The following is a 57,144-nucleotide window of genomic DNA, read 5'->3' as shown; positions in this document are numbered from 1 at the left end:
AAAACGCGGCAGAGCTGCAGAAACGAAAACGAGGAGCACCCAATGAAGATCACCAAGCTGACCACCTACATCGTTCCGCCGCGCTGGCTGTTCCTGAAGATCGAGACCGACGAGGGCGTCATCGGCTGGGGCGAACCTGTTGTCGAAGGCCGGGCGCTGACCGTACAGGCCGCCGTCCACGAGCTCGAAGACTACCTGGTCGGCAAGGATCCCTTCCTGATCGAGGATCACTGGAACGTCATGTACCGCGGCGGTTTCTATCGCGGCGGCGCGATCCACATGAGCGCTATCTCGGGAATCGACCAGGCGCTGTGGGACATCAAGGGCAAGGCGCTCGGCCAGCCGATCCACTCGCTGCTCGGCGGCCAGGTGCGCGACAAGATCAAGGTCTATTCATGGATCGGCGGCGACCGTCCATCAGACGTTGCCAACAATGCCAAAGAGGTCGTGGCCCGCGGTTTCAAGGCGATCAAGCTCAACGGCTGCGAAGAGATGCAGATCGTCGACACCTACGAAAAGGTTGAAAAGGCCGTCGAAACCATCGCCACCATCCGTGATGCGATCGGCCCCTATATCGGCATCGGCGTGGATTTCCATGGCCGGGTCCACAAGCCGATGGCAAAGGTCCTCGCCAAGGAGCTCGAGCCCTACAAGCTGCTCTTCATCGAAGAGCCGGTCCTGTCGGAAAACTATGAAGCGCTGAAGGAGATCGCCAACCACTCCTCGACGCCGATTGCATTGGGAGAAAGACTGTTCTCGCGCTGGGACTTCAAGCGCATCCTCTCGGAAGGCTACGTCGACATCCTCCAGCCCGACCTGTCGCATGCCGGCGGCATCACCGAGTGCCGCAAGATCGCAACGATGGCGGAAGCCTATGACGTGGCGCTGGCGCCGCATTGCCCGCTCGGGCCTATTGCCCTTGCCGCCTGCCTCCAGGTCGATGCCGTCAGCTACAACGCCTTCATCCAGGAACAGAGCCTGGGCATCCACTACAACAAGGGCAACGACATCCTCGATTACATCTCCAACAAGGAGGTCTTCCACTACGCCGACGGCTTCGTCAGCATCCCGCAGGGCCCCGGCCTCGGCGTCGAGGTGGACGAGGCCTACGTCATCGAACGCGCCAAGGAAGGCCACCGCTGGCGCAACCCGATCTGGCGCCACGAAGACGGCAGCGTTGCCGAGTGGTAGAACCGCTGGCGAAGAAAACGGACACGAAAGCAAGGGGCGGCGAAAGCTGCCCCTTTTTCGGTGGTGGCAGCCGCATCGGCATGAAGCAGAAGGCGGAATCGGTGCGCCCGAACAGATGTCGCGGAGTAGGTTGAATTGCGAGAGCGTCTCGGCCATTTAGCCGGCATTTCCGGATCTCAATCTGGAACAGGCCGATCTGCGGGCATGCCCTCAGCCCGCCATCCGCGCCGTATCGAGCGTGAAGAGTTCCTGCGGCCGTTGCACCCCCCTCAGCGCGTAACGTCCGATGCAGGCCAACGCATTGCGCTCCTCCTGCGGAATGGCGGCAGCGAAATCCGAAGAAATCAGCACGTTGAAATCGACGGAGCGGCACAGTGATGCGATGCGGGAGACCTCGTTGACCGCAGGCCCAATGACGGTGAAGTCGAGCCGCTCCTGGCTGCCGATGTTGCCGTAGAAGACGTCGCCGATATGCAGTCCGATGTAGACGTCGGTCGTCGGCCGCTCATCGAGTGCCCGCTCGTCATTCAAAGTGACGAGCTTTTCGCGAAGAAGTCGCTCGGCCCTGAGCGCCGCGCAACACGCGTCAGATGGCTCATCCGCCTTGAAGATCGCCAGCACGCCGTCGCCGATCAGCTTCAGCACGTTGCCGCCCGCCTCGTGAACCGCCGAAATCACGACGTCGCTATAGGCGTTCAGCATCGGCAGAATTTCTTCCGGCGGCGCGCTGTCGGAAATCTTGGTGTAGTTGACGAGGTCCGAGAACCAGAGAACGGCAGAAATCCGCTCGGATTTACCGCGCGTGATCTTGCCCTCCAGCACCTGTCGCGCCGCGTCCTCGCCGAGATAGACTTCGGCGATCGTCCGGGCGATCCGGCCGAGCGCGATGCATTTGATCGCGAGCGCCAACACCGGCACGAGCTTGCGCAGGATGATGAGATCGTGATCGGAAAAGCCCTCTGGATGGCGCGTCGTGAAATGCGAGAAGAAGCAGTCCATTTCCCCGATCGTGCCCGCCTTGGCAAAGCGATGCACCATCGCAATGAAATCGGTATGGCCATCGCTCCGCATCTTTTCGAGCATCACAAAATCGATCGGATCGCCGAAGCCGATCCGACGACGCACCTCGTTTTCGTTGCCGGCCCAAAGGTAATAGAAGGCGGACTTGTGCCAGTTTTCGAGCGAGCTCCCTTCACTGCCGGTCGGCCCGTATTCGAACTCGGCCTCGATTTCTTCCTGGCTATCCCAGCGGAAGGCGCGGCCCTCGTGCACCGGATGAAGCGTGTCCATCAGCGCCATGCCGCGATCAAGCGGCAGCCCGAACTCGCGGCAGGTATTGCAAAATCCCGTCAGCAGTTCGGATTCCGAGGCACCCTTGAGGCCCTGCTCCGTCAACCATGCCGCAACCGTTCCAATATCGCTGTATTCCATGCCGCACATCCTCGCTTGTGAGAAATCTCTATCGAGATTTTGCCGGCAAGGGAAAGCAAACCTTCAGCCCGCAGATGGCATGTTGTAAGGCGTAATGATCTCCACAGCAGACAGGGACGCCGGCGCGATACGCCCGGGCGTCGCGCGGCTCGTGACTGCGCGGAACGCCGAACGGGCGTCTGTGCGTAGGTCGTGGTGCAGGACGAACCCAATCCTGCGGGCTGCAAGAAGCGCACGGTTTTCCGCGTCGAGGTCATGCGCGACGAAGATGCGGATCGGCCTTCCCGCCGCTTCGAAGGCAGCAAGAACCGCCCGGTTTCCGCCGCCGATCGAATACACCGCGTTGATCGTTCCATCGGCGGCGATTGCACGTGCGGCGAGCGTGCCCGTCGCCGCATCGGTGCCATGCCCCTCGCTGATCTCGCTCACGCCGATCTCCCGGTATCGCTCGCGGATGACACGGCGAAAGCCGATCTCACGCTCCTCCTCGCCTCGGAAGCGGCCGCTCGAAAGGGTAACCAGCACCCGTCCGGGCGCGCCTGAAATGCACTCGCCGATCAGGTAGGCAGCGGTTTCCCCGGCCGCACGATTGTCGGCGCCGGCGTAAGCCACACGCGCAGAGTTCGGTAGGTCGGTCACCAGTGTCACAACCGGTATGCCCGCCTGATCGGCGCGGGCGACAGCCGCTGCAATCTCCGGCACGTCAGGCGCCTTGAGCACGATGCCGTTCGTTCCGCGAAGCCGGATGCGGTCCAGAAGCTGGACGAGCTCCGCCGGTTTCATGACCTCGGCAAAGTGGAAGCGGCACCGAAACACAGTCGGCAGGAATGTCGCGACTTCCGCCTCGAAAGCGGCACGGACGGCAGTACTGAAACGCTCCGGCGTCTCCATGACGATATCGATAGCGAGCACTCGCCCGCTCGTCGCCGCACCCGTCTGCTGCTTTTCGAGTTCGGTGATGGCTGCGCGAACGCGCATTTCGGTCTGCTGCCTGACGCCGGAGCGGCCGTTCAGGACACGATCGACCGTCGCGGTGCTCAAGCCCGCCTGAAAGGCAATGTCCTTGACGAGAAAGATATGCGCCATCGCCGCCTGTCTTGATGGTTTTTTGATGGAATACTGATCTATAACACCCCGGTCGTCTGCGTATAGTGCCTTCATCGGAGATGGAGGATGATCTGATGAAGACCAACAATCTGCAGCGGCTGCGAGCCGACCGCGTCTGGCTCACCGAAGATGCCTGCGACCTCGACGAGTTCCGGATCCTGGTCGAAAGGACGACCACGCTTGCCGACTATCCGACCGCGGACAGGGTCGAAAAAAACGTGCTGATCTATGACAGCCGGAAAGTGGTATCCGCAATCGCCACAGCAGGACGCCGGGCGGTGCTCGCCGAAATCTGCGAAGCCTTCGCTGACGGCCCGGGCGTCCTGGTGTTCAAGCAAGCCTACGAAGACATTGACGTTATCGACCGCGCCAGCGCGATCTTCGACAGCATCATCGACGAGCAGCACCGCACTGCAACTGGCGGCGGCGACCACTTCGCCAAGCCCGGCGCGAACGACCGTATCTGGAACTCGCTGGAAAAACACTGCCTTACCGATCCCCGGAATTTCGCCGAATACTACGGCAATGCCATGATCGCGCTTGCCAGCGAAGCGTGGCTCGGCCCGAGCTACCAGATGACGGCGCAGGTGAACCGGGTCAATCCCGGTGGCGCAGCCCAGTCGGCCCATCGCGACTATCATCTCGGCTTCCAGTCTTTAGAGGTGATCGAGCGGTTCCCGGCGCACGTCCACAAGCTTTCGCCGGTGCTGACGTTGCAGGGCGCGGTTGCGCATTGCGACATGCCGCTCGAAAGCGGTCCGACGCTTTTCCTTCCGCACAGCCAGACTTACATACCGGGCTACCTCGCATTGAAGCGCCAGGAATTCAGGGACTATTTCGAGCAGCACCATATCCAGCTGCCGCTCGAAAAGGGCGACGTGGTCTTTTTCAACCCGGCTCTCTTCCACGCCGCCGGTACCAACCGCTCGGCCGGCATCAAGCGCGTCGCCAATCTCCTGCAGGTTTCCTCCGCCTTCGGTCGCGCGATGGAAACCGTCAACCGCGAGCGCATGAGCGCGACGTTGTTTCCGGCGCTGAAGTCATTGAAGGCAAAGCTCTCCGACGCGGCGATCGCCAACGCCATCGCCTGCTGCGCCGAAGGCTACTCCTTCCCCACCAATCTCGATCGGGACCCGCCCGTCGGCGGCCTCGCGCCGAAGACGCAGGCACAGCTCATGCATGAGGCGCTCAGGGAAGGCTGGAGCGACGAGGCGTTCAAAGAGGCGTTAGCAAAGCAGGCCGAGAAGAAGCTGAGCTGATGATGGGCGCTGGAGAAGCAGCCCGATCATCCGCGCAGCAATCAGCCGGATGGATCATACGCAGCAACACCAAAAGGCCCCTCACCCAGCGAGGCGCCGTTCGGACATCGCCACACGGCACATCGGAGGAGGAAAAACATGACCACGGACCACAGCCGTCTTGACGGCAAGATTGCGATCGTGACCGGAGGCACGCAGGGCCTTGGCGCCACGATCGCGCGGTTGTTTGCCGAGCGCGGTGCCGCGGGCATCGTCATCTGCGGCCGCAACGAGCAGAAAGGCAAGGCCAAGGCCGCGGAGATCTCGGCCGCGACGGCCGCAAAGGTCGTTTACGTCAAGGCCGACCTCGGCAAGGTCGAAGATGCCTGCCATGTCGTGCGCGCCTGCGACGAGGCCTTCGGTCGCGTCGACGCGCTGGTCAACGCCGCAGCGATCACCGATCGCGGCACGATTCTCGACACCAGCCCCGAACTCTTCGATGCCATGTTCGCCATCAACGTCCGTGCGCCCTTCTTCCTCATGCAGGAGACGGTCAAGATCATGCGCCGAGAAAAGATCGAGGGCACGATCGTCAATATCGGCTCGATGTCCGCCAAGGCGGGCCAGCCCTTCATCGCCGCCTATTGCGCTTCCAAGGGCGCCATCGAAACGCTGACAAAGAACACCGCCTACGCACTGCTGCGCAACCGGATCCGCGTCAACGGCCTCAATATCGGCTGGATGGCCTCAGAGGGCGAGGACAAGATCCAGCGCGAACATCACGGCGCTCCCGCCGATTGGCTGGAGAAGGCGGCAGCAGACCAGCCTTTCGGCCGCCTCGTCGATCCGCAAGAGGTCGCCCGCGCCTGCGCCTATCTCTCGTCTGCCGAATCCGGCCTGATGACCGGCTCCATGATCTGCTTCGACCAGTCGGTCTGGGGTGGCTACGACGGGTCGCCCCACCCCACCGCACCGCTTTGAAGAAATGCCGGAGCCCGTCGGCCTTTGCTGCGGCGGGCTCTGGCAGGTTCTACGGTTTACGTTTACGAAGGACGCCGGATCGCTTTTGGGAGGAGCCCGCCAGTGTCGCAAGATGCGCTTTACGATGTCCGTGACGACCGTTTCCGCAGCCTGATCGCCGGCAGCGCCCGGCTTGAGGAGCTCTACTCCGGTTGTCGCTGGGCAGAAGGCCCCGTTTGGTTTTCGGACCTCAACTGTCTCCTCTGGAGTGACATCCCCAACGAGCGGATCATGCGCTGGGTGCCGGATGGCGGTGCCTCGGTGTTCCGCTCTGCCTCCAATTATGTCAACGGCAATACCCGCGACCGCCAAGGCCGGCTCGTCTCCTGCGAACATGGTGGCCGCCGTGTGACCCGCACTGAGCCTGATGGTCGGATCACCGTGCTGGCCGATAGTTACGGGGGCAAGCGCCTGAACTCGCCAAACGACGTCGTCGTCAGATCCGACGGCTCGATCTGGTTCACCGACCCGAGCTACGGCATCATGTCGGACTACGAAGGACACAAAGCCGTGCCCGAGCAGGACACCCGCAACGTCTACCGAATCGACGCCGCGACCGGCGAAATCGACGCCGTCGCGACAGACTTCATTCAGCCGAACGGCCTGGCCTTCTCGCCTGACGAAAAGCAGCTCTACATCGCCGACTCCGGCTCATCGCACCATGAGGTGCCGCGACACATCCGCGTCTTCGACGTCATCGGCGGGCGCAAGCTGACGAACAGCCGCTATTTTTGCTCGATCGAAAACGGCGTTCCGGACGGTTTTCGCTTCGATGTCGATGGCAATCTCTGGAGCAGCGCCGCCGACGGTGTGCATTGCTTTGCGCCCGACGGCACGCTGCTCGGCAAGATCAAGATTCCGCAGACGGTTTCCAATGTTACCTTTGGCGGCCCGAAGAAGAACCGCCTGTTCATCACGGCAACGCAATCGGTCTATTCAATCTACACCACGACCAACGGTGCGCAGTATCCGTAAGGAGGCTTGACATCCGGATCAGGTAACAGGCGTCACCGAACGAACGGTGCCGTTGTTGTCGACGATGCAGGAAAACCTGCGACCCGCCGCATCGAGATCCACCGCAAAGGTGCCGTCCGGCTGCAATCGCGAACCTGTGGGCAGGACCTTTGCGTTCGCGCCCGCGACGCCGGCCGCCGAGTTCGCACACAACAGCTGCAGGTCAGCGGGTGCCGTTTGAAGTGTCGTGCGCGCCATGGCTTCGGGGGGCGGCGGGGGCGGCGTACAAGCGCCAAGCAGTGAGGCTCCCGCCACAACAAGAGCAGGCCAACCGCCCGACATCCGCTTCACATCGCTTTTCCGCACGTGTCCCACCCTCCGGACGTTGTTGATCCCCTCCGGCTTGCACCGGGATCTGCCTTCAAATGCCCTTGTACAGCGCTGCGCCCTGCATCAGCACGATCACCTTGGCGCCGACCTGGATGCGAGAATGCAGATCGACGATATCGTCGTTGTTCATGCGGATGCAGCCGGACGACACATCAAGGCCAATGGTCCACGGCTCTGCGGTGCCGTGGATCCGGTAGATCGTGTCCTGACCGCCTTCGTAGAGATAAAGCGCTCTGGCGCCGAGCGGGTTTTCCGGCCCGCCGGGCATGCCGGCCGCCCATTTCGCCGCATTGGGATCGCGGGCCACCATCTCGGCGGGAGGCGTCCACGTCGGCCATTCCGCTGTGCGCCCCACGCGCACGATGCCAGCCCAGCCGAAACCATCGCGCCCGACGCCGATGCCATAGCGGATCGCTTGCCCACCCGGTTGAACGAGATAGAGGAAGTGCTGGTTACCGTCGATGATGATCGTGCCGGGCGGCTCTGCCGTTCGGAATGTGACGAGTTGCCGGCGGAAAGCCTCCGGCGGCTGATTGTTGCGGGCGTAATACTGCCGGGCCTTCTTCTTGTCGTAGTCGACCCAGGTACGTGTCTTGGAATCGTAGATCTGCGTTTGCGCCAGCGCAGCCAGAGGGCCGAGGCAGACGGCAGCCGCAAGGAGGATGGAGCCGAGGCGTCGCGCACTGGCCGGACGAGCTTTGGCTGAACGTTCGAACCCTGCGGTCATCGTTTTGCCCACCCATCGACACGTGCAGTATGGTCCTCAACCCATTTCTTCGCGTAGTCTGGAGCCGGTTGCCGTTCCACTTCAAGCGCATAGCTCATGGCCGTCACCTCCTCCGGCGAGAAGTCCACCCTCTCCAGGAATGCAGCGACGTCAGGATGTTTTTTGCCGAAAGCCGTCCCATAGGCGATGTGGAAGTGCGCAGCGTCCCAGGCCGTCGAGGCACTGGATTTGCTGATCCAAAGGGGATCGGAAGGGCTGACGAGCTTCCACTTGCTGGCATCATGTGCCGGCTCGCTGATGCGCACGATCTTATGAAGATCGAAGATGAAATGTGGCGCGTAGCAGGCAAAAACCATCGGCTGGTTGGTGGCCACGGCCGCGTCGAGCCCCGCCATGGCCACCTCCTCCTCGGCCTCGACGAGCGTCAGGTTCTGCGCATAGCCGTAGGTGTTTGCGCGCACCCGCTCGATGCCGGTCGACGACCAAGTCGGCGCACCGATCCACATCTCGCCCTTGCCATCGCCATCCGTGTCGAGAACCTTGGTCCTTTCGGGATCGCTGAGGTCGGCAATCGTCTTCAGTCCCTTTTCTGCCGCCGCCGGGGTCGCGCAGATGCCTTGCCATGCGGGCACGCCGCGCTGGCTGAGAACAACCACGCCCTTGTCTGTGACGAACTTCTTGATGACGTCATCGAGATTCGGCCGCCATACTTCCGGGTGAATATCGACCGTGCCGCTTTCCAGGCCGACGAACGCATTGAGCGCACCCAGCTCCTGCACCTCGGCGGAAAGGCCGAACTCCTTGGCGACAGCGATTTTCAGGATGTTTGCAGTTGCCTGCCCCGAAGGCCAGTTCGGCATCGCGATCCGAACATCCTCTGCTTTTACCGGCAAAGCACACAGCAAAACGGAAGCAAGAAAGGCGGCGAAAAAGCCTGAACCTGTGCAGTATCTCACAATGTTTCCCCATGAAAGGCACTGATCGGATCGCATGCAGATACTTCAACGTCAGGATGCATAAACACTTGCTAACAGTCAAGCAACGAACGACCAGCACTGTTTCTAAGCCTGTATTAAGCCTTCGCTMCAAGTCTTCACGGCCATTGCCATGGTTGCCAGATGATCGGCAGCGGAAATGCCCGAAATCGCCTTGCGAGGTTTGAGATCGTGGTCGCCGTCCTCCAGCCATAGGATGGAAATCGCGGCCGAAAGGTGGTAGCCGGCAACCTCGTCTCTTGACCCGAACGCATCGCGGGTTCCCTGGCAGATGAGTGTCGGCGTCGACAGATCGCGCAGATGTGCCGTGCGCAACTGCTCAGGCTTGCCAACAGGATGAAACGGGTAGCCAAGGCAAACCAACCCCTCGATCTCGCCGCGCCGACGGAGCTCGTCGGCCACCATGCTGCCGACCCGGCCACCCATCGACTTGCCGCCGATGATCAGTGGCCCGCTTGCCGCAAGCGCGCTMACTGCGGCCCGGTATTCCTCAAACAGGGTGTCGGCTCGTGGCGCCGGCGGTCGGCGGCCGGAGCGCCGGCGCTCGGCCATGTAGTTGAATTCGAAACGCGCAACGCGAAGACCCGTCGCCGTTAGCGCGTTGGTCGCCGCCACCATGGATTGCGAATCCATCGCGCCGCCGGCACCGTGTGCCAGCAGAAGAGTGACGGAGGCATCCTCCGGACCGGTGATCAGGAACCCATCGCTCATTGCGAAGTCTTAAACCATGCCATGCCGATATCCGATACAGCTGTTACGTCCGCGCCGCAACGCGCCCTTTTGCTCCACCCCGGTGCCGGACTATCCCTGCAACCGGCGCAGAAGAACGCCAAGTCGCTCTTGCGATCGGCAATCTTCCATGGTTTGCCGATTTGGTATCCCGCCCCCGCCCCGCTTCCTGACGTCGCTCGGGCTATCGCCGAACGCGCGTTTGAACGCCCGGCTGAACTCGGCGCCGTCGCTGAAGCCTCGCTCTTCGGCGATCTGGAAGATGAGACGCCGGTCGTTCGGGTCCGTCAGCGCGGAATAGGCACTGAGGAGCCGGCGGTGCTGAATATAGTGCATCACCCCGCCAAAGGGCTCGAACAGGTTGTAGAGCCGCGTGCGAGAGATGCCGAGCTCGCGCCGGACCATCTCGGATCCAAGTTTCGGGTCGAGAAGCCTGCTTTGCACCAATTGCCGAGCCCTTTCGAGAAGAACCGTGGCAATCGGCCCCTCCGCGGCCTCGATATGATCGGGAGAGGGGGACACGCAGGCAAGAATCATGGCCCGCGTGGCTGCTGCGAGCCCGGGAAGGTCCGTCGGGGTCAGCAACGGCAGGCGGTTGGCGACGTCGATCAAATAGTCCGAGAACAATCGCCCCATGCCGGTACCAAGGGTAGAGAATTCCGCCGATCCCAGGGTAGCCGCCGTTTCCAGCGAAAAATCCCGTGGCACGAACAGCATCAACATGTCGCTTTTCTTTGAAACGACGCCGTCAAACGTACGCCCTAGCGAGTGGATCTGCACTTCCCCGGGATGCGTGGTGAACGCATGTCTTGCCGTTTCGGTGTGGATGGAACCGGACTTGAGAAGCGTGACCGCCCAGTGATCGACCGGATCACGCCTTACATGGCCGGGCAAACTGGAAAAGGCGAGGCTGTCGGTACGGATGTGCGCCAGAACAAGGCTACCGAGGTCCCAGAGCGTCTGGCGGCCGCTGAACTCGGTTGTCGCAGGGTCGATATCGACCAGTTCAAGCATCGGTGCGAAGCTGTCGTGCCAGGCAACAAACTGTTCGGATCGCTCCAGTCCCGCGGTCGAAAACTCAAAGAACGGCAAAGGCGAGGCCTTTTCCTTCTCTGTCTCCGCGCCGACAATTGCGTCAGCCGGTTCGTAATCCATCGCGAACCGTTCGTCGTTCGCCCGCCCCTCGAGAAGCGTGGCGTGCGCTAAAGCCTCTTCGGTTGTCATCGTCCTGCCTCCAGTCGAGCGATAGCACCGCTCGATCCACAGCCGATTGCCGACATGTTCTGCACTGACGAAAAGGAGCCGCTGCCTGACCGTGTGCGGCCCCTTCGCCGCTCCTGTTGCGACGGAGCCGTCTCTCTCACCATGATCCGGGCAGTGCCGTCAGGCGTGATCATGGAGACGCGGTTGAGGGTACCACCCGAAATATCGATCTTTGCGAGCGCTGCGGCAGGAACCATGTCTGCCGCAGTGTCAGCGGTAATTGCGAGAATTGAAAAAGATGCGCATTGCATTCGTACTTCTCCTATCGGGCCAACAACAGAAGGCCGGGTGATCTCTGAATGATGCTAGTGATCTGTTTGTCGACGACCGCGAGAGGACTGTCTTTCACCCTCGACGGACGACGCCGTCGGACAGTTTGACCATCGTCTTTGTGTGTTCCGACTTGCCTCCCCGAACAGTCGTTGCGTTTCCCGCCTGAAACCTAACCCCTTTTGCATTTTTTCTCAACTTGAGGTGCGCAAAGACTTCGCTAATGCAAGAAGTGATTGGCGCATTGGGCCCGGCAACCCTTCGCGCCGGATCGATCGCGGCCGCTCTCCCGCAATTTAAGGCGCGCCCTCCGTCTCGATTTTCGAACCGCCTGACAACAGCGTCGCGACCCACTTTCCGGACGGTGTTCCGGCGCAATAGACGATGAATGCAATCAGCATCGGCACGCCGATAAAGGCGCCCGAAATGCCCCACATGAAGCTCCAGAAAAACACTGCAAAAATAACGGCAAAAGGCGATATCGCCAAGGAAGCCCCGGTCAGCCGCGGCTCGAGGTAGCTGCCGATGATGAACTGGATGACGTTCAGGCTGGTGAAGATGATAATCGCCGTCTGCCAGGAATCGAACTGGGCAATGGCGAACATGGTCGGGAGCGCCGTCGCGACAAACGGCCCGAGAAACGGGATGTAGTTTAGCGCGAAGGCGATCGCGCCCCATGCCGCCGCAAGCTCCAGTCCGGCGCCGAGCGCGAAGAGCCAGACCACGAGCCCCGTCAGAATGCTGGCGAACGTCCGCACGATCATGAAGCGCCGCAGCTTGGCGCCGATCACGCGATTGGCAACCAGGATGCGCTCACCATATGGCTGCGCTCCTGGAAGAAGAAGGCGCTTGTTGAAATCCTCGACCTCCAGCAGGCCGAGCATGATGAAGATGAAGACCAGCAACGTGAAGCCGGCGAAGCTGTTGAGACGCCCGGCCATCCCCTGCACAAAACGCACCAGCCAGGTCACATCGAAGCGGTCTGCCAAAGGACCGGCGACGGCCACGCCGTGCCCCTCCAGCCAGCTTGTCCAGTCGACATAGATCGCCTGGAACCGCTCGGCGTTTAGGAACAACCACTGGGCGAGTTTACCGAAGCCCCACGCCACTGAAGAACCTATGGCGACGATGACGACCATGGTCACGACAAGGGTGATGAGCAGCGCCAGAAGCTTCGGCATCCAACGCTGCAAGGTCGCCTGACAGGGCCAGACCAGAGCGATGACGAACAGCGAAAAGATCAACGGAGCGAAGATGGATTGCGCCACATAGAGCAATGCGAGCACGAGGATACCGGTCGCCACCGACCCGATCATTCGATTGTCGCCCGTCCCCGCCATGCCTGCCCCTCGAACACTCTTCAATCCCGCCGCTCCCACAAAGTGCGGCCGTCTGTCAGACGCACAGGCTCGCCCTGCCTGTGCGTCGACTTCATTGCCGTCGCCCGAGACGGCCAGGTTCTGGCCCAATCCCGGGCGGTCGCTAGATAGGGTTGGCGGGTTGGGTTTTTACCCGGCTGCGGTTGCCTTCTGGAGCGCGTCTCGCAGGACCTGTTCCTTCGTTTCATCGAGGGAAGTCTTGAGAACCACGCCGCCGTAGGACGATATTTCCTTCAGCACCTTGTCGGCGGTCATCTCCTGCACCAAGACGAACAATGCCCCGTTGCCCGGCTGAAGATTGCCGGCAAGATCCTTCATGAAGGCATCGTTGATGCCGACGTCGGTCAAGGCTCCACCAATCGCGCCCGAAGCAGCGCCCACCGCCACGCCGATCAATGGATTGAGGAACAGAACACCGATCAGCAGGCCCCAGAAACTGCCCGACGCGGCACCGGCCGCGGTGGTATTGACCAACTGATTGAGCTTTACCTTTCCACCCTCGGTCTTCGTGGCAATGACCGCATCTCCGACTTTGATCAGGTACTCCTTCTGCAGCTCGAACAGACGCTGACGCACCTCCTCGGCTTTGGCTTCCGTAGGATAGACGATCGCGATCAAATCAGACATGGCTACTCCCGTGAACAAAGCTTGCACGCGCAATTGCGTTGCCGCTAAATCATAGCCATCCACGCACCGATGAAATTAGCAGGGAATCCCGCGGCTTTGCTTTGCGTCTCTTTCTTCCACCATCTCGGCTCGCATCGGCAGTCCCTCTTGCTGCCATTCAGATGCCTTGGCGTCCGCCGCGTGAGAGCGTCTATCGCTCGGCAGCAGCAAGGAAAAACCCGCGCGCCTGGCAGAAGATGATCTGCCGAGGCACGCGGGCGATTGTTCCTCGTTCGATTGCATATCGCCAGCGGATGAAGCCCTTAGCCGCCAGCCAGAGCCGGCTCCGGTTCGGCTGCCTCGACCTTGGCCGGTTCGGCCGAAGCCGGAATGCGGAACCACAGAACATAAAGCACCGGCAGGAAGATCAGGGTCAGCGCTGCAGCCACCACCAGTCCGCCGATGACGGTAAACGCAAGGGGCGACCAGAACGGATCGCGGATGATCGGCAGCATACCGAGTACCGTCGATCCGGCGGTGAGGAAAACAGGCCGAAGCCGCTGAGCGGTAACGTCGATGACGCCCTGCCACGTTCGACCTTTCTCCTCCATCGCGATATCGATCTGGTCGATCAGCACCACGGAGTTTCGAGTGATCATTCCGATAAGGGCGATCATCCCGAGAACCGCGATGAAGCCGACCGGCGTATTGGTGACCAGCATGATCAGCACCACGCCGATCAACCCCAGCGGCACCACGCTGATGACGAGCAACAAGCGCTGGACGCTCTGCAGCTGGAACATCAAAACGATCAGGATGATGATCCCCATCACCGGCAGCATCTCGACAACCGATGCAAGACCCTCCTCTGCGCCTTCGACCGCACCGCCGACTTCGATCTGGTAGTTCGGATGGGCCTTGCGCAACTCGTCGATCTTGTCGGCCGCCGCCTCGACCACGCTGGCGGCCATCACCCCTTCGGCCGTATCCGCCTGAACGGTGATGGTCGTGGAACCGTCGTGCCGCCAGATGACGGGCTGGGTTGTCTGGTACTCGATCGTGGCGATGCTGGAGAGCGGCACCGTGTGATTGGGTCCGACCGGGATCTGCAGCGAACGCAGGGTGCTGATATCGACACGCTCCTCGGCCGTTGCACGGGCAACGACATTGATGAGGTAGATGGAGTCCTTAACCTGCGTGATCGGCAGGCCGGACGCGGTCGCAAACAGCGTCTGAGCGATCACCGAAGAGTTGAGCCCCACCAGTCGGGCGCGATCCTGATCGACATTGACGACAACTTTGCGGACAGGTTCGTTCCAATCGAGGTTGGGCTGGACGACGCCGGGAACCTTGCTGATGGCATCGGCCACTTGCCAGGCAACGTCGCGCACACCGGCGGTATCCCGCCCGCTGACGCGGTACTGAATAGGCCAGCCGACCGGTGGCCCCATTTCGAGCGGCGAAACGCGCACAATGATTTCAGGCATTTTTTCGTCGAGCGCCTTCTGCAGGCGCGCCTGCAGCGCTTCGCGCGCACCGACGCTCTTGGCGATCACCACGGCCTGGGCGCGAGACGGCGCCGGAGCCTGAATATCCATCGACAGGTAGAACCGGACCGGATCGGAGCCGACATAGAAGCTCCAGTCGGCCACGTCCTCGTCGGCGGCGAGCACCTCTTCCGCCTTCGCCACTTCCACGGCGGTGGCTGCCTGTGATGCACCCTGCGGCAGGGTGAGTTGCAAGATCAGCTCCGGACGGTCGGACGGTGGAAAGAACTGCCGCTTCATCAGCGACGATCCGACAAGCGCCAGCGCAAACAATGCGACGGTGGCAAGTACCACCACGAGGCGCATCCGCATGCAGGCGTACAGTAGATTCTTGAAGCCGCGGATCAGCGCGCCGTCAGGCTTTGCACCCGTCGACGGGCTCGATTTGAGGACGGCAAGACCGATGATCGGGGTGAGCAGCACTGCCACCAGCCAGGACACGATGAGCGCAAAGCCGATCACCAGAAACAGCGACCGCGCATATTCACCCGAAGAACTGCTGGCAAAACCGACAGGAATGAAGCCTGCGATCGTCACCAGCGTGCCCGCAAGCATGGGAAACGCCGTCGAGGTGTAGGCATGCGACGCCGCCTTGACGCGCTCATAGCCCTGCTCGAGCTTCGCCATCATTGTCTCGACGGTCACCATCGTGTCGTCGATCATCAGTGTCAGCGCAATGATCAGGGCACCGAGCGAGACGCGCTGCAACGCGATGCCGGTGATGTCCATGAACAGGAACGTCAGCGCCAGCACGAGCGGAATGGAAACGGCGACGGCAAGACCGGCGCGCAGCCCGAGCGCCAGGAAGCTGACGCCGAGAACGATGACGACCGCCTGCCCCAGCGATGTTGTGAAACTGCGGATCGCAGTCTTGACGACGGCCGGCTGGCTGGCCACGTGCGTCAGGTTGATGCCGATCGGAAGGTCGCTCTCGAACGTCTGCATCGTCGCATCGATATTGCGGCCGAGCTGCAGAATGTCGCCGCCCGACGCCATGGAAATGGCGATCCCGATTGCCGGCTTGCCCTTGATGCGGAATCGCGGCTGGGGTGGGTCCACCGTGCCGCGCACGACGCTCGCGATATCCCCGAGCCGCACGAAACCGGACGAAGTGGGAACGTTCAACTGGCGGATCGTGTTCTCGTCGGTGAGGCTGCCGGAAACCTGCAGGATGGTTCGATCCTGTTCGGAGGTTATGAGGCCGGCGGGCAGGACGGCGTTCTGCGCCTGAATCGTGCCGATCACCGTCGCGGCGCTGAGGCCGAGACTCGCCAGGCGCTCCGTCGAGAACTCGATGTAGATCGTCTCGTCCTGGGTGCCGATCAGCTGAACCTTGCCGATGTTGTCGAGTTTGAGCAGCCGGGTGCGCGCCTCGTAGGCCCAATCGCGCACTTCGCGGTCGCTGAAGCCTTCAGAGGTAAAGCCGTAGATGATGCCGAACGTATCGCCGAAATCGTCGTTGAAGAACGGCCCGCGCACGCCGGCGGGCAATGTCGCCTGCATGTCGCCGACCTTCTTGCGGGCCTGATACCAGGATTCGCCCACCTGGTCCGGCGGCGTCGCATCGTCCAGCGTGACGTAGACGATCGATTGTCCTGCCGTCGTCACGCTTCGCAGGTTGTCGAGATGAGGCACCTCTTCGAGAGTGCGCTCGAGCCGATCGGTAATCTGATCGACAGTCTGCTCGATCGTGCCGCCCGGCCATCCGGCGGAAACGATCATCGTCTTGAACGTGAACTCGGGATCTTCGTCGCGACCGAGGTTGATGTAGGCAAGGATACCGGCGATGGCGCTGAGCAGCACCAGGAAGATGATGAGGCTCTGGCGCTTGATCGCCCATCCCGAAAGGTTGAAGCCCTCGTTCATTCGGCGCTTCCTTCAAGCAGGCGGACTGGCATGCCCGGACGAAGCTGCTGAACGCCGGCGACGACGACGTTGTCGCCGCTCGCCAGTCCCTTGCTGACAAGGAAATCCTTGGTATCGAAGCGATGAACCTCGACCGGCACCAGCCTGGTGGTTTTGCTGGCCGCATCGACGACCCATACGGCGCTCTTGTTGTCCAGATTGAACAGTGCCCCGATCGGCAGCCGCGCCGCCGGCTCGCCCGAGAGACGGATCGTGCCCCGCACGGCACTGCCGAAGCGGAAATCGTCGGGCGCGCTGTCCAATCCGACGCGCACCGTGAAATTGCGGGTGATGGGATCGGCCGTCGGCGAGATCTCGCGCACCGTTCCCGTCGCCTTTGCGTTGGGGTTGCTCAAGAGCTGCACATCGACGCGCGCATTCCCGCCCGTTGTCTGGATGGTGGCTTCCGGCACCTGAAAGACGGCGTCGCGTGTTCCGAGCTGCGCAACGCGCACGACCATCTGACCGCCTCCGACGACCTGCCCGACTTCACCGCCGATCGCGGTGACGACGCCGGCGGCGTTCGCCTTCAACACCCGGTTGTCGACATTGGTCTGGGCGATCCGGAGCCCGGCTTGCGCGGCGTCGACGCCGGCCTTTGCCATGTCTGCCTGAGCCATCGCCGCTTCGAACGCCTGACGGGTGGAGGTGCGCGGATAAAGCTGTTGCTGGCGCGCCCGCTCGGTTTCGGCGTTCTGTGATTGCGCCTGCGCCGAAAACAGATTTGCTTCAGCCTTGCGAAGTGCATCCTGGGCATCTTCTGCGTCAAGACGGCCAAGGACCGTCCCGACCTCGACAAGGTCGCCGACATCCACATCTCGTTCCCGGATCTCGCCGCCTTGGCGGAAGCTGAAACTTGTTTCGGTGCGCGGCCTGATCTCGCCGACCAACGATCCATAGGTATCCTCGGGATTGAAGGAAACGGCGACCGTTCTGACCGGCCTCGGCGGCCGATCGCCCGCGTCGTTCTCCTCCTGGCAACCGGCCAGGAAAAAGGCAGCCAAGACTGCGGCTGACAAGCCGAATGTTGCGCTGGATCTTGGTACGGCAAAGCGTATTTTCATCGGCGATTTCCCCGAAATTTACCGGCGCGACAGGTCTAAGCCACGCATGAATGAAAGAAATAATCTAATATAATCAACGGCATCACCATGCCCCGTCCGGACCGATGCCGGGCTCGCGTGTGATTGAGTAGACGACCCGGCCAATGATGGGATAGCGCCTGCGGCATTCAGCCGCGCAACCGGCATTCCGGCCGGCAAGAGGGAAGCGAGGAACGCTCGAGGTAGCCGAAGGAAGCGCCCGTCAATCATCGTCCCGTCTGTCATGGTGGTGAGCGCGAACGATAGAAGTCCTGAGTAGGAACCCAAGTGGTGATGCTCCCTTAAACGCCCGGATCAGCTTGCGCATTGTCTCGGGAACCCGAAGGCGCAGTGCTCCGTTCAGACTATAGTGCTGTTCAAGACGCGAAGTGATCAGCATAGAATCCCGCAATCAGGCGTACCGTCCAGATTTTCGCAGTCGATTGCGGACCAGACTGCAGACTGTGCTGGATTGAAAGGCGGCGCGTTTGGGGTTTAACCACACAGGATATTTTCTGAAGCTCGCATAGACGGAATTCATCTTTCGCCGGCGCCGCGGATAGCCTAGAACTATCCGCAAACGTCCAACCGACTGTCTTGCGAGGCGCCTTTGCCGTTCCTGGATTTGAAGAGCGTGCGGGCAACTTGAGCCGAGCCATGTCCCCAATGCGATTGTGCGTCACTCTGATCATGCTGCTTAGCCTTGTCGGCTGTGGCGGGCCACGCGCCGTTCTTGGCCTCGGCGCGACCTCCTCGCAGGGTGAGCCGGCGGCAATCGTTCCGATCTATGTCGCAACCACGCGCGCCCGCTCCGACAACCTGTCGCTGCCCTATTCGGCGGAGCGGTCGAAAACGCTGAATTTTGCGAAGTTCGACATCGGGATCCCCCAGAACCATGTCCCCGGGAACGTCGAGAAAACCGGCCGCGTCCCCGATCCGAGCAGGCACTTCACGGCACGCGCATATCAGCCGATCAATCAAAGACAGGAATTCATCAGGCAGCTGAACGTGGCGCTGGCGCAGCGGGCGCCGGAGGATCGCGAGATTTTCATTTTCGTCCACGGATACAACAACAATTTCGCAGACAGCATTTTCCGCAACGCCCAGATTGCCCACGACTACAACATCAAGGCGGTGTCCCTGCACTACGCCTGGCCATCCGGAGGCGCTGTCCCGCTCTACGTCTTCGACCGCGACAGCGCCCTTGTCGGTCGGCGCGGACTTGCGGAGACGATCGAAATCGCGGCGCAGACCAATGCCAAGAAAATCGTGATCGTCGGTCACTCGATGGGCGCCTATGTCGTCACCGAGGCTCTGCGCGATCTGGCCATCAGCGGTCGCCGCAGCACGCTCGACCGGCTGGGCGGCGTTGTGCTCGCCGCACCCGACATTGACGTCGACGTGTTCCAGAGCCAGGTGGACGATATCGGTGATATTCCCCGACCCTTTACGATCGTGGTTTCCCGGCGCGATCGTGCGCTCGGCATTTCGAGGTTCATTGCCGGTGGCCATCCGCGTGTCGGCAGCGGTGCCGACATCGCCATGCTGCAGGCAAAGGACATCGCGGTCGTTGATGTCTCGGACGTCGACGGCGGACGACACAACGTCTTTGCCAGCTCGAAGACGCTGATGGACGTCGTCAACAATGACGCGTTGATGCGCAGCGTCCTCAGGGACGACCGACCGCCAGCGGGCCAGACCATGCTCGCCGACGGCGCGTCGGCGATCGAGGGAGCGGCCTCGCTGATTATTTTCCTCCCCGCGCGAATTCTGGGTGGGATGGCGCAAGCTGTTGCCGGCCAATAGACGCGTTGTGGAACGTGCCCCGCTTAAGCCATAGCAGACGTTGTCCCGGGGGCCTGCGTGAGGGCTCGCCGCGCCTCCGTTCAAACGGCCGGCAAGCCGAGCATGCTGAGCACATACAAGGCAATCACATAGTACAGCACGTGAAGCGCATATGTCTGACCGTTGCCGGTGTAGATCCTTCGCACCAATCCGCCCGCGCCGACTGTCAGATCGCACAGACCGTCCCAGAACCAGTTTGCCACCGGCGTGACGAGCGGCGCAAAGGCCGATCGATAGAAGCCATAGAAGTGCGCGGTTCCGGTGGGAACGGAACGGCCGCGTCTCCTCCTGTAGATCAGCATGAACAGTCCGAGCAGCACCGCCGCGGCCGCCACCGTCGCGACCATCACCGGTACGGGGTTCCAATAGCCGTAGATGGTCTCCAGCGACATTCCCTGCCAAACCAGCGTCGAGGCGAAATAGGGGTCGATCGCCGCGGAAACGGGATCCATCAAGAGCTTAGGATAGAAGGACAGCACGAAAATGGCCGCAACCAGAACGAACTGCGGCAGAAGCAACGGCAAGGGTGCCTCGCGAACACCCCGATGTGCCGTCTTTCGCGGCCCCAGAAAGACGGCGTAGGCCAGCCGGAACATGTAGAGAAAACCGATGAAGGTCGCCAGCACGGCAAGGATCGCAAGCCCGTACCATCCCCTGTCCATCATGGCGCTCAGGAGCAGCCATTTGCCGCCGAAACCGGCCAGTGGCGGCAGGCCGGACATCGAAACCAGCGCCACGACGACAGTGGCGAAGGTGAACGGCATTTTCCCGGCAAGGCCGCCTGTCTGGTCGAGCAGCCTTGTGCCGGTTCGCAGGATGACGCCCGCCGCCGCCAGGAACAGGATGCCCTTGACCATCAGGTGGTTGGCGACGAGGTAGAAGGCCGTCACCCAGCCAAGATGGCTCATCAACGCGATCGCCGTGATGATATAGCCGATCTGGCTCATGCTCGAATAGCCGAGCATCCGCTTCATATCGCTCTGTTGAAGCGCCATGACAGCACCCGCTATCGTCGTCAGCAGTCCGATCCACCCCATCACATGCGCCATCTCTAGCCCGACTTCGGAGCGAATGGCGAGATAGGTGACCATGAACAGGCCGAACACCGCCACCTTGCTGATGACGGCCGATAGCATCGCCGACAGGTCGTCATCCGCCTCGGCATAAGCACCCGGCAACCAGACATGAACGCCGACGGCACCCGCCTTGATCAGGAAACCGGTCGCCAGGAACGCGAACGCCGGGGCCGCATCGGGCCTGGCCGTCGCAAATGCCGCAAGCGCAGTGGTTCCGTTTGCCGTAGCGGCGATACCGAACCCCGCGAGCAGCGAAAATGCCGACACCAGCGAAAACAGCAAGAACTGCAGAACATACGGATGGGCTTCACGCCGCTGCGCGATCAGGAAGTAGGACGAAAGGGTTATGATCTCCCAGTGGAAGAAGAATTCCAGGCTTGTGGTGGAGCGCAGCAGGCTGGCGATCGACAGGAGCAGGATCGCCATCATCGGGTAGAAGCCGCGGCGCGCATCGGAGCGATAGAGCCCGGCGAAGGCAACCACCAGCCCGCCGGCGACGAGAAGCGCGCCAAACAACCGCGGCAAACCTTCGCTATCGCGAACGATCCATGATCCGGCAAGCGCGACCGCAGCCAGCATCAGCACGCATTTGACCCGCCCTGACAGCCCGTCGAGAAGGCAGAGGCAGCCGCCAACCAACAGCGGTGCGACAAGCATCACGGAGGCTGCCCCGGCAAGGCTGGCCGCCACCAAGCCGCTTGCGAAAAGCAGACCCGCGCAGGCCAGCACGGGCACCAGCCTCCCGGGCGCCGGGCTGATCGCAATTGCGTCGGGCATCGGACGCGTCGCATGCTTGAACCAGCGGAACATGTAGGCTGCTTCAAGCAGGGACCCGATCAGGATCACGGCGATCCAGATATATTGCCCGCCCGCCGCGGCCCGCATGACGAGCTCCCATTTCGCCCAGAATCCGGGAAATGGCGGCAAGCCGGCGATCGCCACCAGAAAGACCGCAAGGATGGCGAGCAGGAACGGATTGCCTGAAACATCAGACCAGCCGTCGGTTTCCGCACGCTCGACGATGCCGGCGAGCCAGAACAATCCTGCCTTGGCGAAAAGATGGTTGATGAACAGACCGCCGACGACCAGCGGCAGCGCCTCCTCCGCCTGAAGTGCGTGCAGCAGTGAAAGCGCAAGCATCAAAAGCCCCATCTGCGCAATCGAGGAATAGCCGAGCATTCGTTGAACGCTCGTCTGCTTCAGGCCCACCAGGTTGGAGAAAAGGAAGGTTATGCCCCCCGAGATCGCGAGGATGCCGAGATGGCCTTCAAACAGTGGCAGCAGCTTGAAGAGGGCGAAGAACACGCCGGCTGACACCCCGACCGAGACAAGCGCCGCGGTCCCGCTGCTTGCCGTCTCGTAGACGTCGAGCCCCCAGCCGTTTGCCGGAAATGGCTTCAGTTCCAGCACCAGGCATGCCAGCACCAGGAGTAGCGCCGTTGCGCCGATTGGGCCGGTGATCAGCGTCCGGTTGGCGATCATCTCGTCGATGTTGAGCGTTCCGGTCACATGGTAGAGAAGGCCTGCGCCGAGCAGGAAAAATGACGAGGCGAGCACCGTCGCCATGATGTATTTGAAGCCGGCGGCAAGTGCTGCGGGCGAGCGTTCAGATCCAAGCAGACCGTAGGTGCCGATCGATACGATCTCGAGGAAAACGAACTGATTGAACAGATCGCGGGTCATCACCATGCCATTGATGCCCATGATCAAGATCAGATAGAGCAGCAAGGCCGCGTAGCTTGAGCGCAGCCGGTCCCAAAGATGCCACGCACCAAGCACCGCGACGACATTGACGCAGAGCGAGAAGAAACCCTCCCATGGTCCGAAGCGCAGGTTGATGGAAAATGGCGGCACGCTGCCCGCGGTGAACACCTCGATGGTCGAGCCGCCGTGGTGAAGTTTCCACAGGCAGGCCGCCGATATCGCTGTCATCCCCGACAGCGCCACGACGAAACCGGCCGCCGGCAACGGCTTGGCGATACGATAGAGCAAAGGGATGAGAAACCCGCCGCCGAGGCCGAGCAGGAAGATATTCAGCGGCTGGAGAAAGCTGTCTACCATTTCGACTCCGTCAACGCATCGATCGAAAGGGTTTTTCGCGTTGCGTGGAGCCTGATCGCGAAGGACAGCATGATCGCGGTGACCGAGAAGCCGATGACGATGGCGGTCACCACCAGCGCCGCAGGAATGGGATCGACGGCGCGCGTTGCAGCGTCCGCGGCACCGAGTGCCTCGTCTATGATCGGCGCGGTTCCGCCGGTGATGTAGCCCGTTGCCACCAGAACGATGTGCATGCCGGTGTCGATCAGGGAAAATCCGATGATAATGCGCAGGATGTTGCGATGCGTCAGCATTCCCCATAGGCCGATGAGAATGAGCGCAAATCCCGTGGTGAGAAGTATCTGTGATATCGGCAGTCCCATGGTGATACCTCGTCTCCTATGCTCAGCTGCGGAACCGATCGATGATGACGCTCAATTCCGCACCGACCTTGATGCCGAGCAGCGCCGATATCAGCGGGATGGCGCCTGCGCTGAGCAGCGTCCCGAAATTGCCCCGCGGCAGGATGTGGCTGTCGAGGAAGCCGCCGGCGAAGATCAGCCCCAGGATGCCGAGGGAAACGTAAAGAACGCCCGCGAGCGATTCCGTGATGCTGAGAAAACCATGGTCGATCCGGCCGGACGGATAGGCAAGCATCAGCAACATCACACCGGACGCGACAACCGCGCCGCCCTGGAAGCCGCCGCCGGCCGAAAGGTGGCCGTTCATGATCACATAGGCGCCGAACAGGAAGATGAGCGGAAGCACCACCTCCGCACCGTTGCGCACCAGTTCGCTTGGTCCCTGTCGCCCGCGGCCCGCTATGGGCCGTGAAACCGGCTTCTCCCCCGGTTCGCTGGCAAGAAGCACGCCGACGCTCGCCGCCACCATGAAGAGCACTGCGACCTCCCCGAGCGTGTCGAAGCCGCGGAACGAGATCAGGATGCCGGTCACGACATTCGGCGCCCCGAGATCCGCGGGGACCTGCGTCAGATAGTGCACCGCCAGAGCCGACAACGTCTGACGCTCGCTGTAGCCGGACACAAGCCCGGCAAAGATGACGCCGAACATCACCACCGCCAACAGGCTGAAAATCCGCCTCATGAGGACGCCTCTTCGGCGGCGGAGTTATTCTCGTCCCTCAGTGCATCGACAATGGTCGTTTTCGCCATCGGCGTGCCGATAGCATGTGCGGCCCGCGACAGCGCATGCGACGACAAAGGATTGGTCATCAGAACGAAGTAGGCGACGATAAGCAGCTTGAGCGCCCAGTCGGGATGATGGATGCCGAGGCCGGCAAGAACCAGGATATTGCCCAAAGTGGAGGCTTTTGTGCCCGCTTGAATGCGGGTGAAGACATCGGGCATCCGCAGCAGGCCAACGCCTGCGGAAAACAGGAAGAACGCGCCGGCAAGAATGACGATACTGCCGATCAGTTCACTCATCTGCTTGTCCTCCGCCCCTTGTCTTGCCGATCGCATAGAGGAAGATCAGCGTTGCCAGGCCCGAGCCGATCGCAGCCTCCGCCATGGCCACATCCGGTGCCGCGAGCAGAACGTAGGAGGCCGCCGCAAACAGGCTTGCAAGGCCGGCGCTGACCATGGCCGCCATGAGATCGCTGAGCACCACGGCCAGCACTCCGCTCACCAGAATGCTACCGCAAACCAACAGGATCAGCAGTTCGAGCATGTTGGTCACGGCCCCTTTTCAAGAAAGCGGGCGATGGCGAGAACCGCCAGAAAGCTCAAAAGCCCATAAACCAGCGCAACGTCGAGATAGACGAAACGTCCGGAGATGTGAGCGTAGAGCGCAATCAGCGAGATCGTCACGACAGTCAACATGTCGATCGCCACGACCCGGTCGATCGCGGTCCTGCCGATGACCAGTCGCAGCACGCCGAACACGATGCTGAGGAAAATCAGGACAACGGCGATCTGCAGGATGATGTCAGCCAAAAACCGCCCCCAGGTGCTTTTCGAAGGGGCCGACGATCATGCGCGTCGCTTCCTCGGGGTCCGTGGTCCTGACGTCAAGCCAATGAATGAACAGCGCATCGCCCCGGAGGTCCATGACCAGAGAGCCGGGCGTGAGCGCAATCGAATTGGCGAGCGCCAGCCGGCCGATCGGCGACTTCAGCGGCATGGTGACCTTGACGATACCGGGGCTGATATCGATGCGCGGCGCGTAGACGTAGCGCAGCATGTTGATGTTGGCCTTCACCAATTCGACGAAGAAGACATAGGTGTAGGCGAGAAAATGAAAGGCTTTGCGCGGCGTGACGTCAATCCGCCAGACGTCGCCGCGGCGAACGAATATCGCCGCCACGACCAGCGACACAAGCGCGCCGCTCGCAGCGATCGGCAGTTCAACCGAGGCATTGATCACCAGCCAGACGATGAACAGCAGGCCCCAGAGAACGAACAGGCCCTGCGGCAATCCCAATACGTGTCGTTGCGTTGTTCCGTGGACTTCTGGCATCGCGCAGGCTTTCGACAGGTGATGATGGAATGGTAGCGCGCACTCACGGCAGGCAACTCACCTCATGCATGTCTCCTTGAAGGCTCCATTCCGATCCCACGCGTTCGAACGGTCTGAATGGGCGGATGCATCGTGCGGGCACATTAGCATCGGCTGTGTCGGCCTGTGATCGGCATTGAATCCAGAAACTATGCTCACGGTCCGATATGCCGGCGCGTTGCCGCGCTTTTCGGTGCTGGAAAGCCCTGCCGCGTGCAGCACCCCTTGACCCGCCTTCAAAACGGAGAAATCAATCACTCACGATAGCGGCCAGGCGCAATTTCGATGAGTGCCTTGGCGAAGGGAGAGATGGCATGAGCAGACACGCCTCTATTGTCTGCCGACCAGAGAACCGATCCGCGGCACCTCCGCTGGAGCCGTACCGGCCGGCACGACCTGCAAGCGGGGCCAAGCGGATGTCGGGTCTATGAACGAGAAGGCACCAGGGACTGGATCTGCGGTTCCGGTCGCAGCCAGCGTCGCCAGTTTCCACCCCCTCAGCGCTGCCGAGACAAAGGTCGTGGCATATCTAAGCTTGGGCGATTTCGACAGGTTGGGCGATGGCTTGCGCCCGCAGACAGCAGACCCGGCGCGCATCGTACGCGCCGAACTCCTGCGTTTGCTGATCCTGGGCAGCGACGGCCACCGTTCGCACGAGAAGGGGCTGAGGCTGAGCGGAGCCTGGATCACCGGCATTCTCGACCTGGAAGGTTGCCGCGTTCCGCGCGATATCGGCCTCAAGGACTGCCACTTCGAAGCCTCGCCGGTGCTGCGCTCCGCAATCATCGACAATCTGTTCCTGGACGGCTCTGTTCTACCCGGCTTGCAGGCCGACCGGCTCGAGGCACGCGGCTGCCTTTCCATCCGTGGCGCGACCGTGACCGGTGAGATCAGACTATCCGGCGCGCGCACGGGCGGCAGCATCGAGGCTGACGGGGTTTCGATCACATCGCCCGCCGGAATAGCTCTGGATGCCGATGGACTGGAAACGCGCGGCGGTATTCTCCTGCGCGGTGCCACAGTGCGCGGAGGCGTCAATCTGTCCGCCGTTCGCCTCAGCGGCGATGTCAACGCGGTCGGCGCAAGGATCGAACGCCCGGGCGAGGTCGCCTTCAACGGTGACGCAATCGTGGCCGGCGGCGACCTGGCGTTGCGGGGTGCCACCATTATCGGTGAGGCCCGCTTCCATGGCGCCCGCTTTGGCGGAGACATCGATTGCACCTCGGCGACGCTGTCGCAGCCTGGCGGCTATGCGCTGCGGCTCAATCGCGCCGCGATCGACGGCGCTTTCTTCCTGCGTCAGGGGGCATCCGTCGACGGCACGCTTGACCTCACGGCGACCACGATCGGCGCGATCGACGACGAAAAGGCAAGCTGGCCGTCGGCGGGAGACCTGCTGTTGAACCGTTGCCAATACGGCGCGTTTATAGGCGGACCGGTCGATGCTCAAAGCAGGCTGGACTGGTTGTCGCGTCAAGCCCCGGAGCGCTGGAAATCCGATTTCTGGCCGCAACCCTACGAACATCTGTCGACGGTGCTGCGGGAAATGGGCCATGACGAGGATGCTCGCGAAGTCCTGATCACCAAGGAACGCCTGCAGCGGCGCGCCCGGCGGGCGCGCGCCAAAAATCCGGTGTTGCGCGGGGCACTGGCGTCGTTGGACGGCATCCTTGCGATAACCCTGCGCTATGGGCGCCAGCCCCTGCTGGCGCTGGTATGGCTGATCCTCTTCTGGACGATCGGCACGGGCGTGTTTGCCGTTGCTTACCGTAACGGCGCGATGAAACCGAACAGCCCTGTCGTCCTTCGTTCTGCCGAATGGACGATGTGCGACCTTGAGCGGACCGAAAGCCGCTACATGCCGTCGAGCGGGCAGGTGTTGGCGGGACGCGCCGAGGCCGGCCAGAACCAGCTTTCCTGCTTCCGCAGCCAGCCGGAGGCTGCCAGCTACCCTGAGTTCAATCCCGTGATGTATTCGCTTGACGTGCTCTTGCCGGTCCTGCTCGTCGGGCAAAAGGACTACTGGCGACCGGACTCGATGAAGCCCACGGGGAGATTCACCCTGAGCTACTATTTCTTCCAGTCCATCATCGGCTGGGCCCTAAGCCTCCTGGCAGTGGCCGGCTTCTCCGGTTTGGTCAAATCGAGGTAGCCTGCGGCCTCGGCGACACCCCGCCCAAGCAACAGACCAGATGCCGGTCTCGGCAGCCGCTCAGAAACGCCAAATCAGCGGCACGAGGAATACGGAGACGACGAAGAACCAGAGCAACAGCGGCAATCCGAGCTTCCAATAGTCGCTGAAGGCATAGCCGCCCGGACCCATCACCATCAGGTTCGTCGGTGTCGCGATCGGGGTGAGGAATGCCGCCGCTGCCGCCACCGCCGTGCTCATGAGCACTGGACGCGGAGAGACACCCATGGCTGTCGCGGCGGCAACGCCGATCGGGATAACGATCAACGCGGTTGCAGTGTTGCTGATGAGCTGGCCCATGATCGCCGTCAGGACGAAAAGGCCTGCCAAGAGTGCGACAGGGCCGGCATCACCGACAAGATTGACGAGATGGTCGGCCATCAGCTTTGCCGCCCCGGTCTCCACCATCGCCGTTGAAAGCGGCATCATCGCGCCAACGAGAATGACAGTCGTCCAGCCGACGGCGCGATAGGCTTGCTCGACGTTCATGATTCCCGACAGGATGATTGCACCTGCGGCGAGCAGGCCCGCCACTGCAGGCGGCACGGCGCCGGTTGCGAGCAACAGGACCATCGCGATCAGGATGAAAATGGCCTGGCGCGCACCCGGCCCCATGGGAACGGCCTGCCGCCGTACCAGTTCGGGCGAATTGACGACGAGAACGTCAGGATCGTCGAGCCGGACGTCGAGGGCTTTCCAGGTTCCCTGCAACAGCATCGTGTCGCCGGCCTGCAGGACGATGCCGCCTGCATCCTTTGTTGCGTTGGCGGCGACGATTTCCGCACCCGCGCGCTGCACCGCCAGAATGATCAGATCGCCGCTTTCGGTCACCATGCCCGGAAAGACGTTTTCTCCAATGAGACCGGAACGCGGCGGAATGACGACCTCGGCGAGGCCCGAACTGCGGTTGAACAGAGTATCCTGGCCATGGCCGGCCGCCTTCTCGTCGCGAAACGCCAGATGCATCTGCGCTGCAAATGCGGCAACCGTATCAGCGTCGCCACGCACCAACAGATGATCCCCCTCGGCCACGACAGGCCTGCGGAGCGGACCTGCCGTTTCTCCCTCCTGAATAGCGGCAAGTTGCAGTCCCGGATGTGCGGAGAGGTCGATTGCCGATGCTGACACGCCCACGTAGGGCGAGCTTGCACGCACGCGCATCTGGTAGACTCCGCTCGCAAGGCCGTATTGTTCCACCAGCGTCTTGGCGTGGTGGCTGAAATCGGCGGGCATGGTCGCGCCGTTGCGCTCAGGCAGAAGTTGCTTGCCGAACAGCACGATGATTACCATGGAGCCGGCCAGAAGCGGCACGCCCACAAGCGCGAATTCGAAGAAACCGAAGCCGCCCACGCCCGCATCCGCGCCGGCTTCCGAGACCAGCACGTTCACCGGCGTTCCCGTCAGCGCCAGCATCGAACCTGCATGCGCGGCAAAGACCAGCGGCATGAGAAGCTGCGAGGAGTTCCGCCGCAGGCGCACGGCGATGACCACCACCACAGGCAGAAGCGCGGCCACCGCACCATTGACGCTGATCAAAGCGGTGAGTAGGGCAACAAGCCCCATCGTCAGGACCAGAAGGCGTGTGCGGCTCTCTTCGCCCGCGCCACGGATCAGAAGCTGGCCCGCCCAGGCGGTGACGCCGGTGACCTCAAGCCCGGAGCTGACGACAAAGAGAGAAGCAATGAAGATGACCGCCGGGTCCCCGAAGCCGCCAAGCGCTTGGCCGATCGTCAGCACGCCGGTCGCCCACAGGGCCAATGCGGTGAGCATGGCGACAAACACGACAGGTAACTTGTTCCACACGAACAGGACGACGGCGACGGCGATGATGGTGGCTGTGTATGCTATGGGACTCAATCGCTCCGCTCCTCATTTGGCCTCGCTCAGGCCACCCAAAAACTCAGCCGCGTGCTACTCACGCAACTTTAGGCTGTCCTCACTGCATTGAGATTGCCTCGAGCAGACCCCTCACACGGGAGGTGTGAGGCCTCATGACCGCAGGCACGCCGGGGATTGACCGCCACGGGCTGCCGTCCGGGCAGGCAATCCCGCAGAAGCGCTAGTCATCGAGGGTCGCCATCAACACGCCGATGCGGCAGCCCTTTTCGTATTCCTTGAGGTTCACATATTCCTTGATCGTATGGATCTCGGCCTGGCCAGCACCAATGGTGATGGTGGGCACGCCGTGCTTATCGAGCCAATTGGCGTCCAGTCCTCCATTGGAGAAGACATAGACCGGCTCGATCCCAAGGATCCCCAGCGCCTTGGTGGCGCGCTTGACGACCGGCGTGTCTTTGCCCAGTTCGAACGGCGGATAGGACGCGACGTGGCTGAATTTCACCTCGGCCTTGTCGCCCTCGTCGGTCGTCACCTCGTTCTGCGCCTTGGCGAAGGCTTCCTTGTAGCCATTGGCGATTTTCGTCGCGAAAGCCGCCTCGGGGCTCCGCGCCTCGCCTTTGAGGTAAGCATAGTCGGTGACGACATTGGTGGCGTCGCCGGCCGGCTTGTTGTCCTTGCCGCCGAAGATGCCGATATTGCTCGTACCCCGGCCGTCCGGCTTGACGACCTTGCCGAACCAGCCGGCTTGCCGCGCTTCGGCAAGAGCCATCGCCCCAACCAGCGTGGCCGAGATGCCCTTCTCGGGAGCAACGCCCGCATGCGATGCGCGTCCCTTGATCTCCACCTCCCAGTTTTCCTGCCCCACCGCGCCTATGATGAGGTCGGAGGCGCTCTGGCCATCGACATTGATACACATCACGGCACCGTTGAGATCAGCCGGATTGAGCTCGCGTGCGCCATGCAGCCCGCTCTCTTCGCGCACGGTAAACAGCAATGTGATCGGCGGATGCGGCAGCTTGTGCTTGATCAGCGTCTCGGCGACCACGACAAGGAGCGCGACGCCGGTGCGGGCGTCGCCGCCAAGCGCGGTGGTCCCGTCGGAAACGATACGGTCGCCCTCGCGCCGTGGCTTGGCCCCCGCGCAAAGCGGCACGGTGTCCAGATGCGTGGAAAAGAGCAGACGTGGCCCCGGCCGTGTTCCGGGAAGGTCCACAATCAGATTGCCCGTTTCAGTCGGCAGCGGAATGCGGTTGTTGACGTCGTCGAAGCGAATGGCAGCCTCCGGCACACCGATTTTCTTCAGGGCGTCGCAGACCGCAAGGCCGATGTTCTTCTCCTGTCCGGTAACGCCCTCCACCGAGAGGAACCGCATCAGATGTTCTTCCGCCGCCGCGACGTCGAGAGGAATAGAGGTATTGCTCATGATATCCATCCGATTAATTGCACGTTGTTTCGTTCAGGCTTGCGCGTCGACCCTCACAGGCCCCACGGCAGACCCAGCGCCTTCCAGACCGCAAAGAGTCCGGTCCACAGCACGAACATCAGCACGACATAGGGAAGCATCAGAGAGACGATCGTGCCGACCCCTGCATTCTTGTCGTACTTCTGGGCGAAGCCCACCACGAGCGCGAAATAGGCATTGAGCGGAGTGATCGCGTTCATCGGCGAATCCCCGACGCGATAGGCGGCCAACACGGATTCAGGCTCGACACCGAGCTTCATCAGGAGCGGCACGAAGACCGGTGCGAAAATCGCCCATTTCGCAATCGCGCCCGTCAGCAAGAGGTCGATGATCGCGACCACGACGATGAAGCCGATCAGCAGCGGAAGCGCGCCGATATTGGCGGCCTGAAGGACGCCGGAAAGGCTCAGCGCCATGACGGTGCCGATATTGGTGTAGGTGAAATAGGCGACGAACTGGCTGAGCACGAAGAACAGGAAGATCGTGCCACCCATGTTCTTGATCGACTTTTCGATCGCAGCGATCACTTCCGCGAGCGTCTTCAGCGTGCCGGCGCCAACGCCAAAGGCCCACCCGGTCACCAGGAAGATCAGCATGATGAGCGCGATCAGGCCATTCATGAACGGCGAGTTGCCGATCAGTTCTCCGGTATCAGGATTGCGCAGCGGCGCGCCGCTTGGGACCGTCAAGAGGAGGAAGACGACCAGCAGGCCGATGAGCCCGTAGAGCGCATACTTCAAACCGCGCGATTCCTGCTCGGAAAGCGTCGCTCCTTGATTCTGAATTCCGCCTTCGGCGTTTTCCGGATTGTACGCGCCGAGCCGCGGCGCAATGATCCGATCGGTGATCAAGGCAACCACGACTGTCAGGAACAGCACCGAGGCGATGGAAAACCAGACGTTCGACGCAAGGCCGATCGACCGTGCGGGATCGACGAGATGCGCCGCATCATTGGTGAATTCGACGAGCACGGCATCGAGCGGTTTGATGAGCATGTTGACGGTGAAGGCGCCCGCCACCGCGGCGAAGCCCAACGCGAGACCCGCAAGCGGATGCCGCCCGACAGCCAGATAGGCGACGCCGGCAAGCGGAATCAGCACAAGATAGCCGGCATCGGCAGCGATGCTTGCAAGGATACCGACAAAGGCAAGGATGTAGGTCAGCGCCCAGCTCGGCGAGACAATGACGAGCTTGCGGATCAGCGCCGTGACCAGGCCGGACTCCTCTGCGACGCCCGCGCCGATCATGGCCGCGATCATCAACCCAACGGCGGTAAAGCTCATGAAGTTGGGAATGAGTGAGGAGTATAGGAAGCGGATGCCTTCGACATTGAGCAGGCTGCGGATGGCCGTCGACGCCTGCTCGATCTCATGTGTATCCGGATTGATACGTTCATAGCTGACAGCCGCTCCAAAAGCGCCGAGTACCGCCGACAAGACGATGACAATGCCGATCAGAATCAGGAAGATGACCACAGGATGGGGAACCATGTTTCCCACCTTCTCGACGCCGTCGAGGAATCTCTGCATCGTGGTCTTTGATGCGGCATTGGCAGTGGCCATATCTTGCCTCCGTTGAGCCAAAGGATCGCGCCCCAAAGGGCGCTGGAATTGGGGTTCAGGCGGGCTCGCTAGCATTAAAGTGGAGAGTGACGGATCGGCTTAACCCCAAATCCCGATCAGCCGCTCTCATCAATGGATGTTTGAAATTTGAAAGCGTCTGCACTGCCGACCATGGCGGGAGCACCGACGATGCTCACGCGGAGGAATCTGCATCTCATTGGCCTGTTGGCACCGACCACGACTGTGTGTCGGTCATCCGTCAGCGTGGGCAAGCTGCAACATAGCGCCGGCCATTGCGATCTTGATAGTAGCATTGCCCGGGCCGTCCGGCCACATTGCCGATGACAGCGCCCGAAACGCCACCGATCGCCGCGCCGACGGCCGCACCACGGACATCGTTCGTAATGGCGCCGCCGACGACCGCACCGGTCGCAGCGCCGATGCCGGCGCCCTGCTGTGTCGGCGTGCAACTTGCCAGCGCCAGACCAGCCAACGAAAATAGCAGCAACTTCTTCATCACTCTCCCCTTACGTGACACTCAACAGGCTCAAAGGTGGCAACGGAAGCCATGCGCCATCCTCTCAAGTATAGTGTCGCGCAAGACTGTCTGTGATCGGCATAGAATCCAGAAACCAAGCTCTAAGTTCAAATCTGCTCGTCGAGCAGCAGATCAGCGGGAGTCCAAGCGGTGAGAATCCGCTCGAAAATTCAGCTTGTTGGCAAGCAAACGGCAGATACTCGGCGTACTCTCTACTGGCCCGGATTTCTGGCGCCAGACCGGCGGCTGGTCAGAACGCAAAGCACGCCGGCGTCGGCAAGCCTACTTCGATAAAGACCGTATTGCCGCAGAGCCGATCGACAGGCTTGATCAGATAGGCCGCCACGCCGGCCTTCAGGCAGCGCTCGCGCATCTTTGGTTCATCGCCTCCAGTAATGATGATGGCAGGAACATCCCGGTTATCTCGCCGCAGTCGGCTCCGGCGGGATCTGCAGCCGCGGCTTCCTGCGCGCGGGCCACGGTGATGAGGTCGGGAGCCAACGAAAGCCCGGTGAAGGTCAGCAACAACGCGAGGCCCGTTGCCAGGTGCAATTCGTGAATTCGAGGCATTTCGCAAATCCCCCCATTTCGATCGAAACTGAGTTGCCGGCACCATACCCTTTGCACGGCTCGCGCGACAGCCTTGCGGAGGCGACGACGGTGGCGCTCGCGGCATTCTCCTTGGCTGTTCGGCCGAAGTATAGTTGGACCTAGGGCTAACATTTTTCGTTCCAAGGCGGTACGTCTGAAGCAGGGTGGCCAGTCAATCCTGGCCTTCCCCGCGTCCGTTCGCAGCCAGTTGGTTGCGAAACCCCGCTATCGATTTTTTCCGTCGCTTGGAGATAATGACGCTCGAAAGGAGTTCATGTGCCCATGAGGACCCCCATCGAGCAGACAATCCTCAAACGATCCATCGCCACGACGATGTTTGTCGGTGGCTCCGCAATTTTGCTGGGACTACTGTCGGACTCGATGTCGATCGTATTCGACGGAGTCTTTTCCCTCGTCGACGCGGCAATGACGTTGCTTGCGCTCAACGTTACGCGACTTATTGCCCGCGAAAACAGTGCGCGATTTCAGATGGGATACTGGCATACGGAGCCGATGGTCCTCGTCCTCAATGGCGGGCTGCTGACACTGCTCTCCTTCTATGCGCTCGTGAACGCGGCGTCCTCCTTCCTTTCGGGAGGGCGACATCTCGTCTTCGACTGGGCGGTGGCCTACACGGTACTGGTCTCGGCGATCTGCCTGGGCATGTTTCTCTACGTTCGCCGCAGCAACCGCACAATACGCTCAGACTTTCTCACGCTCGACATGAAGGGCTGGGCCATGTCCGGTCTGATCAACACAGCACTTCTCGCCGCGTTCATCGTGGGCGCAATCCTGGAAAAGACGGATTATGGGATGTGGGTGCCGTATATCGACCCGGCTATCCTTTGCGTCCTCACACTCTGCCTGTTGCCGGTCCCGATCAAAACGGTCTTCGAGGCATTCAAGGATATCCTTCTCGTCGCACCGCGAGACCTGGACCGGCTGGCGCGAACGGCGGCTGAAAATGCGGTCGCCCGGCACGGCTTTGCTGGCTACCGATCTTATGTCGCAAAGGTCGGACGCTCGCGAATGATCGAAATTTATCTGATCGTACCGAGAACGATGGAAATCGGCACGGTCGATCGGCTTGATTCCATTCGAGCGGAAATAGGCGATGAGATCGGCGATGCCGGGCCGGACCGCTGGCTCACCATTGCCTTCACAGGCGACGTCAAATGGGCTGACTAGGAAGTAGAGCACGCTACGGCAAACGCCCCGTCGAGCCGGGATTCGCGCGTAGATTTACGCCCCTTTTTAAGTGACGTACTTGCGCTTCGCCGCATGCACGCGCACCGATTGGAGCCTGGGGCCTGCAACGTGGAGGAAATGGTCCATGGAGCTGAGATACGGTTTTCCTTGCTCTGCGACTGTATTGGCCGACGAATTTCTGCGTACCAGCGAGACTTCCAGGAGATTGCATCCGCACACGAAGAGCGCGCATTGCTTGCAGAGGGAGAGCCCGCGAGACATTCAGGTGGAAACCGCCATCTGGGTATGACGGCATTGGTGGTAGACGACGAAATCGCCACAGAGAGCGCCGCCGGGCGTGCGATCCGCTCGCTGATTTCACAACTGGAGCGACGGGATATCGCCGTCGTCACTGCGATGACGGCCGACGATGCTATCTCGCTTCGAAAGGATGGAAGTCGAGGCACATGTCGAGGATCCGGGTAAGTCCCTTCAGGTCTAGAAGCAGGGGACCACCGCCGAAGGTGCCGCTCAACTCGGGCGGGCAGATGCGCAAGGAGGTGGCGTCGAAGCGCTTTCCGTCAGGCCTTGTTGCCGACAAGCTCGAATATCTCGATCTGCTCGAGGCGCCCCTTCGCCTCCGCAAGCCCCAGGGCGCGAAAGTGAAACATCCCGCGGGCGCTGTCTTCAACCGCGCGGCTGACAAGGATCGATGTTCCAAACTGCTTGTTCATACCCTCCAGACGCGAGGCGACGTTGACGGTGTCGCCCATTGCCGTGTACTGGCGGCGTGACTGGGCGCCAACGCTGCCGACGACCGCAGCGCCCGTGTGCAACCCGAAGCGCGTCACCAGTTCGGCGCGGCCCGCCGCCCGGTTGGCCGCGTTCCAATCGTCGATCGCAGCCTTGAGAGCGAGAGCACAGCGACAGCCGTTTTCCACGTGGTTGGGATCGGCAAGCGGCGCGTTCCACATGCCGAAGATCGAGTCTCCCAGATATTGGATGATGACGCCGTTGTGGCGTTCGACGATCTCGTTCATCAACTGAAAATAGAGCGACAGCATGTCGACCACCTCTTCAGGCGAATGCTGTTCTGAAATCGTCGTGAAGTCGCGAATGTCGGTGAAAAGCAGCGTCACGTCCTGGCGCGAGGCCGTTCCGACAGCCTGCTTGCCCGAGTTGACGATCCTGCGCACGAGTTCGCGCGGCACGTAGAGAGCAAAATTGTGAATGGCGTCGCGCGCCGACTCCAGGGCGTTTGCCAGAACGTTGATCTCGGCAATCCACGAATGCGTCGCAAGATTGCCGTCAAGTTCAAGGCTGCCGATCTGCCGCGCCTCGTTCGCAAGCGAAAACAACGCGTTACTGATAAGTCGCGCGACAACCAGCGCAGCAGCAATCCCGACGAGGACAAGAATGCCGGCAATCCACAGTGTCTTGTTCAGCAGGCGACCGCTCGGCCCGACGAAATCGTCCAGGGGAGCGGCGAGCACGACGACATTGCCCTTCAACAGTCCCGAGAACTCCACGGGTGAGATTTGAGCAAGATAAGGTTCGGATCCGACCATGAATTGAACTGCACCGCCGCGTTGGCTGACGCTGCTCGCCAGGAGAGCCTTGATAGGCTCGACCGCCGGATCATCGGTGCCCGTTGTCTGCGCGCGACCCGTCGGATTGTAGGACAGAGTATCCAGGATGTCGGCCATGATCTCCGGTTCGGAGTGGACAATGAGCCGGTCTTCGTCGTCGAACACATAACCGCGCGCATGCAGCGATATCGCCTCTCGATCGAGAAGCCGGCTGATCGCTTCCAGTAGCACGTCGACACCGACGACCACGCCGTTGCCCTTTGCCATCGGCATGGAGAGCGTCAGACTAAGCGACCTCGTTGTCGCGCTGACGTAAGGTCCGACAGAAACCTGTCCACCGGCCGACATCGCGGCGCTGTACCAGGGGCGCGCACGCGGATCGAACGCGACCTTTCCGTCTGATCGTTCCAGCACCGAAACGCCGTCCCGATTGAGGAAGCGCCAGCTGGACAGGGCTTCATCGCCGCTCTTTTGAATGGTCCGCAGGGCGAAGATCGTTCCGCTCGGCGTCCGGAGCACGTCATGCCATCTGGAATTGCGCTCGACATTGACCGCTTGAACGAACGCCCCATCGGGATAGCCCACATAAATCCCGTCGATATAGGCCGAATTCTGCAGAACCCTGACGAGAAACTCCTGCTTCGCAGCGAGATCGGCTGGCGGCGGCGTCAGCAATGGTGCAAGCACCGATGCCGTGGCAACGGCGGAATACCCGTCTCCGAAGACGTTCCGATAGCGATCGATTGCACGAAGTCCGAGCTGGCGCATCAGGTCTTCGCCCGCTGTGATGGCAGCCTCCCGCCCTTTCGTATAGGTGAGCCACATCAGGGGCGCGGATATGCAAACGAGCAACGTCACGATGACGACACTGAGATGCAACCTCAGGGGTCTTACCCAAGGCGACGACGGCGCCCTCGTTCGCTGGCGGTCGTCCGCCGCGCCGGAACTCCCACTGCTCTGCTCCCCGTTCGTTGCCATCGACTTCATCCACCGCAGCTTGTGCGAATCCATCCAAAGCCATTCGCCCCACCAGGATATCGCGGCGACTGTTTATGATTCGGCAATCACGCCAGTTTCAACGAAAAATTGCGACACGGCAAAACATGATACAGCTCTGGTTGCACACCCCATGAACCGAGGCGATGCCGGCAAATGGCCGGCTGCCGCCAGGGGAAAGCGGATCGGCCGCGTCCATCCGCCGACCAGGAACGTCCGGCGATGTTTCGCGCCGTCGCGATACTGCCGGAGACGGGCGGGCGCGTCCAGCACTGCTCCATCGGGCTAAACCGGAAGGTCGCAGCCGGTGTGCACCGCTCTTCCGTCCTGACGGCTTGTCCTCTCAGTGGACCAGGGCTACTTCAAAGAGGTTTATTTCGATGGATCACTTCTTCTAAACTACCTATTGCAGACTATGCCCGTCCGCCGCTCCAAACGAGCCGACCTGATGCACAGTGTTAATAGGAGACAACGACATGGCCAGCATCGATCTGAATAGCGATCTCGGAGAAAGCTATGGCGCGTGGAGCATGGGAGACGATACCGCGATGCTAGCAGTCGTTTCCAGCGCCAACATTGCCTGTGGCTTTCATGCTGGCGACCCGGCCAGCATCTACCGCACGGTCAAAGCTGCTGCCGAGAAAGGTGTCGCAATCGGCGCCCATGTGTCCTATCCAGACCGCGTCGGCTTCGGCCGCCGCGATCTGGATGTCGCCAGCGACGAACTGATTGCGGACGTCATCTATCAGATCGGCGCGCTGAAGGGTATCGCATCGGCGGCCGGAACACTGGTTCGTTATGTCAAGCCTCACGGCGCGCTTTACAACCGTATCGCCAACGATAGCAAACAGGGACAGGCCGTGATCGATGGAATCAAGGCCGTCGATCCCTCGCTGGTTTTGATGGGTCTGGCCGGCGCACCCATTCTCGATCTTGCGCGCAAGGCTGGTCTCGCAGTCGTCGCCGAAGCTTTCGCCGACCGCGCCTACACCCCTCAAGGCCAACTCGTTTCCCGCCGGGAAGCGGGCGCAGTCCTGCACGACGCCGCAACCATCGCCGAGCGAATGATCCAACTCGCCCGTCACAACACTTTGGAAGCTATCGACGGCAGCGTGATCAAGATAGAGGCGCACTCCATCTGCGTTCATGGCGACAGCCCCGACGCTGTCGCCATCGCGCAGGAAATCCGTCGACGTTTCGAAACGGAAGGGATTGCCATCCGTTCCTTCACCACCGGGCGCTAGGGCCAGAACCATGACGATTGCGCTCTCTTTTCTGAACCACGCGGATGCACAGGCAGCCCGCAAGGCCCGCGCACGGCCTGTCGCGCGGCTCTGGTCGCGCGCAGCCGCCGTTCCCGGGCGGTTCCCGGCAGTAAAGGCCCCACTCGCACATATCGGAATCATCGATCCGTCCAGATCCGATTTCGGCGATGCGGTGCGCATCGGACCCGGCGAAATTTCCCTCTTCCGGGCCTGCGGGGTAACCCCTCGGGCCGCGGTCATGGCATCCGACGTCCCCTTTGCCACGACGCTTGCCCCCTGGGCACATGGTCATTGCCGGCATCCCCGATTTCTATCACGCGTGAGACCCTGATGCGCTTCCTTCCTGTCAACCTCACCACTATCCTTGTCGAGCTTGCCGATCTCGATGAAACGCTGGCGCTGTTTGCGTCGCTCCAGGCAGATCCCATCGATGGTATCGAAGAAGAGGTTCCGGCAGCCCGAACGTTGATGATCCGTTTTCAGCCGGCAAAAATAAGCTCTGAACGACTGGCCGACATGCTTGCCACCCGCGACGTCTCCGCCAAGGTCGCGGCCTCGGGGCATTTGGTCGAGATACCGGTGAGCTACGACGGCGAAGACCTGGCCGATGTAGCGGAACTGACGGGCCTGAGCATCGAGAACGTCATCCGCCGCCATACGGACAGCGAATTTACGGTCGCCTTCTGCGGCTTTGCGCCGGGCTTCGGTTATTTGGTGGGCGGCGATCCCGCCTTGCATGTACCGAGGCGGCGGACCCCGCGAACCCGCATTCCGGCTGGTTCGGTTGCGCTCGCAGGCGTTTTCAGCGGTGTCTATCCGCAAAGCAGCCCCGGTGGCTGGCAGATCATCGGCACCACGCCGGTGAAGATGTGGGAGATCGACCGGGATCCAGCGGCACTGTTCCAGCCCGGCTACCGCGTGCGTTTCATTGATATGCATGATGCCGGGACAACCGTCAGCATTCCCGCGTCTTCATCCAAGGCTACGCCAAAGCACGATGATCCCCACTTCAGGATTCTTGCAGCACCGATGCCTGCCGTCTTTCAGGATCTCGGCCGGTTTGGCCAGACCGGACAGGGCGTGTCCGCTTCTGGTGCGCTGGACCGCACTGCATTCAATGCGGCAAGCCGCATTGTCGGCAATCCCGCGAATACACCCTGTCTGGAACTGACGCTCGGCGGCTTTTCGTTCGAAAGCACCGCCCGCGCCGTGATCGGTGTTGCCGGAGCGGCCTGCACGATCACCGTGAAGTCGGCGCAATACACGTTCGAGGCGCACCCCTACGCCCCCATCTCCATCGAACCGGGCGATACCGTCACCTTCGGCCATCCCGAAAGGGGCATGCGCTGCTACCTCGCAGTCCGCGGTGGGTTCAAAGTCGATCCCGTTCTCGGCAGCGCCTCCACCGATACGCTGGCGGCCGTCGGCCCGCAAGCCGTAACGACGGATAGCATCCTATCCCTGAAGGACGACAAGACGAGCCTCGCAAGCGTCTCTATTGATGAAATCCCGGCATTCGACCTACCGCAGGCGGGCGATATCGTCACGCTTGACGTCGTGCTCGGCCCACGCACCGACTGGTTCACGCAGGAGGGCCTCGATACGCTTACCGGCCAGCTCTGGCAGGTCACACCGCAGTCGAGCCGCGTCGGCATCCGCCTTTCCGGCGACGTGCCGGTCGAACGCAAGGGCAATGCGGAGCTGCCCAGCGAAGGCACGGTGACCGGAGCGATCCAGATCCCGCACAGCGGCCAGCCAGTTCTGTTTCTCGCAGATCACCCCCTGACCGGCGGCTATCCGGTTATCGGTGCGGTCGCCGATTATCATCTTGATCTGGCCGGGCAGATTCCGGTGACGGCCAAGATAAGATTCCGCCCAATCAGGTCATTTGCCGAAATCGCCCCGGCCAAAAATACATAACGCGAGGAAGACAGCGATGAAGAAAGTGCTGATTGCCAATCGTGGCGAGATCGCGGTCCGTATCATTCGCGCGTGCCGCGATTACGGACTGAAGTCGGTCGCCGTCTATGCCGATCCCGATCAGGATGCGCTGTTCGTCCGGATGGCTGACGAAGCCTACGCGCTGGAGGGCATCCGCCCGGCTGACACCTATCTCGACATGGCCAGGCTGATCGGTATCGCCAGGCGTTGCGGTGCCGATGCTGTGCACCCCGGCTACGGCTTTCTGTCCGAGCGTGCTGAGTTTGCAAGCGCCGTTCTCGATGCTGGACTGACCTGGATCGGCCCCGATCCGCAGGTAATAGAGGCGCTGGGCAACAAGGTGGAGGCACGCCATATCGCTCAAAGTGTCGGTGCGCCGCTTGTAGCGGGTACAGATGGACCGGTTTCGACCGCGGCGGAAGTTTGGGCATTTGCCGAGCAGCACGGCTTGCCGGTCGCCATCAAGGCAGCGCATGGCGGCGGCGGACGCGGCCTCAAAGTCGCCTGGAACATGGAAGAGATCGCCGATCTTTACGAATCCGCCGTCCGTGAGGCGACCGCTGCCTTCGGGCGCGGCGAGTGTTTCCTTGAACGTTTCCTCGATCGGCCGCGCCATATCGAAGCGCAGGTTCTGGCCGACAAGCACGGCAACGTGCTGGTTCTCGGAACGCGCGACTGCTCTCTTCAGCGCAGGAACCAGAAGCTGATCGAGGAAGCGCCCGCGCCGTTCCTTTCGCCGCAACAGCGCCGCACGATCCACAAAGCAGCCAAGGCGATCTGCGCGGCGGCGGGCTATTCCGGTGCGGGCACGGTGGAATTCCTGCTTGGCATTGACGGCACCATTTCCTTTCTGGAGGTCAACACACGCCTCCAGGTCGAACACCCGGTGACCGAAGAAACGACGGGCATCGATCTCGTGATCGAACAGTTCCGTATCGCTGAAGGCTTGCCGCTTCGCATTCTCGAATCGCCAGAACCCTGCTGCCATTCCATGGAATTCCGGATCAATGCCGAAGATCCAGGTCGCGGCTTCTTGCCGACGCCGGGCACGATCACGGTTTTCGATCCGCCGTCAGGGCCGGGCATCCGTCTCGATAGCGGCGTCGTCGCCGGCTCCGCTGTGCCCGGTGTGTTCGACTCGTTGATGGCAAAGCTCATCGTCACCGGCGCAAATCGAGAGGAGGTTCTGCGTCGTGCCCGCCGGGCGCTGCAGGAATTTCGCATAGAAGGCGTGGCGACGGTTTTGCCGTTTCACCGCGCCGTGATGGAAGCGGACGATTTCATCGGCGCGGAGGGCTTCAAGGTCCACACCCGCTGGATCGAAACCGACTTTGCGGCCATGCCGGACGCCATGGCGCGTCCTGATCCCATCGAAGACCCCTCCGTCGTCCGCACCTATCTGGAACTCGATGGCAAGCGCGTATCGATTGGTTTGCCGAAGGTGCTGCTGGCGGGTTTTGGCTCGCTTAAACAGGACATCTCGACCCCGCCAGAAATCGCCGCGAAGGCAGGAGACGACGTTGCAGCACCGATTGCGGGCACCTTGCAGTCTCTCAAGGTCAAGAATGGCGACGTTGTTTCCGAAGGCGACCTGCTAGCCGTGATGGAAGCGATGAAAATGGAAGCGCAGATCAAAGCCCCGAAGGCCGGTACGGTTTTCATCCTCGCAAAAGAAGGCGATTGCCTGCAAGCGGGCGATCTCGTGCTGGCCCTCAAGGAGGTGCATCCCGGCGACTAAACGCAAATAGCCCGCGAGGGGAAAWCCCTGCGGGCTGTTTTATCGAGTTTGGATTGTGRTTTGGTTGCGGGGGCCTGATGGCATGGAGGCTTGTAGAATCCCCGCTCTCGAACGAAATCGAACCGTAGGGCCTCGACTTGATTTGGCTGAACCGCTGATGTGCACGTACCACTGCGCGGCAAGCCTTATTATGAAAAATTCTTTGATCCGGTCCGATCTCTGTCCGAATTCCCTGGTAGTATGGTTGGCGCGTCACGCGGGTCCGCGTTAAACGATTTGCTGAGAATTATTGACGCCGGTAAAGCCAGACGAGTAAGGTTCGAGCCGAGCCCTTCACACGCTCTTCGATCACGCGCTCCAGCAGGCTGTCGACGAATGTCACTCCCGCAGCTTTCACCGCCTGAAGATCCCACGGCGCTGGGAGCCGTCCCGCCGGGCTGTTGCCAAGATAGTCATCGAGCGCTCCGAGATCCGGCAATTCCGAGACGTCATTCGGGAGCCAGTCGCCTTCGATGTCCATCAATGCGGAGACGGTGGGCGCGATACCACGCAGATCTTTCACGCACATTCCGTCGATCAACACGGGGCACGGAACGCCTGCCACGTTCGACCAAGAGCGACCGATGAGGATCGCGTCGCGCTCGGCCGGCAAAATATCTCAAGCTCTCAATATGTATGTCACTGTCAATCTCCATCCTCGCGAAAGCCCGCAGCACCAGCCTTAATCGGATCAAAAAAGTATCTGTGGCAGAGGGAATACGCAGCCGGCTTCACCAACTATCTGCGCGAAACACAAGCCAACTTCGAGCTTCTGCCAACGGCGAAGACCCTTGAGGACGATTTGACCGCATACAAGATGACGAGGGAGCTCGTTGTCCAAAACCTTGGCCTCAGCGGGATCTTCATGGCCGGCGGAGGCGTTCATGGCGTGGTGAAAGCACTGTGGATATGGCCAGATAGAAAAATCAGCGTCATCAGCGCGGAGATTTCAGAGCGCACTCCGACGCATTTGATAGAGGAAGTCGTAGATGTTGCCCTGAGCCACGAGTTTACCAAGGTCGCTTCTCTTGCCGTTCTGGGGATGGAGGTCCGTGGGTCTATGGCGCTTGCCAAGCCATCAATTCAAACTGTGCCTATGAAGATTGCTCTTAGAGAAAACACCTCTAACAAGAGTTTCGCAAATCAGACAGATTATCCGACAGCTCCGAATACTGCTCCGACACAATCGTTCGAAATATCTCCGCGGGATGGCCGACCATGGCGTGTATATGACGAGATCAATCGATTTGTGAATATCGCGCTGACGGCGCGGCGTAGGAAAGCCGGACGCAATTCCCCGATCCCGAATTGATTTTATCAAAAAACGCCCTCTTGCATCCCAGATCAATCATCGCGGGCCAGCGCCTAAATGTATACCGTTTTGGTTTCAAGGGAGCCGGGATCAAGCTCCGGGGGCACGAGTTTCAGAGCGCTTTAGGTGGGCAATCAGGACATCGAAGACCGGACGCAGTTCGAACGCTGCCTACGAACCCAATCGGCCACCGTGGAGCGGTCGAGACGCATCCTCTTTCGGACGGCGAGATCATACGGAAAGATACTTAAGGACCGCCTTCCTCAGACCGGCTGAGAAGTCTCCGACATCCCGTTGGAAGCTTGAAACCATGGAGCTGCTCAGCCAGTGGATGGTCTGGTGTCACGCACGGTGCCTCGCGTCGCTGGCTACGAATGAAATTTGTTGCAGTATGCGTCGACCTCTGCTCGATTGTGTCGCAATGGGGGAGCAAGATAAAAATGAAGTTCGACTTCGAAGGGAAAGTCGCGATTGTAACGGGCGGCGGCTCCGGAATAGGCGCAGCCATATCGCGGCAACTTGGGGGTGAAGGGGCCGAGGTTGTTGTCGCCGACGTCGATGCCGAAGCAGCGCATGCCGTTGCAACCGAGATTCGTTCGCTGGGAGGCAAGGCCCGCGACTTCGTCGTCGATGTCAGCGACGCTGCAGCCGTGGAAAAGCTGGTCGAGTTCGCCGTCCAGGAATGTGGCGGGCTGCACCTGGCAGTCAACAATGCAGGGGTCGACGGTGTACGGAGGCCAACCGCCGATTACCCGCTCGACAATTGGATGAAATTGATCAACGTCAATCTGAACGGTGTCTTCTACTGCATGAAATACGAGATCGCCGCCATGCTCGGACAGGGCGGAGGGGCCATCGTCAACATGTCTTCCGTTCTCGGATCCGTTGGATTGCCGACGGCACCGGCCTACACGGCTGCCAAGCACGCAATCGTCGGGCTGACGAAGGTCGCGGCAATGGAATATGCGCGATTGGGTATCAGGGTCAACGCTGTCGCCCCCGGCTGGATCGAAACGCCGCTTCTCTCCGAACATTCAGAGATAGCGACCACGCGGCGGATGATGGCGCTGCAGCCGATGGGCCGACGCGGGACGCCCGAAGAGGTATCCGCCCTCGTGTGTTTCCTGTTATCAGAACAGGCCAGCTTTATCGCTGGAAGCTGCCATCTGGTCGATGGAGCCTATAGCGCCCACTAGGATTAGTTCACGTTATCCGGAAGAACTGGCAGCGCGGCGATCTCGATACCCTCTTCCAGCAAGGCCCGCGCCTCATCCAGCGTCGTCCATGATGCCGCGGGGCGTCCGCCTCGCCGTAGTGGATCTTGCGTGCCTCTTCCGGAAAACGTGTACCGACATCCTCGGAATTGGCCTTTATGGTGGAAACCAGGAAGGCTTCGCGGCGACCGTCCACATCTTCAGCAGCATCAAACCGACGATCCTCTCGTTGGGCACGCGCTGTTTTCGGCCATGCATTATGCTCATGGCGGCTGGCCGAAGAGCCGCTCTCTAAAGTTCTTTCTTGCCGTCTGCAGGCGGCGGTCGACCGATGAAAAGCTGGTGCGATTGTGGATAGCCTGGCCAGCACAATGGCGTTCAACCCCCTTGTCTGAAATGCTGATCCGCCCAATCATCTTCCGCGGATGACCGACAACAACAGGTGTTCGACGGCGCGACGTAGATTTCCTTGAGGTCCTTGTTAAACGTCTGGCGCGCCTTGCGACTTTTTTAAGGTACCGGAAGCGATTGTGAGGGGACCGCGGAGAGGACAGATCTCAATAGGTCATTCGCGCCCGACCAGAGGATTTCCAAACCAAGACAGAAGAGAATGAATGGAGATAGTCGCACTGCTATGTCGGTTCCGCCTCGGCCGAGAAGCTTTTGAACGCGATCTGCATAGGTGAAGCAGACCAGGATCGTCAGGCAAGGACAGCAATGGCGAGCAGGCTCGCCAAGAAGAATATGATCCTGTCGGCTGGGCCGGTGATAGTCGCCTCCGAAAGTCCGATGCTGATGACAATTGCGATCGACCCTGGCCCTGTAGTCAGTGGCAGCGTCAGGGGATAGAAGGCTTGATCCAACAGGTTGCCCCGAAAGATATCACCTGCCGATGAATCCAGTTCCTTGCGACTTCATTCGTTGAGAAGCTGCCACCCTGACACAGGTTCGCGAACATCGACCATCGCTTTCTCGCTAAGTCCGGCCAGTTGCTCAAGTTCATTGATTTCACCGGGGAACGTAGCGGCCCTTCGGGATAGTGATGATAACCGGGTCCGATGTGCCGGCCACAAGATAATAGCGTTCCAGCTCGAGTCTTACGCGAGCCACTTCTATTCGCACAGGCGGATCATTGTCGAAGGTTACGTCACGCCCGCGGGCCGGCATTCGAAACTAAACGCTTTCGAGGATTGGCTCGACCTTCCGCGGCGTGATGACCAGCAGCTTAATAAGCCAGCAGCAACGCACGAACCGTGTCTGCGAGGAAGTACGTAATGGTAAATGAGAGCGTAAAGTTCCGTAAAATTCAGAAAGCGTTCGAGGTTCCTAAGATCCTTGTGCCGCCTCGTGCCGCCTTGCGACACGCTTGAGAGGCAATGGATCGGTGCCGCACTATAGTGCCTACCGTAACATACTTCGCGCGCGCGCGGCTTCCTGACATCCTCAGGCAAATGGGGGGGAGCGCACGATGGGGCGCCATACCAGGAGAACGGAAGAAAACCGAAGAGCGGCGCGGCTTGGTCGAACCAGGCTGATGCTGAAACTTCCCGCTGTGCGATCGCAAATACAGCAGATTTCGGGTGGATCGTTTTTTGATGAAGTCTTCGAATCCTATGGCATCGCATGTTCCGCTTTGGACAGGTTCCGCCACAGCGCGCATCGGCGCGTTGCTATTCGGATCGAGGAGTACGAAAAGATATGTGGTGAGATCGAGGCTGACATTCTGCAAGAGATTTTACGCCCGCGCGCAGCGCGAGACGTACGTCGAACCTGGGATCGAACCTATGAGACCTGGAGAGATGGAGGGCGGACGATGATAAGCGTTGACACCGTGAGGGATAAAAAAATCCTCCTTATTGCGCCTCAGGGTCCGCTCGAGCGGGGAGATTTTCAGACAATCGCAAATGAGTTTGAACGCGCGGTGGCCTCCATGGGCAAGTTGACGGGATTGTTGATCAAGACGCGATCGTTCCCCGGTTGGGAGACGTTCGAGGCGATCACAGCCCACCTGAAATTCATCGCTAGTTACCATCGATCGATTGAACGCGTTGCCGTGGTGACAGAGAGCAGATTTATGAGGATCGTTCCACGGCTCGCCGGCTATTTTGTGCATCCGACAATCCGCGTCTTCGCGTTCGAGGAAACGGAAAAAGCGCTCGGATGGCTTGAGAAAGGAGTTGATGACGCTCCAGTTCCAAATAGCTGTTGAAAGATCGCGGGGCCTCTTTCGGCACCCAGAGTTGGGTGCCTAGTCTGTTCATGAGCGTCGAGCAATCGAAGCTCGTGGCAAGACGCCAGCCGGGACCGAACAGGCAACCGGGGACGGCTGGCGTCGACCCTTTAATTGTTCCGCCAGCACGGTTAGGGAAACCGCATCCCGCCCGGAGCCACGTGCCGGCGGGCCGGCGGCTGAACTCTTTTCGGAGACGGTCGCCCATCATCCCTTGTGACACACATCAAGTCGTAGCATTCGAAAAATCCGGCGACAACTCGGACGCATTCTAAAGTTCCACCATAAAGCCATAGTTGCATGTTTCCGTCTTGCCAGCGGGCCCATGAAGAAGCAATTTTTCTGACTTACGATATGGAACGCTGCATATCGGACCGGCGATTGGCTTTTTATTTCCCTGAAGATCAGAAGGAGAGATAGCTATGAGAAGTGCGATTGTAGTCGGAATTGCCCTGCTTTGTTCCGTGCCTGTTGCGCCTGGAGCGATGGCCCAGGCGAAATACGGTTCGGAAGCCGGGTGGGATATTATCATCAAGAACGATATGGGCCCGGGATGTCTCATCACCAAAGCAAATCCAGACGGCACACAGATTCAGATGGGCATCGATGCAACGGGCAAGCTGCGCGGCTACATGGCGCTCTATACAAAGGCTGACGCCAACGTCGCCTCCGGTGAAATACTTCCCGTCCTTTTTGATGTCGATGGTCAGCAGTTCAAAGGCGAAGCCAAGGGCCAGGTGATGGACGGTTTCAGGGGAGCGTTCGTGTGGGTCAACAATACTGATTTTATCTACGGCCTCGCCAAAAAGAAGGCAGTGACGATCACGCCCCAAGGAGGCACCCCAGTCGTCGTTAGCCTGAAAGGCACCGATGCCGCCTTCAAGGCGCTGAGGGCCTGTCAGGACGCACGGTGATGCTAGCGGTTTGCGTAGCAGTCGAGCAAGCCTAACGCGGGACGCTTCATTCACCTCGCGCTCTGCGGCAGCGAAGCCGGCGCAGAGCGCGGTCTGTGGCTGATGCTTATTCAATCGGGTTTTGTTGCGCGCAGTGCCAGGCTGAGGGTTGTGCTGGACGCGAGGCTTTGCCAACCTTGCAGCACACCCGCCAGATCAACCGCTGTCGCCGCCGGAGGCGATCTCGCGCTTGACGACATGGTGCGCGCTTCCCAATCCGTTCGACCGGCAAGGCGGTGCGGTTTGTTTAGTATTTCGTCGTTTACGCCTCCAAAATGGTGAAGCGGTCCCGGTAGGGACGATGGTTGCCCATCGCCCCCCGGCCAGATCCGTACGTGCGGAACTACCGCATACGGCTCCTATCGGGTGTTTTGACAGTGAACCGAGCATCTGGATGCGGATGCACCAGCCGGCATGATGGCAGGTATTTGCGAAGCAGTCTCTGGAAACGCTCCCAAGACAGGCGGTGTCGTTGGCTTCGACGCATCAAAGCGCGTCGCCAAGCGCGACCAACTTCCCAGCGGAACCCACCCAGTCTTCGTAGATTGCCGGGAACCGCATGGTAGTTCAAATACCCCTGTAACACTTGCCTTAGCCACCGGCCTACTACTGCCACCGGTTCATGGCGTCGTCGCATTAGCGTTTCCCGAATGGCCGCCAGCGTCGCGCGCATGCGCTTCTTGATCGTCAGACGGACAATCTTGAAGCCTCCATCATTGCGCCGCCTGCCGCAGCAGTGTGTGAATCCCAGAAAGTCGAAGGTCTCATGAATGAGAGGCTGCGATCGCAACCGCAGTTTCAGCGCATCATAGATGCGGTGCAGGTGCTTCTCGCTTGAGCCGATCACCCAGTGAGCGAGAGCGCCGCGGCTGATCGGAACACCAGTGTGCCGTCGACGTATTTGTGGACGAGCGCGAAGGCTAACGTCGAGGCGGTAGCAATGCTGCCTGGCAGGGGCTGCGTCGGCATCGGTGCGATAACGACGGGCGTGTTGATCCCGGTGCGGTCGCAATGGCGGCAAGCGTACTTGAACCGCCCATTCTGTAGGACCTTTGCCTTTACCTCGATATGGAGCTGTTCGGTAACAGCCTCGCCCATGCGATGCATCTCACCCTGGCAGCAGGGACAAGACTTCTGATCGTCGGGGAGGTCATATTCGACACGCTCGCGTGGCAGGTCTTCCGGCAGAGGTCTGCGTCCACGCTTCTTTCCCGTTTGACCTTCTACCGCTGGCAGGCCGGTGTCCGGAAGCTCGACAACATCGCCTTCCTCGCTGTCATCCTCGACCGCAGCCTCTTCGGCCTCGTTGAAGAGACGATCAATGTGCTTCTCACTGCGGGGGGCAAAGCGATGGAGCCTTGCCAGTGCCAGCTCTTCTTCCAGCTTGACGACCCGCTGCGAGAGCGCTTCCTTCTCGGCTTTGAGCGCAGCGATTTCGGCAGCATTGGCCGCCAACTGCGCCATCAGCTCTGCAACACTGGGATCGCCGGTTCGAGTCATCGTAGTTTTGAATCTGAACCGCTTCTGCGCGTCAACAGCTCAATTGGCCATCCTCAGCCGGCGATCTGATATTGCCGCACCGGATGGCGGATCATCGCATCGATATCGATGCCATCGAGGATCCAGTGCAGTTGCTCTGTCGTCAGCATGACCACCGGCACCTCGCGGCGGGGCCATCGGAACTTGTCCTCGGTCAACCGCTTCAGGACCATCACAAAACCGGACCGATCAAAAAACAGGAGCTTCATCCGGTCACGCCGGCGATTGCAGAAAGCAAAAACCGCAGGCGCAAAGGGATCGAGCGCCATCGTCTCCTGGACCAGGACCGCAAGGCTGTTGATGCCGGCCCGAAAGTCGATCGGTTCGCGATGCAGGTAAACCTTGAGATCAGCGCCTAGTCTGAACATGACCCAGCGCTCCTATTATTGCTGTCAACCCATCGACATCACTGCATTCCACCGTCACGCTCACCCAGTTCGGCAGTGAAGCGCTCAGCTTGGCCGCACAAGACAGCCTCTTGATGCTTTTATCCAAGCTGCTGCGCTGCACCGGCAGGCTCTGATCGGGGCCGACCTGAACCGGAACGAACGCCAAAGCCGCAGGGGCAGGACTGACCTGCTTGGCCTTCTGTATCCATTTCCGCAGGAGATTGACATTAACGCCATGTTCAAGCGCAAGCCGCGATACCGAGACCCCCGGCTCAAGGCAGGCTGCAACAAGACGATCTACCGAAGCTGGGTCATATCGACGTCGTCCGTCACTACCCACAAGCCGCACCCGCAGTCTTTGCTCATCTTCTTCCATGATTTGGTGTCCACCTATTTTGGTGGACACTTCATGCCTGAGAGCACTGCGCTTCAGAGGGTGCGCAGAAATTCGCGCTTACCATTCCATCTTTTCAATGCACCTGCCACCGCCTCCTGACTGGCTTGCTCGCATTCCTCTTATCGGCGCGCGCATCACCGATGCCTGGATTCGATTTTCGGCCTCCAACGTTTCCGAACTCGGGTCGAGGCTCGCTCCCTATGCTGGATCGACGGCGCGATGGTTCGCCACCGCCGCCGGCAGCGTTGGAGGCATGCTGTTGCATTTCGTACTGACCACTGCGATCGCCGCCGTTATGTACTCCGGCGGGGAGAAGGCAGCGGCCGCGGCCATCCGCTTTGGCCATCGCCTCGGTGGTGACCGAGGTGAAATGGCGATCGTTTTGGCCGGAAAGGCAATCCGCGGTGTCGCGCTCGGCGTCACTGTGACCGCCGTTGCACAAAGTGCGCTGGGTGGCATTGGCCTGTTGGCGGCAGGCATGCCCTATGCTGGAATGCTAACTGCGCTGATGTTCATGCTCTGCCTCGTGCAGATCGGCCCAGCACTTGTCCTGGTGCCGGCAGTGATCTGGCTCTATTACACCGGCGAGACGCTCAGGGGCACAGTTTTGCTCGCCTTCACCGTATTGGCAATGGCGCTGGATGGAATCCTGCGACCGTTCCTTATCAAAAAAAGGCGCGGACCTGCCGCTGCTGCTCATTTTGGCGGGCGTTATCGGCGGGCTGGTGGCATTCGGCATTCTCGGCATCTTCCTCGGTCCTGTTATTCTTGCGACCGCCTACTCCTTGCTGGATGCCTGGATGGAAGAAGCGCCGACATCGAAAGAGACCGAACACCCAGTTCAGCCAGATGTCGCTCGCTGAGCCCCACGTGGGTGCGGGCGGATGCGATATGCTTCGGATCCGCGGTTATGCAGGATCTTGGAAGACCGCCGCCGGCGGCGAGGCCTAACTTAGGCGATGCAACGTCGAGTTAATAATGCCATATAATTTAGATGAAAATAAACAGAGTTCCTTCCTAACTACGTATATGTTACAATTTTGTGTGATTTCTCGTATATACCCTAAAGTGTAAATCTATTTCTCAACCTGATCCTCACCAAGATAGAAGGATTATTACCATGTTGAGCACACCAGCAGATATTATTTCAGGGATCGGGTACTTCAAGGCCCGACAACAACATGCAGACGTTACGTCAATCTGGCGGAATTCCGCGCGACGGTTAATCGTCACGACGGCTATTTCTGTCATGGCAAGCGCGCCGTCGTGGTCCCAGAGTATGGATGCCCCTCGGCAGTACAGCAAGGAATCGATGCAGCAGGCGCTGCAAACCAGAGATCATTACGATGTCTATGGTTTGCGTTTCGACAGCGGCAAACCAACGTTGCGGCATGGCGGGGAAACGCTTATCGACGACATAGCGACCACATTGAAGAACTTTCCCGACTGGGGCTTGAGAATTGTGGGCCATACCGACGCAAGCGGCAGCCCTGAGAGCAATAGAGACCTGTCCCTGCAGCGCGCCACCGCGATCAAGGCCGCCTTGGTTGAGCGAGGAATCGAAGCCAATCGGTTGAGCGAGGCAGGCGTTGGTGAGGACCGGCCGATAGCAAGTAATGAAACTAGTGAAGGAAAAGCGCTCAATCGTCGCGTTGAGCTCGTTCGACTGACCGACTCGCCGGAAGCCAAGAAGCTCCTTAAAGCCATGTCGGACTATTTGGCGGCACAGACGGCACTGTCGTTCGCCTATGATGCCAATCTTCAGGTTGTCACGAACAGTGATCAGAAACTGGGGCTGGCCAGTTCAGGCAATGTGACCCTTAGCCGACCCGACAAGGTGCGCACGACCCGCTCCGGAGGGTTTGTAGATACGGAAGCGGTATTCGACGGGAAAACGCTCACGCTCCTGGGAAAGGATGTGAACAAGTACACACAAGTCGAGACGCCCGGCACGGTCGATCATCTGATCGACGAGTTGAAGGATAAGTTTGGATTGCCTCTACCGGCGGCTGACCTGCTGATGACCAATGCATATGACGAACTGATGAAGGGGGTCTACGATTCGAAAGACCTTGGAAGCGGCGTCATCAATGGCACCGAGTGCGATTCCCTTGCCTTCCGGAAGGATGATGTGGACTTCCAGATTTGGGTCGCCCAAGGAGCGCAACCCTACCCGTGCCGCCTGGTCATTTCTTCCACGCAGGTGAAAGGCGGCCCGGAATACAGCGTCCAGATCAGAGACTGGAAGTCAGGCAGTGACGTCAAGCTGGGCGATTTTACCTTTAACAACACAACAGGCGCTGAAAAGCTCGATGTCAACGACCTCAAGGGCAAGCTCGGCGACCTGCCGGAGAATTTTGTGGTGGGAGAAGGAAAATGATCGCATATAAACGCGCCGCAATCACGGCTCTCATTTTGGCAGCCATGCTCTGCATCGGTGATTTGGTACCGCAGCAGTCATTTGTTTGGATTCCGAGCTTCGTCTCCCCGGCTGAGGCGAGGGTAGGACGGCCGCTCACACCGGTCAGCGTGGCCGGCGTCGCTCGCCGGACGACCCGGCGCTGTGCTTCCGGTGCCTATAATTGCTAGGTAGTCGCACGCAGGCTGTGGGCATAAAGCGATAGAAGCAGCCCGTTTCGCGCTGGGCCGCCGGTGCGGTCGATCGCGACCTGCCTTAGGGTGCGGTCGTAAGCTGTCGGCCGTGCCGTCAACTTGGACGAAGGCGTCTTGTCGAAATCTTCGTTGTCGCTCGGTGACCCGACATTGCCGTGTCTGTTACTCCGCGCTGTCGTGATCAGTTGCGTTCAGAGCCTTGACGGTAACCGCCGCTACCAAGCCGGTTAGGATGATCCCAGAGAAACCGATCACCAATGCAAGCAGCCGCGCAGAAGGATGTTTGGGGGTGAAATCGCCGTAGCCGATGGTAAGTCCCGTCACGAAGGTGAAGTAGAGGGCCTCATCGATCCGCCAATCCTCTATGCGCCAGATTGCGACGCCACATCCGAGCATGACCGTGACGACCCCTGACAGGATTGGCCAGACCACGCCAAGCTGTTCGACAAGAGCGGTGAAGAAGAGGCGCCTCATTTGCTTTGAGCGGGTCCCGTTACTTGTTTCTGCTGACACGACTTGCCACCTTTCTTCGATTAGGCTGTCAGGAGAGCCGTGAATGGCGAGACCGAAAACGTCTCGGCCGTGTCCGGCGGCCATGCCGGGCGCGGCACGCAGCCCGCTCGGTACTCGGTACTCGGTATCTGAGGAGGCATTGGAGTTTAGAAGCAACCAAAATAGCATCGCCCTTATGAGAATGCTCGCAAAAATTCAGCGTTTGAGGTCGTTGCAAGTTCATTGGTCGGCCCTTAGCATCAGACGCAGTGGCAACATCCGCACACGGGACTAAGCCGAGCTGTAGCGGCCGCACAAAACATAATCGTGCCGATATAGTCGGTCGGCCCACCGAGAGTTGATCATGTAGGATCCTCGCGTCGGTCTTTTCCATACCGCCCTCGACGATCCGGTACACGGAACGTGCAATTTTGCTAAACTGAGGCGGGTTCGTTCGGCCGTGCATCAGCACCGTGGCCGATCGCTGTTGGAGGAGATGTCCGCATGGCGAAGAAGCTCCCTGAAGGCCTTCCGATGGAAGATCCTGCCTGCCTGGCCGAGGTGACCTACCGATTTGCGTTTGACGGCGAGCGCAAGCCATTGCCGTCCGACCCGGCCGCCGCCCGTTCGAGACTCGAGGCCGGAAATCGCGCCTTCGCCGAACTCCTTGATCAGGTTGCCGCATCGAAACCTGCAAGGCTAAGTATCGATATCGATCCGTATGATGTCGGCCTCCTGCCTGGCCGCAGCGCGACACCCAAGCAACAACCGTTCGCAGCGATTGTCGGCTGCGCCGATGCCCGCGTTCCGGTCGAGTTGATTTTTTCCGAAGGCCCCAACGACCTCTTTGTCGTCAGGACTGCCGGCAATGGTTTGGGCGATGACGTCATGGGCAGTCTGAGCTATGCGGTTGACCATCTGGCAAGCCTGCGGACCATTGTCGTTCTCGGCCACAGCAAATGCGGCGCCGTTTCAGCGGCGGTCGACGTCCATCTGGAGCCCGCTAGATATATGGAGATCATGTCGCAGAAGGATTTGCGGCACATCGTGGACCGCACTCTGGTCGTCATCCAGCTTGGCGCGACCTGGCTGGAGCGGGTCCATGGGGCGGAGGTCGTTCGAAGGTCGGGGTATCGGGCCACGCTGATCGAGGTGGCGATCGCGTTAAACGCCGCGCTTACCGCGCATGGCATGCGGCCGGGCCTCAACTTGGCTGGCCGCAGCGAAATAGGCGTCGTGTACGGCGTTTATCTTCTGCAGCAGCGGTTAGTGTGGTCGCCACGGCGCGAAGGATCGGACTGGTTCGGCCTTGCGCCGGCACCGTGGGACGCGAATGAATTCGTCGCCATATGCGATCTGTTGGTATCCTCCCCTCGAATACGAGCATTGCTCGACACCACTTGAACCTGGGGCCGGTACATCACTGGAGCCGCCGCGATGCCTATGACCTGCGAGTTTCTATGGTGGTCGGCGGCCTGCCGCCCAGCGGTTCACCAAATGGCTGTATTGCTCTTGAAACGGATGAAGTGGAACCTGTGCTTCACGTTCGTGGATCCCAAGCGGATGAGGGGCTGATCCGCAGCTTAGAAACCGCTGTTCCGTGACCAGGCAGACGACGAACGCTCAGGCGTCATTTTGACGCCCCCCTCTTTTGCAAGGGGAATGATGGCCGGCATCGAAGTGCTCGATTGGATCGAGCGAAGGGGACTGGACCAAATGCGCTGGAACAAGCTGTACGCGCTCAAGAGTTACATGCGATCATCCCTGTGGATCGTACCTTTCTTCGCGCTCGTCCTCCAGCAGCTGTTTTTTCGCACCGCTCTTGCGCTCGAGGAGTGGACGCGGTGGGTCCCGCTTTGGCCACTCGGCACAGAGGGAACTCTCGCCGCGATGCAGGCCATCATCAGCCTCGCCCTTTCCTTCATCGTCTTCACATTTGGCTCGCTGCTTGTCGCCATCCAGATCGCAAGCGGTCAGCTTACGCCCCGGATCATAGCGACCACACTGCTGCGCGATAACGTTATCCGCTTCACGGTGGGGTTGTTCATCTTCACGCTGCTTTTTGCTATCGCCGCGATAAGTCGCGTGAACGCTTCCGCGCCGCCGTTTATCGTGTGGCTTTCAGGGATTCTTGGCGTGCTGTCCCTTGCGGCCTTCCTTTATTTCATCGACTACTCCGCTCGCCTGCTCAGGCCGGTTAGCATCATCTATCGCGTCGCCGAGCAAGGCTTCGAGGTCCTCAATCTGGTCTACCCCAATCGCCTGGCGGTGGAGGTCCCGGCGCCGCGCCAACCGAAGCCGACACATGGCACGCCGGATCGCATCGTCGCCCATCCCGACTCCTCGGCCATCATTCTTGCAATCGACGTAAAGGCCCTGACGGCGCAAGCGCAGAAGGCGAACGGCATCATCGAGCTTGTTGCCCGCGTCGGTGACTTTGTTTCAGAGCGACAACCGCTATTTCGCCTGTACGGTGGCGCCGCGGCAATCGCCGACAATGACCTTCGAGACACGGTGGCCTTCGGGCGCGAGCGAACCATCGAGCAGGATCCCACCTTTGCTTTCAGGGTCATCGTCGACATCGCCTCGAAGGCCCTCTCGAAGGCGATAAACGACCCGACGACCGCCGTCCTGGCGATCGATCAGTTGCACCGGCTGCTACGCAGCGTCGGGCGCCGTGAATTGGGGAATGAATACGTATGTGACGCCCAAGGACGTCTACGCGTCGTGTTGCCGGTACCAGACTGGGAGGACTTCGTGCAGCTCACATGCCGTGAAATCCGGATTTATGGAGCGGAAAACCTTCAGATCGCGCGAAGGCTGCGAGCGATGCTAGACAACCTTGAAGAGACTCTCCCCGAATACCGGAGGACGGCACTGCGGCTGGAGCGGGACCTGCTCGACCGGACAATCGACAAGGTCTATCTCCTGCCAGAAGATGCAGCGCTTGCGCGCATCGCAGACACACAAGGGCTAGGCGGTTCGGCGTAGTATTGTGGAAGGATGGAATAACTCGAGAGGTTACGTCGTCCTCCCTGCAGGTATCGGGCAGGGCGAGAAGCCAAGTCGCCGGTTCCATGTCGGAAACGGTAACGCCCGATGCTGCCCGATGGATCGAATTGAACAGTGCTCCCTCACTATTTCCTGCCACGGCGAAACGTAGCCGGGGCGACAAGAATGATACACTGCTATCCGCCATTTCAAGCCGGTGTAGCAGCCATTGTACCAGTGTTCATCTGGCGAAGCTCTGTAATGAACTGTTGTGGCCTCAGCCAGATGCTCGGCGTGTTGTAGCCCATGTAGCGCGCAATCTCGCCTACCCAGTTGTTGCAATTATCGACCGACGCTTGCCAGAAATGGGAATTCGCTTGCTGTTTGCGGATGAAGGCCACGACATTGTTGTATTCTCCGTCCGACAGCATCACGCGCCAGCTTGCGGACCTATACTGCTCTTCTAAATCACCGCCGGTTTGGCCAGTGGTAGCCGGAACCGGTATGACATGACCTAGGAGCCTGTCCGAGTAGTCACTGTTCAATTGTGTGCGAGTCTGATTCAATCTTTTGCCATGAGCGAATTTTTTCGCCCCTGGAATATCGATCAGACGCTGCTTCTTCCGCCGAGCGTGCAGGACTTCGTGCCGAAAGACCATGTCTCGCGGTTCATCGTTGAACTGGTGCGTGAGAACCTTGATCTCAAGGAGATCACGGGCAGCTATGTGAGCGGGCTCGGGCAGCCGCCGTTTGACCCGCGGAT

50 protein-coding genes and 5 pseudogenes are annotated in these 57,144 nt (G+C 60.5%); 20 read left to right on the top strand and 35 right to left on the bottom strand.

The genetic code is table 11. From position 1 onward, the window contains the following. The first annotated feature begins 42 nt into the window (after nt 1-42). Entirely contained in the window at nt 43-1,191 is a 1,149-nt protein-coding gene (dgoD, locus tag AC1DMK_RS17400; RefSeq protein WP_477860664.1) for a galactonate dehydratase, read from the top strand. Between the two features lie 210 nt (nt 1,192-1,401). Here the strand turns inward: dgoD and AC1DMK_RS17395 are convergent, their stop codons facing one another. Both AC1DMK_RS17395 and AC1DMK_RS17390 read right to left on the bottom strand, forming a co-directional pair. Then, nucleotides 1,402-2,622 (bottom strand): adenylate/guanylate cyclase domain-containing protein, encoded by a 1,221-nt coding sequence (locus AC1DMK_RS17395; protein WP_477860662.1) that lies wholly within the window; start codon nt 2,620-2,622, stop codon nt 1,402-1,404. Nucleotides 2,623-2,685: 63 nt separating this feature from the next. Next, entirely contained in the window at nt 2,686-3,708 is a 1,023-nt protein-coding gene (locus AC1DMK_RS17390; protein WP_037069878.1) for a LacI family DNA-binding transcriptional regulator, read from the bottom strand. A gap of 95 nt (nt 3,709-3,803) precedes the next feature. Between AC1DMK_RS17390 and AC1DMK_RS17385 the strand changes: the two genes are divergently transcribed. The 3 genes from AC1DMK_RS17385 (at nt 3,804) to AC1DMK_RS17375 (ending at nt 6,962) form a co-directional block, all read left to right on the top strand. Then, entirely contained in the window at nt 3,804-4,988 is a 1,185-nt protein-coding gene (locus tag AC1DMK_RS17385; RefSeq protein ID WP_477860660.1) for a phytanoyl-CoA dioxygenase family protein, read from the top strand. Between the two features lie 138 nt (nt 4,989-5,126). Further along, on the top strand, nt 5,127-5,948 hold the full coding sequence (locus AC1DMK_RS17380; RefSeq protein ID WP_477860658.1) for an SDR family oxidoreductase: 822 nt from the start codon (nt 5,127-5,129) through the stop codon (nt 5,946-5,948). 102 nt (nt 5,949-6,050) lie between these two features. Then, nucleotides 6,051-6,962 carry an SMP-30/gluconolactonase/LRE family protein gene (locus AC1DMK_RS17375; RefSeq protein WP_477860656.1) on the top strand — a complete coding sequence of 304 codons (912 nt, stop codon included), beginning with the start codon at nt 6,051-6,053 and terminating at the stop codon, nt 6,960-6,962. Nucleotides 6,963-6,980: 18 nt separating this feature from the next. On the opposite strand, the gene AC1DMK_RS17370 is transcribed toward AC1DMK_RS17375, so the two are convergent. The 10 genes from AC1DMK_RS17370 to AC1DMK_RS17325 form a co-directional block, all read right to left on the bottom strand. Beyond that, nucleotides 6,981-7,283 carry a hypothetical protein gene (locus tag AC1DMK_RS17370; RefSeq protein ID WP_477860782.1) on the bottom strand — a complete coding sequence of 101 codons (303 nt, stop codon included), beginning with the start codon at nt 7,281-7,283 and terminating at the stop codon, nt 6,981-6,983. A gap of 79 nt (nt 7,284-7,362) precedes the next feature. Beyond that, on the bottom strand, nt 7,363-8,058 hold the full coding sequence (locus tag AC1DMK_RS17365) for a L,D-transpeptidase (protein WP_477860655.1): 696 nt from the start codon (nt 8,056-8,058) through the stop codon (nt 7,363-7,365). Next, nucleotides 8,055-9,050 (bottom strand): ABC transporter substrate-binding protein, encoded by a 996-nt coding sequence (locus AC1DMK_RS17360; RefSeq protein ID WP_477860653.1) that lies wholly within the window; start codon nt 9,048-9,050, stop codon nt 8,055-8,057. Before AC1DMK_RS17360 ends, AC1DMK_RS17365 begins: the two co-directional genes overlap by 4 nt. A 69-nt stretch (nt 9,051-9,119) precedes the next feature. After that, nucleotides 9,120-9,764 (bottom strand): alpha/beta hydrolase family protein, encoded by a 645-nt coding sequence (locus tag AC1DMK_RS17355; protein WP_477860651.1) that lies wholly within the window; start codon nt 9,762-9,764, stop codon nt 9,120-9,122. Between the two features lie 90 nt (nt 9,765-9,854). Continuing rightward, entirely contained in the window at nt 9,855-11,006 is a 1,152-nt protein-coding gene (locus tag AC1DMK_RS17350; RefSeq protein ID WP_477860649.1) for a helix-turn-helix domain-containing protein, read from the bottom strand. After that, nucleotides 11,003-11,296 (bottom strand): hypothetical protein, encoded by a 294-nt coding sequence (locus AC1DMK_RS17345; protein WP_477860647.1) that lies wholly within the window; start codon nt 11,294-11,296, stop codon nt 11,003-11,005. The genes AC1DMK_RS17350 and AC1DMK_RS17345 overlap by 4 nt, the downstream gene beginning before the upstream one ends. 315 nt (nt 11,297-11,611) lie before the next feature. After that, entirely contained in the window at nt 11,612-12,655 is a 1,044-nt protein-coding gene (locus AC1DMK_RS17340) for an AI-2E family transporter (RefSeq protein WP_037069898.1), read from the bottom strand. A 168-nt stretch (nt 12,656-12,823) separates the two neighbouring features. Further along, nucleotides 12,824-13,321, bottom strand: coding sequence for a DUF1269 domain-containing protein (locus tag AC1DMK_RS17335; protein WP_037069900.1), 498 nt, complete (start codon nt 13,319-13,321; stop codon nt 12,824-12,826). Between the two features lie 302 nt (nt 13,322-13,623). After that, a complete protein-coding gene (locus tag AC1DMK_RS17330; protein WP_477860645.1) occupies nt 13,624-16,713 on the bottom strand; it encodes an efflux RND transporter permease subunit in 3,090 nt (1,029 codons plus the stop codon). Further along, nucleotides 16,710-17,816 (bottom strand): efflux RND transporter periplasmic adaptor subunit, encoded by a 1,107-nt coding sequence (locus tag AC1DMK_RS17325; RefSeq protein WP_477860643.1) that lies wholly within the window; start codon nt 17,814-17,816, stop codon nt 16,710-16,712. The genes AC1DMK_RS17330 and AC1DMK_RS17325 overlap by 4 nt, the downstream gene beginning before the upstream one ends. A 675-nt stretch (nt 17,817-18,491) precedes the next feature. On the opposite strand from AC1DMK_RS17325, the gene AC1DMK_RS17320 reads away from it, so the two are divergent. Next, the gene (locus AC1DMK_RS17320; RefSeq protein WP_477860641.1) at nt 18,492-19,640 is read left to right on the top strand and encodes an alpha/beta hydrolase; all 1,149 of its coding nucleotides are present in this window, start codon (nt 18,492-18,494) and stop codon (nt 19,638-19,640) included. An 80-nt stretch (nt 19,641-19,720) separates the two neighbouring features. On the opposite strand, the gene AC1DMK_RS17315 is transcribed toward AC1DMK_RS17320, so the two are convergent. Genes AC1DMK_RS17315 through AC1DMK_RS17285 form a run of 7 tightly spaced genes read right to left on the bottom strand, consistent with a single transcriptional unit; the run spans nt 19,721 to nt 25,273 of the window. After that, entirely contained in the window at nt 19,721-22,816 is a 3,096-nt protein-coding gene (locus tag AC1DMK_RS17315) for a proton-conducting transporter transmembrane domain-containing protein (RefSeq protein WP_477860639.1), read from the bottom strand. Further along, nucleotides 22,810-23,178, bottom strand: coding sequence for a cation:proton antiporter subunit C (locus tag AC1DMK_RS17310; protein ID WP_037069913.1), 369 nt, complete (start codon nt 23,176-23,178; stop codon nt 22,810-22,812). The genes AC1DMK_RS17315 and AC1DMK_RS17310 overlap by 7 nt, the downstream gene beginning before the upstream one ends. A gap of 22 nt (nt 23,179-23,200) precedes the next feature. Then, a complete protein-coding gene (gene mbhE, locus AC1DMK_RS17305; RefSeq protein WP_477860637.1) occupies nt 23,201-23,899 on the bottom strand; it encodes a hydrogen gas-evolving membrane-bound hydrogenase subunit E in 699 nt (232 codons plus the stop codon). Beyond that, nucleotides 23,896-24,240 (bottom strand): monovalent cation/H(+) antiporter subunit G, encoded by a 345-nt coding sequence (gene mnhG, locus AC1DMK_RS17300; RefSeq protein ID WP_477860635.1) that lies wholly within the window; start codon nt 24,238-24,240, stop codon nt 23,896-23,898. The genes mbhE and mnhG overlap by 4 nt, the downstream gene beginning before the upstream one ends. Continuing rightward, a complete protein-coding gene (locus AC1DMK_RS17295; protein WP_477860780.1) occupies nt 24,233-24,484 on the bottom strand; it encodes a hydrogenase subunit MbhD domain-containing protein in 252 nt (83 codons plus the stop codon). Before AC1DMK_RS17295 ends, mnhG begins: the two co-directional genes overlap by 8 nt. Nucleotides 24,485-24,489: 5 nt before the next feature. Then, a complete protein-coding gene (locus AC1DMK_RS17290; RefSeq protein WP_037069919.1) occupies nt 24,490-24,750 on the bottom strand; it encodes a monovalent cation/H+ antiporter complex subunit F in 261 nt (86 codons plus the stop codon). Continuing rightward, nucleotides 24,743-25,273 (bottom strand): Na+/H+ antiporter subunit E, encoded by a 531-nt coding sequence (locus AC1DMK_RS17285; protein WP_477860633.1) that lies wholly within the window; start codon nt 25,271-25,273, stop codon nt 24,743-24,745. Before AC1DMK_RS17285 ends, AC1DMK_RS17290 begins: the two co-directional genes overlap by 8 nt. A 466-nt stretch (nt 25,274-25,739) precedes the next feature. Here AC1DMK_RS17285 and AC1DMK_RS17280 point away from each other — a divergent pair, with 466 nt between their 5' ends. Further along, the gene (locus tag AC1DMK_RS17280; protein WP_477860631.1) at nt 25,740-27,464 is read left to right on the top strand and encodes a hypothetical protein; all 1,725 of its coding nucleotides are present in this window, start codon (nt 25,740-25,742) and stop codon (nt 27,462-27,464) included. Between the two features lie 60 nt (nt 27,465-27,524). On the opposite strand, the gene AC1DMK_RS17275 is transcribed toward AC1DMK_RS17280, so the two are convergent. The 6 genes from AC1DMK_RS17275 to AC1DMK_RS17250 form a co-directional block, all read right to left on the bottom strand. Then, nucleotides 27,525-29,360: an SLC13 family permease gene (locus tag AC1DMK_RS17275; RefSeq protein ID WP_477860629.1), complete on the bottom strand. Its 1,836-nt coding sequence runs from the start codon at nt 29,358-29,360 to the stop codon at nt 27,525-27,527. A gap of 202 nt (nt 29,361-29,562) precedes the next feature. Beyond that, on the bottom strand, nt 29,563-30,765 hold the full coding sequence (locus tag AC1DMK_RS17270; protein WP_477860627.1) for a M20/M25/M40 family metallo-hydrolase: 1,203 nt from the start codon (nt 30,763-30,765) through the stop codon (nt 29,563-29,565). Between the two features lie 53 nt (nt 30,766-30,818). Continuing rightward, nucleotides 30,819-32,366, bottom strand: coding sequence for an AbgT family transporter (locus AC1DMK_RS17265; protein WP_037069926.1), 1,548 nt, complete (start codon nt 32,364-32,366; stop codon nt 30,819-30,821). Nucleotides 32,367-32,625: 259 nt separating this feature from the next. Next, nucleotides 32,626-32,883 (bottom strand): YMGG-like glycine zipper-containing protein, encoded by a 258-nt coding sequence (locus tag AC1DMK_RS17260; protein ID WP_037069927.1) that lies wholly within the window; start codon nt 32,881-32,883, stop codon nt 32,626-32,628. A gap of 271 nt (nt 32,884-33,154) precedes the next feature. Continuing rightward, nucleotides 33,155-33,277, bottom strand: a complete 123-nt coding sequence (locus tag AC1DMK_RS17255) for a hypothetical protein (RefSeq protein WP_477860625.1) — start codon at nt 33,275-33,277, stop codon at nt 33,155-33,157. Beyond that, the gene (locus tag AC1DMK_RS17250) at nt 33,259-33,474 is read right to left on the bottom strand and encodes a hypothetical protein (RefSeq protein ID WP_477860623.1); all 216 of its coding nucleotides are present in this window, start codon (nt 33,472-33,474) and stop codon (nt 33,259-33,261) included. Before AC1DMK_RS17250 ends, AC1DMK_RS17255 begins: the two co-directional genes overlap by 19 nt. A 303-nt stretch (nt 33,475-33,777) precedes the next feature. On the opposite strand from AC1DMK_RS17250, the gene AC1DMK_RS17245 reads away from it, so the two are divergent. After that, nucleotides 33,778-34,683 carry a cation diffusion facilitator family transporter gene (locus tag AC1DMK_RS17245; protein WP_477860621.1) on the top strand — a complete coding sequence of 302 codons (906 nt, stop codon included), beginning with the start codon at nt 33,778-33,780 and terminating at the stop codon, nt 34,681-34,683. Between the two features lie 581 nt (nt 34,684-35,264). Here the strand turns inward: AC1DMK_RS17245 and AC1DMK_RS17240 are convergent. Continuing rightward, complete coding sequence (locus tag AC1DMK_RS17240; RefSeq protein ID WP_477860619.1) at nt 35,265-37,250, bottom strand: adenylate/guanylate cyclase domain-containing protein; 1,986 nt, start codon at nt 37,248-37,250, stop codon at nt 35,265-35,267. 494 nt (nt 37,251-37,744) lie between these two features. On the opposite strand from AC1DMK_RS17240, the gene AC1DMK_RS17235 reads away from it, so the two are divergent. The 4 genes and pseudogenes from AC1DMK_RS17235 to AC1DMK_RS17220 all read left to right on the top strand — a co-directional run bounded on the left by AC1DMK_RS17235 (nt 37,745) and on the right by AC1DMK_RS17220 (nt 42,212). Next, complete coding sequence (locus tag AC1DMK_RS17235) at nt 37,745-38,512, top strand: 5-oxoprolinase subunit PxpA (RefSeq protein ID WP_037069928.1); 768 nt, start codon at nt 37,745-37,747, stop codon at nt 38,510-38,512. A 67-nt stretch (nt 38,513-38,579) separates the two neighbouring features. Further along, nucleotides 38,580-38,856, top strand: a pseudogene (locus AC1DMK_RS17230) (D-glutamate cyclase family protein); the annotation flags it as partial. Nucleotides 38,857-38,863: 7 nt separating this feature from the next. Continuing rightward, nucleotides 38,864-40,453 carry a 5-oxoprolinase subunit B/C family protein gene (locus AC1DMK_RS17225; protein WP_477860617.1) on the top strand — a complete coding sequence of 530 codons (1,590 nt, stop codon included), beginning with the start codon at nt 38,864-38,866 and terminating at the stop codon, nt 40,451-40,453. A 16-nt stretch (nt 40,454-40,469) separates the two neighbouring features. Further along, nucleotides 40,470-42,212 carry an acetyl/propionyl/methylcrotonyl-CoA carboxylase subunit alpha gene (locus AC1DMK_RS17220; RefSeq protein WP_477860615.1) on the top strand — a complete coding sequence of 581 codons (1,743 nt, stop codon included), beginning with the start codon at nt 40,470-40,472 and terminating at the stop codon, nt 42,210-42,212. A gap of 286 nt (nt 42,213-42,498) precedes the next feature. On the opposite strand, the gene AC1DMK_RS17215 is transcribed toward AC1DMK_RS17220, so the two are convergent. Then, nucleotides 42,499-42,774, bottom strand: a complete 276-nt coding sequence (locus AC1DMK_RS17215; protein ID WP_477860613.1) for a hypothetical protein — start codon at nt 42,772-42,774, stop codon at nt 42,499-42,501. A gap of 279 nt (nt 42,775-43,053) precedes the next feature. On the opposite strand from AC1DMK_RS17215, the gene AC1DMK_RS17210 reads away from it, so the two are divergent. Next, nucleotides 43,054-43,563, top strand: coding sequence for a hypothetical protein (locus AC1DMK_RS17210; RefSeq protein WP_477860612.1), 510 nt, complete (start codon nt 43,054-43,056; stop codon nt 43,561-43,563). A gap of 56 nt (nt 43,564-43,619) precedes the next feature. Here the strand turns inward: AC1DMK_RS17210 and AC1DMK_RS17205 are convergent. Then, a pseudogene (locus AC1DMK_RS17205) lies at nt 43,620-43,784 on the bottom strand (IS66 family transposase); the annotation flags it as partial. Between the two features lie 219 nt (nt 43,785-44,003). On the opposite strand from AC1DMK_RS17205, the gene AC1DMK_RS17200 reads away from it, so the two are divergent. Further along, a complete protein-coding gene (locus AC1DMK_RS17200; RefSeq protein ID WP_477860610.1) occupies nt 44,004-44,759 on the top strand; it encodes an SDR family NAD(P)-dependent oxidoreductase in 756 nt (251 codons plus the stop codon). 2 nt (nt 44,760-44,761) lie between these two features. On the opposite strand, the pseudogene AC1DMK_RS17195 reads toward AC1DMK_RS17200, so the two are convergent. Beyond that, nucleotides 44,762-45,027 (bottom strand): annotated as a pseudogene (locus AC1DMK_RS17195) (DUF1178 family protein); the annotation flags it as partial. Nucleotides 45,028-45,478: 451 nt separating this feature from the next. After that, on the bottom strand, nt 45,479-45,640 hold the full coding sequence (locus AC1DMK_RS17190) for a MarC family protein (RefSeq protein ID WP_477860608.1): 162 nt from the start codon (nt 45,638-45,640) through the stop codon (nt 45,479-45,481). Between the two features lie 671 nt (nt 45,641-46,311). Here AC1DMK_RS17190 and AC1DMK_RS17185 point away from each other — a divergent pair. Further along, nucleotides 46,312-46,986: a SpoIIAA family protein gene (locus tag AC1DMK_RS17185; RefSeq protein ID WP_477860606.1), complete on the top strand. Its 675-nt coding sequence runs from the start codon at nt 46,312-46,314 to the stop codon at nt 46,984-46,986. Between the two features lie 506 nt (nt 46,987-47,492). Next, nucleotides 47,493-47,921, top strand: a complete 429-nt coding sequence (locus tag AC1DMK_RS17180) for a hypothetical protein (protein ID WP_477860604.1) — start codon at nt 47,493-47,495, stop codon at nt 47,919-47,921. A gap of 805 nt (nt 47,922-48,726) precedes the next feature. On the opposite strand, the pseudogene AC1DMK_RS17175 reads toward AC1DMK_RS17180, so the two are convergent. From AC1DMK_RS17175 to tnpA, 3 genes and pseudogenes are all read right to left on the bottom strand, one after another. Then, nucleotides 48,727-49,460 (bottom strand): annotated as a pseudogene (locus AC1DMK_RS17175) (IS66 family transposase); the annotation flags it as partial. 53 nt (nt 49,461-49,513) lie between these two features. Then, on the bottom strand, nt 49,514-49,867 hold the full coding sequence (gene tnpB, locus AC1DMK_RS17170; protein ID WP_072382407.1) for an IS66 family insertion sequence element accessory protein TnpB: 354 nt from the start codon (nt 49,865-49,867) through the stop codon (nt 49,514-49,516). Further along, a complete protein-coding gene (tnpA, locus tag AC1DMK_RS17165; protein ID WP_477860602.1) occupies nt 49,848-50,264 on the bottom strand; it encodes an IS66-like element accessory protein TnpA in 417 nt (138 codons plus the stop codon). The genes tnpB and tnpA overlap by 20 nt, the downstream gene beginning before the upstream one ends. Here tnpA and AC1DMK_RS17160 point away from each other — a divergent pair. From AC1DMK_RS17160 to AC1DMK_RS17150, 3 genes and pseudogenes are all read left to right on the top strand, one after another. Then, a pseudogene (locus AC1DMK_RS17160) lies at nt 50,263-50,901 on the top strand (AI-2E family transporter); the annotation flags it as partial. The gene tnpA and the pseudogene AC1DMK_RS17160 sit on opposite strands and share 2 nt — an antisense overlap. A gap of 25 nt (nt 50,902-50,926) precedes the next feature. Then, entirely contained in the window at nt 50,927-51,148 is a 222-nt protein-coding gene (locus AC1DMK_RS17155; RefSeq protein WP_477860788.1) for a hypothetical protein, read from the top strand. A 386-nt stretch (nt 51,149-51,534) separates the two neighbouring features. Beyond that, the gene (locus AC1DMK_RS17150; protein ID WP_477860778.1) at nt 51,535-52,665 is read left to right on the top strand and encodes a DUF2092 domain-containing protein; all 1,131 of its coding nucleotides are present in this window, start codon (nt 51,535-51,537) and stop codon (nt 52,663-52,665) included. A gap of 395 nt (nt 52,666-53,060) precedes the next feature. On the opposite strand, the gene AC1DMK_RS17145 is transcribed toward AC1DMK_RS17150, so the two are convergent. Further along, on the bottom strand, nt 53,061-53,372 hold the full coding sequence (locus tag AC1DMK_RS17145; RefSeq protein ID WP_477860600.1) for a potassium channel family protein: 312 nt from the start codon (nt 53,370-53,372) through the stop codon (nt 53,061-53,063). Nucleotides 53,373-53,894: 522 nt separating this feature from the next. On the opposite strand from AC1DMK_RS17145, the gene AC1DMK_RS17140 reads away from it, so the two are divergent. Further along, the gene (locus tag AC1DMK_RS17140) at nt 53,895-54,794 is read left to right on the top strand and encodes a carbonic anhydrase (protein WP_477860598.1); all 900 of its coding nucleotides are present in this window, start codon (nt 53,895-53,897) and stop codon (nt 54,792-54,794) included. 261 nt (nt 54,795-55,055) lie between these two features. Beyond that, the gene (locus AC1DMK_RS17135) at nt 55,056-56,381 is read left to right on the top strand and encodes a DUF2254 domain-containing protein (protein WP_477860596.1); all 1,326 of its coding nucleotides are present in this window, start codon (nt 55,056-55,058) and stop codon (nt 56,379-56,381) included. Between the two features lie 209 nt (nt 56,382-56,590). Here AC1DMK_RS17135 and AC1DMK_RS17130 read toward each other — a convergent pair whose 3' ends face one another. Further along, on the bottom strand, nt 56,591-57,106 hold the full coding sequence (locus AC1DMK_RS17130) for a hypothetical protein (RefSeq protein ID WP_477860776.1): 516 nt from the start codon (nt 57,104-57,106) through the stop codon (nt 56,591-56,593). Nucleotides 57,107-57,144: the final 38 nt, after the last annotated feature.

This window comes from Rhizobium sp. 05L419 (genome assembly GCF_056397845.1).
This window is presented reverse-complemented; position numbering and strand designations above follow the sequence as displayed.

Coding starts and splice junctions, on each gene's coding strand:
- AC1DMK_RS17325 (WP_477860643.1), bottom strand. CDS start 17,816: ATGAAAATACGCTTTGCCGTACCAAGATCCAGCGCAACATTCGGCTTG.
- AC1DMK_RS17155 (WP_477860788.1), top strand. CDS start 50,927: ATGGAATCCTGCGACCGTTCCTTATCAAAAAAAGGCGCGGACCTGCCG.
- AC1DMK_RS17225 (WP_477860617.1), top strand. CDS start 38,864: ATGCGCTTCCTTCCTGTCAACCTCACCACTATCCTTGTCGAGCTTGCC.
- AC1DMK_RS17260 (WP_037069927.1), bottom strand. CDS start 32,883: ATGAAGAAGTTGCTGCTATTTTCGTTGGCTGGTCTGGCGCTGGCAAGT.
- dgoD (WP_477860664.1), top strand. CDS start 43: ATGAAGATCACCAAGCTGACCACCTACATCGTTCCGCCGCGCTGGCTG.
- AC1DMK_RS17380 (WP_477860658.1), top strand. CDS start 5,127: ATGACCACGGACCACAGCCGTCTTGACGGCAAGATTGCGATCGTGACC.
- AC1DMK_RS17320 (WP_477860641.1), top strand. CDS start 18,492: ATGTCCCCAATGCGATTGTGCGTCACTCTGATCATGCTGCTTAGCCTT.
- AC1DMK_RS17140 (WP_477860598.1), top strand. CDS start 53,895: ATGGCGAAGAAGCTCCCTGAAGGCCTTCCGATGGAAGATCCTGCCTGC.
- AC1DMK_RS17280 (WP_477860631.1), top strand. CDS start 25,740: ATGAACGAGAAGGCACCAGGGACTGGATCTGCGGTTCCGGTCGCAGCC.
- AC1DMK_RS17285 (WP_477860633.1), bottom strand. CDS start 25,273: ATGCCAGAAGTCCACGGAACAACGCAACGACACGTATTGGGATTGCCG.
- AC1DMK_RS17235 (WP_037069928.1), top strand. CDS start 37,745: ATGGCCAGCATCGATCTGAATAGCGATCTCGGAGAAAGCTATGGCGCG.
- AC1DMK_RS17350 (WP_477860649.1), bottom strand. CDS start 11,006: ATGACAACCGAAGAGGCTTTAGCGCACGCCACGCTTCTCGAGGGGCGG.
- AC1DMK_RS17310 (WP_037069913.1), bottom strand. CDS start 23,178: ATGGGACTGCCGATATCACAGATACTTCTCACCACGGGATTTGCGCTC.
- mbhE (WP_477860637.1), bottom strand. CDS start 23,899: ATGAGGCGGATTTTCAGCCTGTTGGCGGTGGTGATGTTCGGCGTCATC.
- tnpB (WP_072382407.1), bottom strand. CDS start 49,867: ATGTTCAGACTAGGCGCTGATCTCAAGGTTTACCTGCATCGCGAACCG.
- AC1DMK_RS17180 (WP_477860604.1), top strand. CDS start 47,493: ATGGCCCAGGCGAAATACGGTTCGGAAGCCGGGTGGGATATTATCATC.
- AC1DMK_RS17135 (WP_477860596.1), top strand. CDS start 55,056: ATGGCCGGCATCGAAGTGCTCGATTGGATCGAGCGAAGGGGACTGGAC.
- AC1DMK_RS17315 (WP_477860639.1), bottom strand. CDS start 22,816: ATGGTAGACAGCTTTCTCCAGCCGCTGAATATCTTCCTGCTCGGCCTC.
- tnpA (WP_477860602.1), bottom strand. CDS start 50,264: ATGGAAGAAGATGAGCAAAGACTGCGGGTGCGGCTTGTGGGTAGTGAC.
- mnhG (WP_477860635.1), bottom strand. CDS start 24,240: ATGAGTGAACTGATCGGCAGTATCGTCATTCTTGCCGGCGCGTTCTTC.
- AC1DMK_RS17270 (WP_477860627.1), bottom strand. CDS start 30,765: ATGAGCAATACCTCTATTCCTCTCGACGTCGCGGCGGCGGAAGAACAT.
- AC1DMK_RS17150 (WP_477860778.1), top strand. CDS start 51,535: ATGGCAAGCGCGCCGTCGTGGTCCCAGAGTATGGATGCCCCTCGGCAG.
- AC1DMK_RS17330 (WP_477860645.1), bottom strand. CDS start 16,713: ATGAACGAGGGCTTCAACCTTTCGGGATGGGCGATCAAGCGCCAGAGC.
- AC1DMK_RS17240 (WP_477860619.1), bottom strand. CDS start 37,250: ATGGCAACGAACGGGGAGCAGAGCAGTGGGAGTTCCGGCGCGGCGGAC.
- AC1DMK_RS17365 (WP_477860655.1), bottom strand. CDS start 8,058: ATGACCGCAGGGTTCGAACGTTCAGCCAAAGCTCGTCCGGCCAGTGCG.
- AC1DMK_RS17255 (WP_477860625.1), bottom strand. CDS start 33,277: ATGCGCGAGCGCTGCCTGAAGGCCGGCGTGGCGGCCTATCTGATCAAG.
- AC1DMK_RS17395 (WP_477860662.1), bottom strand. CDS start 2,622: ATGGAATACAGCGATATTGGAACGGTTGCGGCATGGTTGACGGAGCAG.
- AC1DMK_RS17345 (WP_477860647.1), bottom strand. CDS start 11,296: ATGCAATGCGCATCTTTTTCAATTCTCGCAATTACCGCTGACACTGCG.
- AC1DMK_RS17295 (WP_477860780.1), bottom strand. CDS start 24,484: ATGCTCGAACTGCTGATCCTGTTGGTTTGCGGTAGCATTCTGGTGAGC.
- AC1DMK_RS17250 (WP_477860623.1), bottom strand. CDS start 33,474: ATGCCTCGAATTCACGAATTGCACCTGGCAACGGGCCTCGCGTTGTTG.
- AC1DMK_RS17390 (WP_037069878.1), bottom strand. CDS start 3,708: ATGGCGCATATCTTTCTCGTCAAGGACATTGCCTTTCAGGCGGGCTTG.
- AC1DMK_RS17360 (WP_477860653.1), bottom strand. CDS start 9,050: ATGCGATCCGATCAGTGCCTTTCATGGGGAAACATTGTGAGATACTGC.
- AC1DMK_RS17385 (WP_477860660.1), top strand. CDS start 3,804: ATGAAGACCAACAATCTGCAGCGGCTGCGAGCCGACCGCGTCTGGCTC.
- AC1DMK_RS17265 (WP_037069926.1), bottom strand. CDS start 32,366: ATGGCCACTGCCAATGCCGCATCAAAGACCACGATGCAGAGATTCCTC.
- AC1DMK_RS17335 (WP_037069900.1), bottom strand. CDS start 13,321: ATGTCTGATTTGATCGCGATCGTCTATCCTACGGAAGCCAAAGCCGAG.
- AC1DMK_RS17340 (WP_037069898.1), bottom strand. CDS start 12,655: ATGGCGGGGACGGGCGACAATCGAATGATCGGGTCGGTGGCGACCGGT.
- AC1DMK_RS17220 (WP_477860615.1), top strand. CDS start 40,470: ATGAAGAAAGTGCTGATTGCCAATCGTGGCGAGATCGCGGTCCGTATC.
- AC1DMK_RS17370 (WP_477860782.1), bottom strand. CDS start 7,283: ATGTCGGGCGGTTGGCCTGCTCTTGTTGTGGCGGGAGCCTCACTGCTT.
- AC1DMK_RS17145 (WP_477860600.1), bottom strand. CDS start 53,372: ATGAGGCGCCTCTTCTTCACCGCTCTTGTCGAACAGCTTGGCGTGGTC.
- AC1DMK_RS17200 (WP_477860610.1), top strand. CDS start 44,004: ATGAAGTTCGACTTCGAAGGGAAAGTCGCGATTGTAACGGGCGGCGGC.
- AC1DMK_RS17185 (WP_477860606.1), top strand. CDS start 46,312: ATGCTGAAACTTCCCGCTGTGCGATCGCAAATACAGCAGATTTCGGGT.
- AC1DMK_RS17245 (WP_477860621.1), top strand. CDS start 33,778: ATGAGGACCCCCATCGAGCAGACAATCCTCAAACGATCCATCGCCACG.